We start from the raw sequence: 41,735 nt of genomic DNA on the forward strand, positions 1-41,735 counted from the left end.
ATCGGTGGAGCTGCATGACAAAGTCATCGGGCATTATCTGAACATAAAACACTATCAATAAGTTGGAGTCATTACCATATTCCCGATAGTAAAAGGCTATCGGGAATTATTTTTACACCAGACTCTTCAACCGATAAATCCACTCCAGCGCCTGACGCGGAGTCAGAGAATCTGGATCGAGATTTTCCAGTGCTTCGACCGCTGGCGAGGTTTCTTCCGGCACAGAAAGTAGTGACATTTGCGTACCATCTACCTGTGTAGCGGCAGCATTCGGCGAAATGCTTTCCAGCTCACGCAGTTTCTGTCGCGCACGTTTGATCACCTCTTTCGGTACACCTGCCAGCGCAGCAACCGCCAGACCGTAGCTCTTACTCGCCGCGCCGTCCTGTACGCTGTGCATAAAGGCGATAGTGTCTCCGTGCTCCAGCGCATCGAGATGCACGTTGGCGACGCCTTCCATTTTCTCCGGCAGTTGAGTCAGCTCGAAGTAATGGGTAGCAAACAGCGTCAACGCTTTAATTTTATTCGCCAGATTTTCGGCACATGCCCACGCCAGCGACAGGCCATCGTAAGTCGACGTTCCGCGCCCAATCTCATCCATCAATACCAGACTATACTCGGTGGCGTTATGCAGAATATTAGCGGTTTCGGTCATCTCCACCATAAAGGTTGAACGTCCGGAAGCCAGATCATCCGCTGCGCCAACACGGGTGAAGATGCGATCGATCGGCCCAATCTCGACTTTTTGTGCCGGTACGTAACTGCCAATATACGCCATCAGCGCAATCAACGCGGTCTGGCGCATATAGGTACTTTTACCGCCCATGTTCGGACCGGTGATGATCAACATCCGTCGCTGCGGTGACAGGTTCAGCGGGTTAGCGATAAACGGCTCATTCAGCACCTGTTCAACCACCGGATGGCGACCTTCGGTAATACGAATGCCGGGTTTATCGATAAAGGTCGGGCAGGTGTAGTTCAGGGTATATGCGCGTTCTGCCAGATTTACCAGCACGTCCAGTTCTGCCAGCGCGCTCGCACTCTGTTGTAACGCTTCCAGATGCGGCAGTAGCAGGTCGAACAACTCTTCATAAAGCTGTTTTTCCAGCGTCAGTGCTTTACCTTTTGAAGTCAGCACCTTGTCTTCGTACTCTTTCAGCTCCGGAATAATGTAACGTTCGGCGTTTTTCAGTGTCTGGCGGCGCATATAGTTAATTGGCGCCAGATGACTTTGCCCACGGCTGATTTGAATGTAGTAGCCGTGCACCGCATTAAAGCCGACTTTCAGCGTGTCCAGACCGGTACGTTCACGTTCGCGGATTTCCAGACGCTCCAGATAATCGGTCGCACCGTCAGCCAGCGCACGCCACTCATCCAGCTCTTCGTTATAGCCTGGAGCGATGACGCCACCGTCGCGCACCAGCACCGGTGGCGTGTCGATGATTGCTCGCTCCAGCAGGTCGCGCAGTTCGGCAAATTCGCCCATTTTTTCACGCAGCGCCTGTACTGGTGCACTATCGACATTTTCTAACTGTGCACGCAGTTCCGGCAGTTGCTGGAAGGCATGACGCATACGAGCAAGGTCGCGCGGGCGAGCGGTACGCAACGCCAGGCGTGCCAGAATACGCTCCAGATCGCCGACCTGCCGGAGTACCGGCTGTAACTCGGCGGTGAAATCCTGCAATGCGCCAATAGTTTGCTGACGCTCAAGCAACACACGGGTGTCGCGCACCGGCATATGCAGCCAGCGTTTCAGCATACGGCTACCCATCGGCGTGACGGTGCAATCGAGCACGGAAGCCAATGTATTTTCCGCGCCGCCCGCCAGATTCTGGGTAATTTCCAGGTTACGACGCGTCGCAGCATCCATAATGATGCTGTCCTGCTCACGTTCCATAGTGATAGAGCGAATATGCGGCAGGGTCGTGCGTTGGGTATCTTTCGCATACTGTAACAGACAACCGGCAGCACAAAGCCCACGAGGCGCGTTCTCGACGCCAAAACCGACCAGATCGCGGGTGCCAAATTGCAGGTTCAACTGCTGGCGCGCGGTGTCGATTTCAAACTCCCACAGCGGGCGACGACGCAGGCCGCGACGACCTTCAATCAGCGACATCTCGGCGAAATCTTCTGCATACAACAGTTCAGCCGGATTGGTGCGTTGCAGCTCTGCTGCCATCGTTTCGCGGTCAGCAGGTTCGCTCAGACGAAAACGACCGGAGCTGATATCCAGCGTCGCGTAACCGAAACCTTTGCTGTCCTGCCAGATAGCCGCCAGCAGATTGTCCTGACGCTCCTGTAGCAGGGCTTCATCGCTGATCGTGCCCGGCGTGACGATACGGACAACTTTGCGCTCAACCGGCCCTTTGCTGGTAGCCGGATCGCCGATTTGTTCACAAATCGCAACCGACTCACCTTGATTCACCAGTTTGGCGAGATAGTTTTCCACTGCATGGTAGGGAATACCCGCCATCGGGATCGGCTCGCCCGCAGATGCGCCGCGTTTAGTCAGTGAAATATCCAGCAGCTGCGATGCTCGTTTTGCGTCGTCATAAAACAGCTCGTAAAAGTCACCCATCCGGTAGAACAGCAGGATCTCAGGATGCTGGGCTTTCAGCTTGAGGTACTGCTGCATCATCGGCGTATGGGCGTCGAAATTTTCTATTACACTCATGGAGTTAGATCCGGTTCCCTGATGTTAAATGTAGTGTGATGGTTTTTATTTTCGTTGTAATCACATAAGGCGCACATGATACCGGAGTTAATCATTTCAGGGGAAGACACGAAAGGTGAGTTCTTGATGTCGGTTCCGGGAAAAATGCTGCTTTGCAGCGTTTGCTTGTTGGCTGTGGAAAAGGGGCGCAACATTGTCTGGTTGAAGAAACCTTCTCCTTCAGAGCCATAGTCCCCTTTACATTTAAGTTGTAATATAAATGCACCTTAAGAGTGTGGAGGCAGCATGTCCGGTAAGCGTATCTCTCGTGAAAAACTGACGATTAAAAGAATGATCGATCTTTATCAAGCGCAATGCCCGCAGGCGTCAGCGGAGCCGGGGCATTACGATGCGCTGTTTGCTTACGCGCAAAAGCGGCTGGATAAATGTGTGTTCGGCGAAGAGAAACCAGCCTGTAAGCAGTGTCCGGTTCACTGTTATCAGCCAGCAAAGCGTGAGGAGATGAAACAGATTATGCGTTGGGCGGGGCCGCGAATGCTGTGGCGTCATCCGATCTTAACCGTGCGTCATCTGATTGATGATAAGCGTCCGGTGCCGGAATTGCCGGAAAAATATCGCCCGAAGAAACCACGTGAATAGCGTGCCGGATAGATCTTCCTGTCCGGCACTCCAGACGATTAAACCAACGCCGCTTTATCAATTCCCAGCCGCTTCATCCGTGACAGCAGGGTCGTGCGTTTTAACCCCAGACGTTGCGCAGCGCCTTTCGGACCCGCGACTACGCCGTTCGTCTCTTTTAATACGCGAACAATCAGTTGATATTCATCTTCGCCTTCCTGAGCGACGACCGTTGCAGCAGGCGGCGTTTCGGGTTCTGGCAGTGAGATATCGGGTAAAGAGAGTTGTAGAACATTACCGCGAGTCAGCAGTACCGCACGCTCAATAACATTTTCCAGTTCGCGCACGTTACCCGGCCATTCCATGTTGCTCAATATGCGCAGTGTCTCGGCAGGAATGCTGTCGATATTGCGCCCCAGTCGGCGGGCAATTTTGAAGGTAAAGGCTTTCGCCAGCAGCGGAATATCTTCCGGGCGCTCGCGTAACGGCGGCAGGTGGATCGGGAAGACGTTCAGGCGGTAATAGAGATCGCTACGGAACTCGCGGTCGGCGACCATTTTTTTCAGATCGCGATTAGTTGCGGCGATTAAACGCACGTCTGTCTGAATGATTTTGTTGCTGCCGAGGCGTTCAAACTCCTGCTCCTGCAATACGCGCAGCAACTTTGGCTGTAACTCCAGTGGCATATCGCCCACTTCATCGAGGAACAGAGAGCTTTTATCCGCCAGTTCAAAACGACCGATGCGCTGGGCGCTGGCACCGGTAAAGGCACCACGTTCATGACCAAACAGATCGCTTTCCAGTAATCCGGCAGGCATGGCGGCGCAGTTCATTTTCACCATGCGACGATTATTACGCCCACTGAGATTATGGATTGCGCGGGCAATCAGCTCTTTACCCGTGCCAGTTTCACCGAGGATCAGAACGGTACTGTCGCTTTGCGCCACCATTTCAACTTGTTTAAGCACGCTGTACATGGCTTCGCTGCGACCAATAATCTCGCCAAATTCACTATCTACATTGTTGAGTTGTTCAGTCAGGGCTAGGTTTTCATCAACCAACCGCTCTTTCAGACGGTGGATTTCCTGGTAGGCGAGGGCATTATCCACGGCGATTGCCACTCGTTCGGCAATCTGGCGCAGCAAACTCAGGTTGGTGGTGGTAAATGTTTTCTCTTCGCACTGTGCCAGTTTCAGCACGCCCAGCATGGTATTGCCAGACATCAACGGCAGCAGGCACAGCGTCTGGATCTGGTTACCCCAGGTATCGAACAACATGCGTTCGTAGGGGGCTAAATCATCCCGCTCGTGGAGATTAATCAGCAGCATCTCTTTGCTTTTAAATACGCGCTCGGTGAGGGTTCCGGCCTCATCAACTTCACTCTGTTCGTGAGTGGGATGCTGTTTATCGAGATAGTGAGTGGAGTAAACGTTGAGTTTGTTTTTGCGGTGGCTGCGTAAGACGATGCTGATATCGTCGATGTCGAAGTAGTAGTGGATCTCTTTCGCCACTTCGCTGACCAGTTCGTCCATATCCAGGCGGGAGAGTACCGCATTGGTGATGGCAACCAGAATGCGGAAGTTATCCCGTTCCCGACATAACAGTTCGTAGTCGACATTGTTGATGATGCGACTCTGAATTTGCTCGGTGACAACAGAAACAATCTGCGTAAAGGTTTGCAGGCGATTGAACTCTTTTTCGCTCCACGGGCGATCGTCATAACGAATAAATTCACAGCCGCCAAAAATATGTCCTTCCGCTGCCTGTGGCATCAGGCAATAGTGACCAAATTTAGGGTATAGCCCGCTTGTGGCCAGTTGTGGCCAGGTTTCACAAAATTCTTCGTAGCTGCAATGCAGCGTATCAGGACGTGACAAAATGCTGCGCACCGGCCCATGTGCCAGAACGGTTTCGTCTTCGTATTTTATAGGGGGTTCTTTGTCACGCGACGCGTAATAAGTCGCACGTTGAGTCTGCGCTTGCCACAACACAATCGCCGCGTTGTCGGCGAGCGCAGAACGCTTTACCAGTTGCGAAAGAGCCTCACACAGCGAGGCCAGATCGGGCTGCTGCAATAGTGTCCGAGTGATGTCGAACAACCCTTGTTGCCCGAGATCACTCATCGGTGTATACGACATGTTGTTCTTCCAGGAAAGCACCGCTAAGCGGTGCAAAAGGTAAATGACAAATTATAGGAGCTTTAGGTTTTTATTAGCATATACGAGGCAGCGGTTCGGCGTGAGGTAGATCGAGAGTTCGTTTCACGCCATAAAGCCCTGCGAGACGAACACCTTTACGTTCCACCACTTCGCCAATTAACGCCGCATCCTGTCCTAGTGGATGGGAATGCAGCGCCGCCAACACTTGCTCAGCCGCGTTACGCTCTACGGCAATCACCAGCTTACCTTCGTTGGCAAAGTTGAGGGCGTCCAGCCCCAGCAGCTCACAAACGCCGCGCACGGCAGGTTTAACCGGTAGCGCAGCTTCTGAAAGTTCAATGCCGCAACCGCAGGCTGCCGCAAACTCATGAACCACCGCATTCACCCCACCACGGGTGGCATCGCGCAGCGCCTTCACGCCGGGAATGTCTCGCAGCGTCTGAATCAGCGGCGTCAGCACCGCGCAGTCGCTGACCAGTTCGCCATCCAGCCCCAGTTGTTCGCGCAAGTTAAGGATAGTCGCACCGTGGTCGCCGAGCGTACCGCTAACCAGCAATACATCGCCGGCGGTCAGGGTTTGTGCACCCCAGTGAATATTTGCCGGGATCGCGCCCATGCCTGCGGTGTTGATAAACAGTTTATCTGCCGCCCCACGCTGCACCACTTTGGTATCGCCGGTGACAATAGCAATGCCAGCCGCACGGGCAGTTTCAGCCATGCTGGTGACCACGGCTTTCAGCGTCTCCATCGGCAATCCTTCTTCAAGGATAAATCCACAGGAGAGATAGCGTGGAATTGCGCCGCTGACCGCCACGTCATTCGCCGTGCCGCAAATCGCCAGCTTGCCAATATTGCCACCAGGAAAGAACAGCGGGTCAATGACGTAACTGTCGGTGGAAAAGGCCAGACGGTCGCCTTCCGCCACCAGTTGTGCCAGGTCAAGACGCGCCTGATCTTCCTGCTCTGCCAGCCACGGATTCGCAAAGGCTTCCATAAACAGGCTGTTGATTAATTGCTGCATCGCCTGGCCGCCGCTGCCGTGGGCGAGTTGGATATTATTCACGCTTCACTCTCCTGCTGACGATACTGATACCACGCGGCGCACGCTCCTTCAGAGGAGACCATCAGCGCGCCGAATGCGGTTTGAGGATTACAGGTGTTACCAAACAGCGGGCATTGATGCGGCTTACATTTGCCCGTCAATACTTCGCCACAGCGCGCGCGTGGATCATCGCAAACCTGCTGCGGTGCCGGGCGGAAATGCGCTTCAGCGTCAAATCGCTGATAATCCGGCGTCAGATGCACGCCAGAAGATTCGATCACCCCAAGGCCACGCCATTCGCTATCGCCGTTAACACAGAACACGTCGGCTATCGCCTGTTGCGCCAGCAGGTTACCTGCGTCAGGCACCACCCTACGGTACTGATTCTCTACTTTGCTGTGGGCCGCTATTTTCTGCTCTACCAGCATCACCACGCCTTGTAGTAGATCAAGGGGTTCGAAACCAGCGACCACCAGCGGACGATTAAAATCGCTGGCGATAAAATTATAGGCATCAGTGCCGATAACCATACTAACGTGACCGGGCGCAAGAAACGCGTCGATACCGTTATCTGGCTGTTCCAGCAAACTGCGCAGCGTCGGGATAAGCGTAATGTGCTGGCAGAAGAAGTAAAAATTCTGCACATCGCGGGCTTTCGCCTGTTGCAGAGTGATGGCCGTCGTCGGCATGGTGGTTTCAAAACCTAAGCCGAAGAATACCACTTTACGGGTTGGATTCTCCTGCGCCAGTTTCAACGCATCCATTGGCGAGTAAACGATGCGCACATCGGCACCGCGTGCTTTTGCCTGCAACAGCGAACCCTGTTTCCCTGGTACGCGCATGGCATCGCCAAAGGTACAGAAGATGACTTCCGGATGGCTGGCAATCTCCACGCAGGTGTCGATTCTACCCATTGGCAGTACGCACACCGGGCAACCCGGACCGTGGATAAACTCAACGTTTTCCGGCAGTAACTGGTCGAGGCCGAATTTAAAAATGGCGTGGGTATGACCGCCACACACTTCCATAATGCGCAGAGGGCGTTCGGCAGTGTAAGAGAGATGTGAAGCACGTTCGCGCAGATGCTCAATTAACTGCATCACCTGTTCCGGCGCGCGATATTCATCAACAAAACGCATTATTTTTCCTCGCCATACAACAGCGCGCCAACATCCGGCTCAACGTCAAACATATTTTGTAATGCGTCGAGGGTGTCGCGCGCTTCGGCTTCATTAATTACGCTCATGGCAAAGCCAACGTGAACCAGTACCCACTGGCCCACGCGCGGCTGACCGTTTTCATCGCAGCTGCCGACTAACGTTAAATCGACATCGCGCTGAATGCCGCAGACGTCGACTTTCGCCTGGTTGCCGTCAATGGTGCGAATCTGGCCGGGAACGCCTATGCACATCGCTGTGTCTCCAGCCAGTTCAGCCACTGGTCCATCCCTTCGCCGCTGGTGGCGGAAATGAGGATGATTTCAATTTCTGGATTGACTTCGCGGGCGCAGGCGATGCATTTCTCAACGTCGAAATTGAGATACGGCAGCAGGTCAACTTTGTTGAGCAGCATCAGCGAGGCGGCGGCAAACATATGCGGATATTTCAGCGGTTTGTCTTCGCCTTCGGTAACGGAAAGCACCGCAACTTTATGTTTTTCACCCAGATCGAAGCTGGCCGGGCACACCAGGTTGCCAACGTTTTCGATAAACAGAATACCGTTATCGTCCAGTGGCAGACGCGGCGCGGCGTCGGCGATCATCTGTGCGTCAAGATGGCAACCTTTACCGGTGTTCACCTGAATCGCTGGCGTGCCGGTAGCGCGAATACGTGCGGCATCGTTCACGGTTTGCTGGTCGCCTTCAATCACCGCGCACGGAACGCTGTCTTTCAGGCGCATTAAGGTTTCCGTCAGCAGCGTGGTTTTACCGGAACCGGGGCTGGATACCAGGTTGAGCACCAGTTGATTACGGGCAGCAAAACGCGCGCGGTTACGTTCAGCCAGGCGATTATTTTTGTCCAGCACGTCAATTTCGACTTCCAGCATCCGGCGCTGGCTCATGCCCGGCGCGTGTGTGCCTGCTTCGCCATGACCGTAATGCAGGTCGCCCTCTTCGGTCTGGCTGGGGGTAAATTCAGGCGCTTTAATGCCGGTTATTTTCATCTTCGGGCGTGCAGCCGGGGCAAAAGGCGCGCTACGAAACGCGGAATGAGGGTTATGTTCATCACCCTCGATATACAGGTTGCCTTCACCGCAACCGCATGTTGTACACATCGCTCACTCCTGGTCTATTTCTATCCGCCGAATCTGTAAACCGTCGTCTGCCACAATGCGCAGCGTGTCGCCATGACACTGTGGGCAGCGGCGGACGCGCTGGGTCAGTAGCGTCACATACTGTTGGCATGTTTCACACCAGCATTCGGCCTCTTGTTCTTCGAGGTGCAGTTTACAACCTTCCGCCACGCTGCCACGGCAAACCAGATCAAAACAAAAGGCAAGAGAGCTGGTTTCGACACAAGAAAATGCGCCAATTTTGAGCCAGACCCCAGTTACGCGTTTTGCACCGTGCTTTGCGGCCTGTTGTTCAATCAATTCCAGTGCCCGTTGGCAGAGGGTTATTTCGTGCATATCGCCTCCCATTAACTATTGCCAGCTATAAGCAATAATTGTGCCAGTGTTGACTATCCCTGCGGTGAATAATGTCGATGATGTCGAAATGACACGTCGACACGGCGTCGAAATTCAGCGGAATCATAAAAATCACCTAAATAACAATGAATTAAAAATTGGCACAAAAAATGCTTAAGGGCAGGCATCTCTGTTAAACGGGTAACCTGACAATGACTATTTGGGAAATAAGCGAGAAAGCCGATTACATCGCACAGCGGCATCGTCGCCTACAGGACCAGTGGCATATCTATTGCAATTCGCTGGTTCAGGGGATCACGTTATCAAAAGCGCGTTTGCATCACGCGATGAGCTGCGCGCCAGATAAAGAACTCTGTTTCGTTCTTTTTGAACATTTTCGCATTTACGTCACCCTGGCGGATGGCTTTAACAGCCATACCATCGAGTATTACGTCGAAACGAAAGATGGCGAAGACAAACAGCGGATTGCACTGGCTCAGTTGAGCAGTGACGGCATGATTGATGGCAAGGTCAACATCCGTAATCGCGAACAAGTGCTGGAACACTATCTCGAAAAAATCGCCGGCGTTTACGACAGCTTATACACCGCCATTGAAAACAATACCCCGGTGAATTTAAGCCAACTGGTAGAGGGACAAAGCTCGGCAGCATGAGCTGAGGCTTTGCCCGTTTTGCAGGCGTCATGCCTGTTTGGGGATGGGCGTGTCGATGAGTGTCGAAAATGACATTTCATCGGCATGTTTTCGTCAAAAATGACAATCACCTGAGGAATGCCTGGTGAATCGTTTTGTAATTGCTGACTCCACGCTCTGTATCGGCTGCCACACCTGTGAGGCCGCCTGCTCAGAGACGCATCGCCAGCACGGCCTGCAATCCATGCCGCGCCTGCGAGTGATGCTAAATGAAAAAGAATCTGCACCGCAGCTCTGTCACCACTGTGAAGATGCGCCCTGTGCGGTGGTCTGCCCGGTTAATGCCATCACCCGCGTTGATGGTGCCGTGCAGTTGAATGAAAGTCTGTGCGTAAGCTGCAAACTTTGCGGCATCGCCTGCCCGTTTGGCGCAATTGAATTTTCCGGCAGCCGTCCGCTGGATATTCCGGCAAATGCCAATACCCCGAAAGCGCCACCGGCACCGCCTGCTCCGGCGCGTGTCAGCACATTGCTTGACTGGGTGCCGGGCATTCGCGCGATCGCCGTCAAATGTGATCTTTGTAGCTTTGATGAACAAGGTCCAGCTTGCGTGCGGATGTGCCCAACCAAAGCCCTGCATCTGGTGGATAACACCGATATCGCCCGCGTCAGCAAACGTAAGCGTGAGCTGACTTTTAATACGGACTTTGGCGATCTCACCTTGTTTCAGCAGGCTCAAAGTGGAGAGGCTAAATGAGCGCAATTTCCCTGATCAACAGCGGCGTGGCGTGGTTTGTTGCCGCCGCTGTTCTGGCATTTCTCTTTTCTTTTCATAAGGCGCTGAGTGGCTGGATAGCCGGGATTGGCGGCGCGGTTGGTAGCGTGTACACAGCAGCAGCAGGTTTCACCGTGCTGACGGGGGCGGTCGGCGTGAGCGGTACGCTGTCACTGGTAAGCTACGATGTGCAAATCTCTCCGCTTAACGCGATTTGGTTGATAACCCTCGGCCTGTGCGGCCTGTTTGTCAGCCTCTACAACATTGACTGGCATCGCCACGCGCAGGTGAAATGCAACGGTTTGCAGATCAATATGCTGATGGTTGCCGCCGTGTGCGCCGTCATTGCCAGCAACCTGGGCATGTTCGTGGTAATGGCCGAAATCATGGCTCTGTGCGCGGTGTTTCTCACCAGCAACAGCAAAGAGGGCAAACTGTGGTTTGCGCTGGGGCGTCTTGGCACTCTGCTGCTGGCGATTGCCTGCTGGCTGGTCTGGCAACGTTACGGCACGCTGGATCTGCGCCTGCTGGATATGCGCGTGCAACAGCTGCCGCTCGGTTCCGATATCTGGCTGCTCGGCGTGATTGGCTTTGGCCTGCTGGCCGGGATTATCCCGCTGCACGGCTGGGTGCCGCAGGCTCATGCTAACGCTTCTGCGCCTGCTGCCGCGCTGTTTTCCACGGTGGTAATGAAAATCGGCCTGCTGGGCATTTTAACCCTGTCTCTGCTGGGCGGTAACGCGCCGCTGTGGTGGGGAATTGCGCTGCTGGTGCTCGGCATGATCACCGCGTTCGTCGGTGGTTTGTATGCGCTGATGGAGCACAACATCCAGCGTCTGCTGGCTTACCACACACTGGAAAATATCGGCATCATCCTGCTGGGGCTGGGGGCTGGCGTAACGGGTATCGCGCTCGAACAACCGGCGCTGATTGCTCTTGGCCTGGTCGGTGGCCTGTACCATCTGCTTAATCATAGCCTGTTCAAAAGCGTACTGTTCCTTGGGGCGGGTAGCGTCTGGTTCCGTACTGGTCATCGCGATATCGAAAAACTCGGCGGCATTGGCAAGAAAATGCCGGTTATCTCCATCGCCATGTTAGTCGGGCTGATGGCAATGGCTGCGCTGCCGCCGTTGAACGGGTTTGCCGGTGAATGGGTTATCTATCAATCCTTCTTCAAACTGAGCAATAGCGGAATGTTCGTTGCCCGTCTGCTGGGGCCGCTGCTCGCCGTGGGGCTGGCAATTACCGGTGCGCTGGCGGTGATGTGTATGGCGAAAGTCTATGGCGTCACGTTCCTCGGTGCGCCACGTACAAAAGAAGCCGAAAACGCCACCTGTGCGCCGCTCCTGATGAGCGTCAGCGTAGTGGCACTGGCGATTTGCTGCGTAATTGGCGGTGTTGCTGCGCCGTGGCTACTGCCGATGCTCTCTGCTGCTGTACCTCTGCCGCTGGAGCCTGCTAACACCACCGTTTCTCAACCAATGATCACGTTGCTGCTGATTGCCTGCCCGCTGCTGCCATTCATCATTATGGCGATTTGCAAAGGCGACCGCCTGCCGTCGCGTTCCCGTGGCGCGGCATGGGTGTGCGGCTACGACCATGAAAAATCAATGGTGATTACTGCTCATGGTTTTGCCATGCCGGTGAAACAGGCGTTTGCGCCGGTGCTGAAACTGCGCAAAGTGCTGAATCCAGTGTCGCTGGTGCCGGGCTGGCAGAGCGAGGGGAGTGCGTTGCTGTTCCGCCGGATGGCGCTGGTTGAACTGGCGGTGCTGGTGGTGATTATTGTTTCACGAGGAGCCTGAGAATGAGTGTTTTATATCCGTTAATTCAGGCGCTGGTGTTATTTACCGTTGCGCCGCTGCTCTCCGGTATAACCCGCGTGGCGCGCGCACGCTTGCATAACCGTCGCGGGCCGGGCGTGTTGCAGGAGTATCGCGACATTATCAAACTGCTGGGGCGTCAGAGTGTTGGCCCGGATGCCTCCGGCTGGGTGTTCCGCCTGACGCCATACGTGATGGTGGGCGTCATGCTGACTATCGCTACCGCGCTGCCGGTGGTGACCGTCGGTTCTCCGCTGCCGCAACTGGGCGATTTGATCACCTTACTGTATCTCTTTGCCATCGCGCGTTTCTTCTTTGCCATTTCCGGTCTGGATACCGGTAGCCCGTTTACCGCTATCGGCGCGAGCCGTGAAGCGATGCTTGGCGTGCTGGTCGAACCGATGCTGCTGCTTGGTCTGTGGGTTGCCGCACAGGTTGCCGGTTCCACCAACATCAGCAACATCACCGACACCGTTTACCACTGGCCTCTGAGCCAGAGCATCCCGCTGGTGCTGGCACTCTGTGCCTGCGCATTCGCCACCTTTATCGAAATGGGCAAACTGCCGTTCGACCTTGCGGAAGCCGAGCAGGAGTTGCAGGAAGGGCCGCTCTCTGAATACAGCGGCAGCGGCTTTGGCGTCATGAAATGGGGTATCAGCCTGAAACAGCTGGTGGTGTTGCAGATGTTCGTCGGGGTGTTTATTCCGTGGGGACAAATGGAAACCTTCACCGCTGGCGGGCTGCTGCTGGCGCTGGTGATTGCCATCGTCAAACTGGTGGTCGGTGTCCTGGTTATCGCGCTGTTCGAAAACAGCATGGCCCGTCTGCGTCTTGATATTACTCCGCGCATTACCTGGGCTGGGTTTGGCTTTGCATTTTTAGCGTTCGTCTCCTTGCTGGCGGCGTGATTAAAGAGAGTATGAGAATGTCTGAAGAAAAATTAGGTCAACATTATCTCGCCGCGCTGAATGAGGCATTTCCGGGCGTCGTGCTGGATCACGCCTGGCAGACCAAAGATCAGCTGACCGTGACCGTAAAGGTGAACTATCTGCCGGAAGTGGTGGAGTTCCTCTACTACAAACAGGGGGGCTGGCTGTCGGTACTGTTTGGTAACGATGAACGCAAACTGAATGGTCATTATGCCGTTTACTATGTGCTGTCGATGGAGAAGGGCACGAAGTGCTGGATAACCGTGCGCGTCGAAGTTGACGCCAACAAACCGGAATATCCGTCCGTGACGCCGCGCGTTCCGGCGGCGGTCTGGGGCGAGCGTGAAGTGCGCGATATGTACGGTTTGATTCCGGTTGGTCTGCCGGATGAACGCCGTCTGGTGCTGCCGGATGACTGGCCGGATGAACTCTACCCGCTGCGTAAAGACAGCATGGATTATCGTCAACGTCCGGCACCAACCACCGATGCAGAAACCTACGAGTTCATCAACGAACTGGGTGATAAGAAAAACAACGTGGTGCCGATTGGCCCACTGCACGTTACCTCCGATGAACCGGGTCACTTCCGCCTGTTCGTTGACGGCGAAAACATTATCGACGCCGACTACCGCCTGTTCTACGTCCATCGCGGCATGGAAAAACTGGCGGAAACCCGTATGGGTTACAACGAAGTGACCTTCCTGTCGGATCGTGTTTGCGGGATCTGCGGCTTTGCCCACAGCACCGCCTACACCACGTCGGTGGAAAACGCGATGGGTATTCAGGTGCCAGAACGCGCGCAGATGATCCGCGCCATTCTGCTGGAGGTGGAACGCCTGCACTCGCATCTGCTCAACCTCGGCCTCGCCTGTCACTTTACCGGCTTTGACTCCGGCTTTATGCAGTTCTTCCGCGTGCGTGAATCTTCCATGAAAATGGCGGAGATCCTCACCGGGGCGCGTAAAACTTACGGTCTGAACCTGATCGGCGGGATTCGTCGCGATCTGCTGAAAGATGACATGATCCAGACCCGTCAACTGGCGCAGCAAATGCGTCGTGAAGTACAGGAGCTGGTGGATGTGCTGCTGAGTACGCCAAATATGGAACAGCGCACCGTCGGCGTTGGTCGTCTGGATCCGGAAATCGCCCGCGATTTCAGTAACGTTGGCCCGATGGTGCGCGCCAGCGGCCACGCTCGTGATACCCGTGCTGATCACCCGTTTGTCGGTTATGGCCTGCTGCCGATGGAAGTTCACAGCGAGCAGGGCTGCGACGTTATTTCGCGTCTGAAAGTGCGTATCAACGAAGTTTTTACCTCGCTCAATATGATCGACTACGGCCTGGACAATCTGCCAGGCGGCCCGCTGGCGGTGGAAGGATTCACCTACATTCCACACCGTTTTGCGCTGGGCTTTGCCGAAGCGCCGCGCGGCGATGATATCCACTGGAGCATGACCGGCGATAACCAGAAGCTGTACCGCTGGCGCTGTCGTGCCGCGACCTACGCGAACTGGCCGACCCTGCGCTACATGTTGCGCGGCAACACCGTTTCTGATGCGCCGCTGATTATCGGTAGCCTCGACCCTTGCTACTCCTGTACCGACCGCATGACCGTGGTCGATGTGCGTAAGAAGAAGAGCAAAGTGGTGCCGTACAAAGAACTCGAGCGTTACAGCATTGAGCGTAAAAACTCGCCGCTGAAATAAGGAATCGCCATGTTTACCTTTATCAAAAAAGTCATCAAAACCGGCACGGCGACCTCGTCTTATCCGCTGGAGCCGATTGCGGTTGATAAAAACTTCCGTGGTAAGCCAGAGCAGAACCCGCAGCAGTGCATCGGCTGCGCGGCCTGCGTCAATGCCTGCCCGTCAAATGCCTTAACGGTTGAAACCGACCTCACCACCGGTGAGCTGGCGTGGCAGTTCAATCTTGGGCGCTGCATCTTCTGTGGACGCTGCGAAGAAGTCTGCCCGACGGCGGCGATCAAACTGTCGCAAGAGTACGAACTGGCGGTGTGGAAGAAAGAAGACTTCCTGCAACAGTCCCGCTTCGCGCTGTGCAACTGCCGCGTCTGCAATCGTCCTTTCGCCGTACAGAAAGAGATCGACTACGCCATTGCGCTGCTTAAGCACAATGGTGACAGCCGCGCGGAAAACCACCGCGAAAGCTTTGAGACTTGCCCGGAATGTAAGCGCCAGAAATGCCTGGTGCCGTCCGACCGTATTGAACTGACTCGCCATATGAAAGAGGCCATCTGATGAGCAATTTATTAGGCCCCCGTGACGCCAACGGCATTCCGGTTCCGATGACGGTGGATGAATCCATCGCCAGCATGAAGGCGTCGTTACTGAAAAAAATCAAACGTTCTGCCTACGTTTACCGCGTGGACTGCGGTGGCTGCAACGGCTGCGAAATTGAAATTTTCGCCACGCTTTCGCCGCTGTTCGATGCAGAACGCTTCGGTATTAAAGTTGTTCCGTCCCCGCGTCATGCGGATATTTTACTGTTTACCGGCGCGGTCACCCGTGCAATGCGATCCCCTGCGCTACGTGCGTGGCAGTCCGCGCCGGACCCTAAAATCTGTATCTCTTACGGTGCCTGCGGTAACAGCGGTGGCATTTTCCACGATCTCTACTGCGTGTGGGGCGGTACGGATAAAATCGTCCCGGTGGATGTTTACATCCCTGGTTGCCCGCCAACGCCTGCCGCCACGCTGTACGGCTTTGCAATGGCGCTCGGCCTGCTGGAGCAGAAAATCCACGCCCGTGAGCCAGGCGAACTGGATGAGCAACCGGCAGAGATTCTGCATCCGGATATGGTGCAGCCGCTGCGCGTGAAAGTGGATCGCGAAGCGCGTCGCCTGGCGGGTTACCGTTATGGTCGCCAGATTGCCGATGACTTCCTTACACAATTAGGGCAGGGTGAAGAGCAGGTTGCACGCTGGCTGGAAGCGGAAAACGATCCGCGTCTGAACGAGATTGTCAGCCATCTGAATCATGTTGTTGAAGAGGCGCGTATCCGATGAGTGAAAAGGTGGTGTTCAGTCAACTGAGCCGTAAATTTATTGATGAGAACGATGCCACGCCCGCCGAGGCGCAGCAGGTGGTCTATTACAGCCTGGCGATTGGTCACCACCTTGGGGTTATCGATTGTCTGGAAGCGGCGCTCACCTGCCCGTGGGATGAATATCTGGCATGGATTGCCACTCTGGAGGCGGGCAGCGAAGCCCGCCGCAAAATGGAAGGCGTGCCGAAATATGGTGAAATCGTCATCGACATTAACCATGTGCCGATGCTGGCCAACGCATTCGATAAAGCCCGGGCAACGCAAACTTCGCAGCAGAAGGAATGGAGTACAATGCTGTTAAGTATGCTGCATGATATTCATCAGGAAAACGCCATCTATTTGATGGTGAGGAGACTGCGTGACTGACGTTTTACTCTGTGTTGGTAATAGCATGATGGGCGATGATGGCGCAGGCCCGCTGCTGGCGGAAAAGTGCGCCGCCGCGCCGAAAGGTAACTGGGTGGTGATTGACGGCGGTAGCGCACCGGAAAACGACATTGTCGCTATTCGCGAACTGCGCCCGACACGACTGCTGATTGTCGACGCCACGGATATGGGGCTAAACCCCGGCGAGATCCGCATCATCGATCCGGATGATATCGCCGAGATGTTTATGATGACTACCCATAACATGCCGTTGAACTACCTTATCGACCAGTTGAAAGAAGATATTGGCAAAGTGATTTTCCTCGGCATCCAGCCGGATATCGTCGGCTTTTACTACCCGATGACCCAGCCGATTAAAGATGCGGTAGAAACCGTTTATCAACGACTGGAAGGCTGGGAAGGGAATGGCGGATTCGCGCAGTTAGCGGTGGAAGAAGAGTAGTTTTTCAGTAAGGAATCAGGACAGGGATGTTCTTGATGAGGGAATCAGAACTGATAGCAAACGCCAGATTGCCCGATGCGCTGCGCTTATCGGGCCTACCTGGTTCGTGCGACATGTAGGCCGGATAAGGCGTTTACGCCGCATCCGGCACGGTTACCTACTCTAAATCCTCACCATTACTGGCAATCACTTTTTTATACCACCAGAATGATTTCTTACGCGTGCGCGCCAGCGTACCGTTGCCTGCGTCGTCACGGTCTACGTAGACAAAACCGTAGCGTTTGCTCATTTCACCCGTTGAGGCGGAAACCAAATCAATACAGCCCCAGGTGGTGTAGCCCATCAGCGGAATGCCGTCTGCAATCGCTTCGCCCATTGCGCGGATATGTTCGCGTAAATAGCTGATGCGATAGTCGTCGTTAATCTCACCATTGGCAGCAAATTCATCTTTTGCGCCCAGGCCGTTTTCCACCAGAAACAGCGGCTTCTGATAACGGTCGTACATCATATTCATGGTGATACGCAGACCGAGTGGATCAATTCCCCAGCCCCAGTCGCTCACTTGCAGATACGGGTTACGCAGCGATTTCACCACGTTCGCCGCACTGCTGTTGTTGGCGTTCATCTCCGCCGAGGCGCAGCGCGAGGCGTAATAGCTGAAAGAGACAAAATCGACGGTGTTTTTCAGGATTTCATCATCGCCCGGTGCTTTGTTGATGGTTACCCCTTTTTCGCGGAATACGCGGGCAGAGTAAGCCGGATACGCGCCCCGCGCCTGCACATCGATAAAAAACAGGTTTTCCCGGTCTTTCTCCAGCGCCGCCCAGACATCTTCCGGCTTGCAGCTGTAAGGGTAGAAGTTACCGCCAGCCAGCATACAGCCCACCTGATTTTGCGGGTTAACCTCATGGGCGATTTTGGTGGCTAACGCACTGGCAACCAGCTGGTGATGCGCAGCCTGATATTTCACCTGATCCTGATTTTCCCCTTCTTCAAACACCAGACCCGCGCCGGAGAACGGGCTATGCAACATAATGTTGATTTCATTGAAGGTTAGCCAGTATTTCACCAGACCATCAAATGCTTCAAAGCAGGTTCTGGCGTAGCGGCTGAAAAACTCCACCAGCTTGCGGTTACGCCAGGAGCCATATTCGGTGACCAGATGCATCGGCACATCGAAGTGGCACAACGTGACCAGCGGTTCGATACCGTACTTTTTACACTCTTCAAATACCGCGCGGTAAAAGGCAATGCCCTGCTGGTTGGGCGTCAGTCCATCGCCCTGCGGGAAGAGGCGGCTCCAGGCAATTGAGGTACGGAACACTTTGAATCCCATCTCTGCCATCAGGGCGATATCTTCTTTATAACGATGATAAAAATCCGTCGCCTCATGGCTGGGATAAAACTCGTCATCGCGCAACTGAAAACGTTTTTCCAGTCCCAGTTTCACCGCCATTCGATGCTCGCCGTGTGGGATCATATCGACCGTGGTCAGCCCTTTGCCGCCTTCACGGTACGCACCTTCAGACTGGTTGGCGGCAAGCGCGCCGCCCCATAAAAAACTTTCTGGAAATACTGACATTTTCATCCTCAATTAAGACTTACTTCTTTGGCGACGGTCGGTTGTGCGCTCTGATGCTTTCGCGCCTCGGCAGCCGCTTCCTCAACAGGAATATCCTCAAAGCCGAGCAACAGTGTGAGGATAAACGACAGCACGATTGCCAGTGCCATGACCGCGAACACCCAGACGATGCTCATTGGATTCGCCGGATCGAAGAATTGCACGCTGGTAAATAGCCCCGGCGCTGCCATTGAGTGGCTGGCAAGTCCCGCCATACCGGCAACCGCGCCGCAAATAAAACCACTGATAAGACTGGCGATAAGCGGACGTTTCAGGCGGATCGCTACGCCGTATAACGCCGGTTCGGAAATCCCCGCCATAATGGCTGATGCCGCCGCAGCCAGCGCCGTTTGGCGCAGTTCCGGGTTTTTCGTTTTCCACGCCACCGCCAGTGATGAACCGCCCAGCGACAGGTTAGCGCCGATCTCTGACGGCATGACCATCCCTTCTTTTCCGGTTTCGGCAATGGTCTGAATGATGGTTGGTGTAAAGACGCGGTGCATCCCGGTCATTACCAGCAGAGGCCACAGCGCGCCCATAATGGCGACTGAAAGCCAGCCCAGATAACCATGAATGGTGTAAACCAGCGCCGAAATGGCGCTACCGATCCAGATACCAATCGGGCCAATCAGCAGAATTGCCAGCGGTGCGGCAATCAACACAATCAGCATTGGCTTGAGGAAGTTTTTCGTCACCGCCGGGGTAATGCTGTCCACCCAGCGTTCGATATATGACAGGCACCAGGTCATCACCAGCGCCGGGATCACCGTGTAGGTGTATTTCACCGCGGTGACCGGAATCAGGGCAAATTCGACATGTTCACCCTGGGCCGCTTTCGCCATCAGCTCAATAAAACTCGGATGTACCAGCACACCCGCGATGGCAATCGCCAGCGACATATTGGTTTTAAATTTGATGGCGGCAGATGCCGCGACCATTAGCGGCAGGAAGAAGAAAGCACCGTCACCAATCACATTCAGAATGGTTAAGGTCGGCGATCCTTTTGTCAGCACGCCGCTCATTTCGAGGATCATCGCCAGCAGTTTGACCATCGATCCGCCGATAATCGCCGGGATCAGCGGTGACATAGTGCCGATCAGCGCATCAAGGATCCCTGCACCAATGCGACGTAGCGTGAGTTTGGGTTTACCCACGGGCAGGGCGGGTTGCATATCTCCCGGCAGCAGGCTGACGACTTCCTGAAAGGCTTGTGAAACGGTATTGCCGATAATCACCTGACACTGGTTGTCACTACGTACCACGCCGAGCACGCCGGAGATGGTTTTCAACGTCGGACTGTCGATAAGCTGGTCATCTTTGATAACAAAGCGCAAACGCGTCATACAGTGCGTGACTGCCGAGATGTTATCAACGCCGCCCAGTGCCGCTATCACCGAGCGTGCCAGCGCCGCATAATTTTTGGCCATCGGATTTTATCCTGTTATCAGTAGGGTAGATGTAGTTGTTATCAGTCGACGTGACGGAAAAATGCCGATGCTGAAACGGAATCAGGAAACCGGTTTCACAAAATCATGAATAGTTGTCACTGAATAAGCAAGAGAGTTAATTGTTCATTTTTTATATTTGTGAAACCGGTCACCTGAATATTTTTCCCGCCGATTGCGCAAGGACAATCGGCAAACGGTGCAGTACACTGCGTTGATTGCGTGTAAAGGGATGAAAATGATGACGACGATGCTGGAAGTGGCGAAGCGCGCCGGGGTTTCAAAGGCGACCGTTTCCCGCGTGCTTTCAGGTAATGGCTACGTCAGCCAGGAGACGAAAGATCGCGTGTTTCAGGCGGTAGAAGAGAGCGGTTACCGTCCAAACTTGCTGGCGCGCAATCTGTCGGCGAAGAGTACTCAGACGCTGGGGCTGGTCGTGACCAACACGCTTTACCACGGCATTTATTTTAGTGAATTACTGTTTCATGCCGCGCGAATGGCGGAAGAGAAAGGGCGACAGTTGCTATTGGCAGATGGTAAACATAGCGCCGAAGAAGAGCGCCAGGCGATTCAGTATCTGCTGGATTTGCGCTGCGACGCCATTATGATTTACCCGCGTTTTTTAAGCGTGGATGAGATTGATGACATCATTGACGCACACAGTCAGCCGATAATGGTGCTTAATCGCCGCCTGCGCAAAAATAGCAGCCATAGCGTCTGGTGCGATCATAAACAGACCAGCTTTAACGCCGTGGCAGAGTTGATAAACGCCGGACATCAGGAGATTGCTTTCCTTACCGGCTCGATGGATTCTCCCACCAGCATTGAACGTCTTGCCGGGTATAAAGACGCGCTGGCACAGCATAGTATTGCGCTCAATGAAAAACTTATCGCTAACGGTAAATGGACGCCCGCCAGCGGGGCCGAAGGGGTAGAAACGTTGCTCGAACGTGGGGCTAAATTTAGCGCGTTAGTTGCCAGTAACGACGATATGGCGATAGGTGCGATGAAAGCGTTACACGAGCGCGGCGTAGCGGTGCCAGAGCAGGTGTCAGTTATCGGATTCGATGATATCGCCATTGCCCCCTATATCGTTCCGGCGCTCTCCAGCGTAAAAATTCCGGTGACTGAGATGATTCAGGAAATTATTGGACGGCTGATTTTTATGCTCGATGGCGGGGATTTCTCACCGCCGAAAACCTTCAGCGGAAAACTGATCCGCCGCGACTCACTCATTGCTCTTTCGCAATAAATACTGTCATCACATGTCATCGTCACTAGTGTCGATGACATCGTTTTTCCTGCATTACAGAATTTTATTTCCTTAAATAACAGTAAATTAAAAACTGGCATGATTTGTGAATGTATCGGCGCATTAACTGTTATTGCTGGAGAATTTGATGAACCGTTTCATCATTGCTGACGCGAGTAAATGTATTGGTTGCCGTACCTGTGAAGTGGCGTGCGTGGTTTCTCATCAGGAAAATCAGGACTGTGCATCGCTGACCCCGGAAACATTTTTACCGCGTATCCATGTCATTAAAGGTGTGAACATTTCCACGGCGACAGTTTGCCGTCAGTGTGAAGATGCACCGTGCGCTAACGTCTGCCCGAATGGTGCTATCAGCCGTGATAAAGGGTTTGTTCATGTCATGCAGGAACGTTGTATTGGTTGCAAAACCTGCGTTGTGGCTTGCCCGTATGGCGCGATGGAAGTGGTGGTACGTCCGGTAATTCGCAACAGCGGCGCAGGACTTAACGTACGAGCTGACAAAGCCGAAGCCAATAAATGCGACCTGTGCAACCATCGTGAAGACGGCCCGGCGTGTATGGCGGCTTGCCCGACTCATGCGCTGATTTGTGTCGATCGTAATAAACTTGAACAACTGAGCGCAGAAAAACGTCGCCGTACGGCGCTGATGTTCTAAAAATCTTACAGAACTGTTCTGGCATCAAAGGAATTCCCGGAAATATTCGTAGAATACGAAGCGGGCGGTATCGCCGACCTGTGACTGCCGGATGCGACGCTGTCGTGTCCGGCTGGGCGGGTTACGCAATTCATGATGGCGGGAATAACTTAATGGCAAAAAACACATCTTGCGGTGTCCAACTGCGTATTCGTGGCAAAGTGCAGGGCGTCGGTTTTCGTCCGTTTGTCTGGCAACTGGCACAGCAATTAAATCTTCACGGCGATGTCTGTAATGACGGCGATGGCGTAGAAGTCCGGCTGCTGGAAGATCCGGAAGCGTTTCTTGTTCAATTGCATCAGCACTGCCCGCCACTGGCGCGTATTGATAGCGTCGAGCGTGAGCCGTTTATCTGGTCACAACTGCCCACTGAGTTCACCATCCGCCAGAGCGCGGGTGGCGTCATGAATACGCAAATTGTTCCCGATGCCGCGACTTGCCCTGCTTGCCTTGCCGAAATGAATACCCCAGGCGAACGACGCTGGCGTTATCCGTTTATCAACTGTACCCACTGTGGCCCGCGTTTCACCATTATTCGCGCCATGCCTTACGATCGCCCGTTTACCGTGATGGCGGCGTTTCCGCTGTGTCCGGCTTGTGACAAAGAGTACTGTGACCCGCTCGATCGTCGCTTCCACGCCCAGCCGGTGGCCTGCCCGGAGTGTGGCCCCCATCTTGAATGGGTAAGTCATGATGAACATGCGGAACAAGAGGCGGCATTACAGGCAGCTATCGCACAGTTAAAAATGGGCAACATTGTCGCCATCAAAGGGATTGGCGGATTTCATCTTGCCTGCGATGCACGTAACAGTAACGCGGTGGCGACACTTCGGGCGCGCAAACATCGCCCGGCGAAACCGCTGGCGGTTATGTTGCCAACAGCAGAAGTCTTACCAGACGCTGCGCGCCAGTTGCTCACCACGCCCGCCGCGCCGATTGTGCTGGTGGATAAAAAATATGTTCCTGAGCTTTGTGATGATATCGCCCCTGGCCTTAACGAAGTCGGGGTGATGTTGCCTGCGAATCCGCTTCAGCATTTGCTGTTACAGGAACTGCAATGCCCGCTGGTGATGACCTCCGGCAACCTGAGCGGTAAACCACCTGCTATCAGCAACGAACAGGCGCTGGCGGATTTGCAGGGCATTGCCGACGGATTCTTGATACACAACCGTGACATCGTGCAGCGGATGGATGATTCGGTGGTGCGCGAAAGCGGCGAAATGCTGCGCCGTTCGCGGGGGTATGTGCCGGACGCGCTGGCTTTGCCTCCGGGTTTTAAAAATATACCGCCTGTGTTGTGTCTTGGTGCGGATCTGAAAAATACCTTCTGCCTGGTGCGCGGTGAACAAGCGGTGTTGAGTCAGCATCTGGGCGATTTAAGTGACGATGGCATCCAGATGCAGTGGCGCGAAGCGTTACGCCTGATGCAAAACATCTACGATTTCACCCCGCAATACGTTGTGCATGACGCGCATCCGGGCTATGTCTCCAGCCAGTGGGCGAGCGAAATGAATCTGCCGACGCAAACGGTGCTTCATCATCATGCCCACGCAGCGGCGTGTCTGGCAGAACATCACTGGCCGCTGGATGGTGGTGATGTCATTGCGTTGACGCTCGACGGTATCGGTATGGGGGAGAACGGCGCTTTGTGGGGCGGCGAGTGCCTGCGGGTGAACTATCGCGAATGTGAGCACCTGGGCGGCTTGCCTGCGGTGGCGCTTCCGGGGGGCGATTTGGCTGCAAAGCAGCCGTGGCGTAACCTGCTGGCGCAGTGCCTGCGCTTTGTGCCGCAGTGGCAGAATTACCCTGAAACGGCAAGTGTGCAACAGCAAAACTGGAGCGTGCTGGCGCGGGCCATTGAGCGTGGAATTAACGCGCCGCTGGCGTCATCGTGTGGGCGTTTGTTCGATGCTGTGGCGGCGGCACTGGGTTGTGCGCCAGCCACGTTAAGTTATGAAGGTGAAGCGGCTTGTGCTCTGGAGGCGCTCGCAGCTTCGTGCGACGGAGTGACGCATCCGGTGACGATGCCGCTGGTGGACAATCAACTGGATCTCGCCACTTTCTGGCAGCAGTGGCTGAACTGGCAGGCACCGGTTAATCAACGCGCGTGGGCGTTTCATGATGCGCTGGCGCAGGGTTTTGCCGCGTTGATGCGTGAGCAGGCCACGATGCGTGGTATCACTACGCTGGTATTTAGCGGCGGGGTTATTCATAACCGTTTGCTGCGTGCACGTCTGGCGCATTATCTCGCTGATTTCACATTGCTCTTTCCACAGAGTTTACCGGCGGGTGATGGCGGGTTGTCTCTGGGGCAGGGGGTTATTGCTGCGGCGCGCATCCTGCATACTGCATAGTGGCGGATGTGGCGTAACTAAGCGTAAATAGAGCGCGGACAGTCCCCTCGCCCTTTGGGCGAGGGAGAAAAACATGCCTACACCGGCAACGTTTTCAACAATCCGAACGCCTCTTTCATCCGATCCTCACTGACCACAAAGGCGCGAAGCTGGTCAGCATCGTCAACGCCGCGCGCCACCATTCCCTGGCGTTCGGTATTAATCTGCCAGCGTAAATCCTGACGCTGGGTTTCGCCTGCCAGATGCAGCGGTAATTCCGGCGTTTTGATTTTCACCAGCATCGCCGGTAGTTTCAGCGGCGTGTTATTGCCGAGAAGATTTTTTGCCAGCACCATCGCACTAAGTTGAATCGGCTGGAGGAACGGCAGTACCTGACCGTTAATTTCTGCGCAATCGCCCAGCGCATAAATATCGGCATTACTGGTTTGCAGATAACTATCGACGCAAACGCCGCGATTAATCGTCAGTCCGGCACGTCGTGCCAGGGCGGTTTCCGGGCGCAGTCCGGTGGCGGCAATTACTGCATCTACTTCGATGCTGCGTTGGCGATCCAGCGTTGCCCGAATGCCAGAATCCGTTTTTTCCAGCCCCTGCAACTGAGATTTCAACAGCAGATGGACGCCCATCTCCGTCAACCGATGCTGCAAGCGGCTGCTTACTTCCGGTGGCATTAATGACGCCAGAATACTGGCAGCGTTGTCGATTAGCGTGACCGCTTTGCCTGCACGACAAAAATCCATCGCCAGTTCGCTACCAATCAAACCACCGCCGACAATCAACACGCGTCGGGCATCCCGCAGTTGCGTTTCACAGGCGCGATACTCTTGCTGACTATTTAACGTCAGCATTAACTCACGCCCGGGCACTGGCGGGACAAAGGCGCTGGCACCGGTTGCCAGCACTAACTTGTCGTATTGCCACTGATTATTCTGACTTTTCACCACATGGGCTTCGGCATCGATATCCGTCACCCAGGTGTGCGGAAACAGGCGCAGATTAAACTGCTCGGCAAATTCACCTGCCGTCTGGCGGGTAAGGTCGTCGGCACGTTGCCCCTGACTGATCACATGGCTGAGGTCAGGTTTGTTGTACTCATCCATGCTGTCGGCGGCAATCAGGGTTAATGGAATACTGGCGTCCTGTTTGCGAATATTTTTCACCAGTTGGCGGGCGGCGAAGCCCGAACCAATGATCACAATGCCGTTGCTCATTTTGCCTCCGATGCCAGTTCGTCAAAGACGTCTTTGCCGAGTGAACATTCCGGGCACAGGAAGTTATCCGGGACTTCACTCCACGGCGTTCCTGGCGCAACGTCCTGCATTGGCTCGCCTTTTGCCGGATCGTAAATCCACTGGCAGACGCTGCATTGCATCCGTGGGCCGAGGTCAGCCGTCGTGGTGGCACAGGTTTCTTCTTTAACCACCGTATTCACCGTGTTCTGCGGCAGCGGCGAAAGCGCCCATTGACGGGCAATTTCACGACCGTGTTCACGGCATAACTCCAGAGCGTCCTGATCCGGTCGCCATTTGGCTTTCAGGCTAAGCGACATTTCGAAACCTGCATCCTGCAGGCGCGTGGAAAGACGATCCACCGCACCGCCGCTCCAGCCGTGAGAGCCGAAAGCACTGGCGCGTTTATTACGAAAGCGCAATCCGGTCATCTCCTCCACCAGCCCGGCGATTTTCGGCATCATCACGTTATTCATCGTCGAAGTGCCGACCAGCACGCCTTTTGAGCGGAAGACATTGGTCAGGATTTCGTTTTTATCGCTTCGGGCGACGTTGAAAATTTTCACCGCTACGCGCGGGTCGGTTTCCGCGATCCCCTGGGCAATAGCGTCAGCCATCATGCGGGTATTATTCGACATTGTGTCGTAGAAAATGGTGATTCTGTCTTCCTGATAATCCGCCGCCCATTTCAGGTACAGCTCGACAATTTGCGTCGGGTTATCGCGCCATACCACGCCGTGAGAGGTCGCTATCATATCGACTGGTAAGTTAAAGCCCAGGATCTCGGTAATTTTCGGCGTTACCAGGCGGCTGAACGGCGTCAGGATATTGGCGTAGTAACGCTGGCACTGCTCGAAAAGCTCGGTCTGATCCACTTCATCGTTGAACAGATGCTCGTCGCAGTAGTGCTGACCGAAAGCATCGTTACTGAACAGCACCGCGTCGCCTGTCAGGTAAGTCATCATGCTGTCCGGCCAGTGCAGCATTGGCGTTTCGACAAAAATGAGCTGTTTGCCGTTGCCGATATCCAGCGTGTCGCCAGTTTTCACCACATTAAAATTCCACTCCGGATGATGGTGATGACCATTTATCGAGTCGATAGCGTTGGCTGTACAGTAGATCGGCGTATCGGGAATTTGCGCCATCAGTTCAGTCAGCGCCCCGGCGTGGTCCTCTTCTGCATGGTTAATCACGATGTAATCGATATCCGCCAGATCGATTTCATTACGCAGGTTCTGCACAAATTCGCGGCTGAATTTATGGTCGACGGTGTCGATCAGAACGTTTTTTTCTTCGCGGATGAGGTAGCTGTTGTAGCTGCTGCCGCGCAGCGTTTTATATTCCGTGCCGTGAAAATCACGTACTTCCCAGTCACGTTGACCCACCCAATGAATGTTATTTTTCACCACAATAGACATAGCAACCTCAATTTATTCAGCGTGTTCTAAAAAGATGTCTTGTTAATTGCAGATTGCGTGCCAGTTTTTTATCTGATTGTTTTTAATGTATAAATTAATTTATGCTCATTAGTGAGTAGTCAAAATGACTATCAATAAAATGGTCAATATGACAATATCAATAGTCAAATTGACAGTGAGGCAAAGATGAGTTTTTCCGTTGATGTGCTGGCGAATATCGCCATCGAATTGCAGCGTGGGATTGGTCATCAGGATCGTTTTCAGCGCCTGATCACCACGCTGCGTCAGGTGCTGGAGTGCGATGCGTCTGCGTTGCTACGTTACGACTCGCGGCAGTTTATTCCGCTTGCCATCGACGGGCTGGCGAAGGATGTACTCGGTAGACGCTTTGCGCTGGAAGGGCATCCTCGGCTGGAAGCGATTGCCCGCGCTGGGGACGTGGTGCGCTTTCCCGCAGACAGCGAATTGCCCGATCCCTATGACGGTTTGATTCCAGGGCAGGAGAGTCTGAAGGTTCACGCCTGCGTTGGTCTGCCGTTGTTTGCCGGGCAAAACCTGATCGGCGCACTGACGCTCGACGGGATGCAGCCCGATCAGTTCGATGTTTTCAGCGACGAAGAGTTACGCCTGATTGCCGCGCTGGCGGCGGGAGCGTTAAGCAATGCGTTGCTGATTGAGCAACTGGAAAGCCAGAATATGCTGCCGGGCGATGCCGCGCCGTTTGAAGCGGTGAAACAGACGCAGATGATCGGTCTGTCGCCAGGTATGACGCAATTAAAAAAAGAGATTGAGATTGTGGCGGCGTCCGATCTCAACGTCTTAATCAGCGGTGAGACGGGAACCGGTAAGGAGCTGGTGGCGAAAGCGATTCATGAAGCCTCGCCACGGGCGGTGAATCCGCTGGTCTATCTCAACTGTGCCGCACTGCCGGAAAGTGTGGCGGAAAGTGAACTGTTCGGGCATGTGAAAGGAGCGTTTACTGGCGCTATCAGTAACCGCAGCGGGAAGTTTGAAATGGCGGATAACGGCACGCTGTTTCTCGATGAGATCGGCGAGTTGTCGTTGGCATTGCAGGCCAAGCTGCTGCGGGTGTTGCAGTATGGCGATATTCAGCGCGTTGGCGATGACCGCAGTTTGCGGGTCGATGTGCGCGTGCTGGCGGCGACTAACCGCGACTTGCGTGAAGAGGTGCTGGCAGGGCGATTCCGCGCCGACTTGTTTCATCGCCTGAGCGTGTTTCCACTTTCGGTGCCGCCGCTGCGTGAGCGGGGCGATGACGTCATTCTGCTGGCGGGGTATTTCTGCGAGCAGTGCCGCCTGCGGCTGGGGCTTTCCCGCGTGGTATTAAGCGCCAGTGCGCGAAATTTACTGCAACACTACAGTTTTCCGGGGAACGTGCGCGAACTGGAACATGCTATTCATCGGGCGGTAGTGCTGGCGAGAGCGACCCGCAGCGGCGATGAAGTGATTCTCGAGGCGCAACATTTTGCTTTTCCAGAAGTGACGGTGCCGCCGCCAGAAGTGGCGGCGGTGCCCGTCGTTAAGCAAAACCTGCGTGAAGCGACAGAAGCGTTCCAGCGTGAAACCATTCGCCAGGCGCTGGTGCAAAATCATAACAACTGGGCTGCCTGCGCGCGAATGCTGGAAACTGACGTCGCCAACCTGCATCGGCTGGCGAAACGTCTGGGGTTGAAGGATTAAATAATCCCGGCCTGATAGAAATCCTGCAGGTTAATTGCGCCGGTGAGTTTGCCGTTTTCATCCACCACCGGTGCGGCAGTGATTTTGCGCTTCATCAGGATCTCTTTAGCGTCGATGGCGCGACTTTGCGCCTGTAATGTGGTGCCGCCTGTCGTCATCGCTTCATTAACTGGCGTGGTGAGTGCGCCGCCGCCAACCAGCCAGCGACGTAAATCGCCGTCAGTAAAGACGCCTTTCACCAGTCGTTGATCATCGCACACTGCCACCAGACCTAAACCGGTGCGGCTGAGTTCCAGCATCGCGTCCATCACGCTAGCGGTTAATGCTACCTGTGGGATAGCGTCATCACGGCGCATCAGATGATGCACTTTATTCAGCAAGCGAGCGCCCAGTGCGCCGGCAGGGTGGGAGCGGGCAAAATCTTCTTCATTAAAACCGCGCGCCTGCATGGCTGCCATCGCCAGTGCGTCACCCATCATCAGGGTATTCACAGTGCTGGAGGTCGGCGCAAGGTGCATCGGGCAGGCTTCGCGTTCGACGGAAATATCCAGCACTGCTTTCGCCGCCAGACCCAGCGGTGATGTCGGTTTGCCGGTCATCGCCAGCAGCGCGATGGATTTATCTTCCAGACGCGGAATGATCAGATCCAGTTCCTTCGCGCCACCGGAGTAAGAGATAAACAGCATCACATCGCGGCTTTCAATCATTCCCAGATCGCCGTGCAGTGCTTCTGCGGGATGGACAAAAAAAGCCGGTGTGCCGGTACTGGCAAGCGTTGCGGCGATCTTTTTGCCAATGTGGCCCGATTTGCCAATTCCCGAAACCACCACTTTGCCTTCGCAGTGCAGAATGATATTGGCGGCGCGAACAAAATCATCGCCCAGACGTTCCGGTAAACGGCTTGCTTCCTGCAACTCCAGGGTTAACGTCTGACGCCCTGCGTTTAGTAGTGCTTCACTCATTGCTTTCTCCGGTAATGATCACGTCGATCCCTTTCTCTTCCAGCGCCTGACGAAACGCCGGATCGATACCTGCGTCGGTAATTAGCTTATCGACGCTTTCAAGACTGCAAACTATGTTGGGGCTTTTACGGCCAAACTTCGATGAGTCAGCCATCAAAATCACTTCGCGCGCGGCATTGCACATTGCCTTACTGACGGTATAGACCTCGTTGAACGTGGTTACGCCCGCATTGAGATCGATGCCGTCGGTGCCCATAAATAATTTATCGAAGGTGAAATGCTCGAAGGCATTCTCTGCCAGTTGCCCGTGAAATGAGGCCGATTTTTTGCGAAATGTTCCGCCTGGCATCAGGATGGTTTGTTCGTTATCCAGTTCGGATAGCGCGTTGACGATATGCAGGCTGTTGGTCATCACCGTGATGTTATTAAAGCGCGAGAGCATGGGGACCATCTGCAACACGGTACTGCCAGCATCAAGAATGATCGAATCGCCATCATGAATAAAACTGACGGCGGCTTCCGCAATCAGCTCTTTCTTGCGGGTGTTGATGAGCGTTTTATGATCGATAGGCGGATCGGATTCCTCTTTATTTAACACCACGCCGCCATAGGTACGGATGACGGTTCCTGCATGTTCCAGAATAACCAGATCTTTGCGAATGGTGGTGCCTGTGGTGTCAAAGTATTGCGCCAATTCTTCAACCGAGCATTTCCCCTGCTTTTGCAGGTACTCCAGAATGGCGGCCTGACGCTGACGAGGTTTCATGGGCGTGATTACCTGATTTAGGTTTCAAAATGATAACTTCGCAAGCAAGTAACATTCACAACGAAATTATCCACGTTTCAGTTTAAGCGCCAATGATAGAGCATTCTGTGATAGTGGATCACGGGGAAAGATCACATCGGGCCTCAAATCACCAGAATACATACCCTTAATTGCGGGAATTTTTTGTGGTCGGGCGAAAACGGTCAGTCCTTTCATAAACAAGGTGTCGGTGACGCGCTGCTGATCGTCCAGGGCGATGGCGACCACGACCCGTGGCTTAAAGCGCCCACTGGAACGGCCTACACCGACGCGCCCTTGCTGGCAGAGCGCGTCGAAGGCTCGATTAAAACGAGAAATTTGCCAACCGCCTAAGGCCAGTTGCGCGCACCAGGCGATAACGGCGACGGTGATGAGTGCGGATACCATAACTTCTCCTTAATGTAGTGGCGGAAGTCCTGTAGGCCTGAGAAGCGTAGCGCATCAGGCATTCTATTAGTCTCGCGGAGATCCTTAAGGGATCTCCGCTGTTGATCAGAACATCACCTGACCACCGGTGACATTGATCGACTGTCCGGTGCAGTACGACGCCTTTGGACTGGCGTAGAACAGCAGCATATTCAGCACATCCTGATAATCGCAGCCGCGTTTGAGCGGTACTTTATCGATGTAATACTGCTCGACTTGGTCCGGTTTGATACCCAGCTTGGTCGCGTATTGTGGCAACAGTGACTGGAACATCGGCGATTTCAGCAGGTTACCGAGCATCAGTGAATGCACCGTAATGCCGTACTCCGCCAGATCCAGCGCCAGTGATTGAGTCAGCCCGACGCCACCAAATTTCGCTGCGCTATAGCCAGAGTTGTGTTTGCTGCCCACTTTGCCGGATTTCGAGTTGATCTGAATAATGCGTCCCTGAATCCCGTCGCGGATCATCAAACGCGAAAATTCACGCGCGCACAGGAAATAACCCACCAGATTCACCTGTAGCGAGCGGTCAAAATCGCCAAGCTGAAAATCGCTGATAAACGCTGCTTTTGCAATTCCGGCGCTGTAGACCAGCAAATCGACGCGACCAAAGATTTCATTTACCCCACGAGAGAGCGCCAGAACGCTCTGCTCGCTGGTAGCGTCAGCACCAAAACCATACGCCGTTCCTTCACCATATTCGGCGTTAATTTCTTGCGCCACATTTGCGGCTTTGTCGCTCTGAATATCGACAACCGCGACGCGATACCCCTCGCCAGCCAGACCGTGGCACAGGAACGCGCCCAGGGTTTGCCCACCACCGATGACAACGGCAACCTGATTCATTTTTTTACTCCTTAACAGATTCAAACTTCAAAACCGATCCCGGTACGATATCGTCGGGTACAGGGCCTGCCACATGGACAGTGCCCGGAAATTCCGCTTCGCTTAAACCATCGAAGCGCAGGGTGACATGACCCAGTTCGCGAAGATTGTCTTCCGCCACGCTGCCAACGGCGGTCACCGGATAACGATGCTGGCCGAGAGAAAATTGCAAACCGGGATGGAGTTCACCTTTCAATTCGCCGTGGCAATGGATGAAGCAATATTCTTCGAGATCCGCAGGTGCGCCTTCACGAAAGGTGATGAGCATCTGGTCGCTGAAAGCGTCAGTGGCGCTCGCGCCGATACGGGTGATGGTGGTCTGATAAATAACGGTCATGTTTCAGCCTCTATTGATAGATAAAACCGGAGACAAACCAGGCGATCAGTACAGTCGGTGCGCCGGTCAAAAAGCGGCTCACCAGTACAGAAGGGACCCCGACGCGAACCGTGTCCTGACGGGCTTCCGCCAGCGATAAACCGACCGGGATAAAGTCGCAGGCCGCCTGCGCGTTGATGGCAAACAGCGCCGGTAAAGCCAGATGCGGCGGAATATTGCCGAGACCAATCTGCACACCAATCAATACGCCGATAACCTGCGCGATAACGGCGCCAGGCCCAAGGAAAGGCGAAAGCAGCGGGAAGGAGCAGATGAGCGCCAGCATAACCAGCCCCAGTGGATGGCTCGCCAGCGGAGCAAGACCGTGAGCAATCCAGTCACCAAGGCCGGAAGCCATAATGATGCCGATGAGCGCCGAGACGAACGCCATAAACGGCAGAATGGTTTTTAATACGGTATCGATAGTGTCGCGCCCGGACTGGAACAACACGGCAACGGCAGACCCCATGCCCATTCCCACCTTCGCCAGTAAACCATCGCTTTGTTCGGTGATTTTCTTGCTGGCATCATAGTCACGGCCCACGGAAGAGGGTTGTGGTGTTGCATCACCCACTACAGTGATGTTTTCTTCTTTCACGCCAGAGACATAAATATCTTCCACTATGTACTGCGCCAGCGGACCGGACTTGCCCGTCGAGTGGATATTAATGGTGGGAATATGCCGTTTTGGATAGATGCCGCAGCGCAGTGTGCCGCCGCAGTCGATTACCGCAACGCCGATTTCCGCTTCCGCAGGTTCACCTTCTTTAAAGCCGTCGATAGCCTGCCAGCCAGTAAGCTGTGCCAGTTTGTCGACAATTGCAGGCCGGGTTCCGGCGGTGATATAGACGATTTTTTTACCTGGCGTGGCTTCCAGTTCAAGCGGGCCACCCCAGCCACCATTGCCTTTTTCGATCCGAATACGCGTCATGATGCCGCTCCTGCCAGGTGAACTTTCTGTTCAAGTTGAATGCCCATCTTTTTCTCAAAAATGGCGGTGGTCAGGTCGGTCACCCAGCCACGGAAGAAGTTGGTGACCAGACCAACCAGCAGGTAGCTCACAGCCAGTGGGCCAAGTGGCAGATTCAGCGTCGTCAGACCGCTGGCAATGCCAAGATAAACAAACAGTTCGCCGGGGTTGATATGAGGGAAGAGACCGTTCATTGAGTGGCAGCTATAAGAGGCCGCCGCGTAATAGCTGGGTTTGAACTTTTCCGGCATAAAACGACCCAGACTTAAGGTCATCGGGTTACAAAAGACAAACGTGCCAATGCACGGTAATAGCAGGTAACGAGAAACAGGATTGCCGGCGCAACGTTGAGCAAATCGTTCAATGCGGTGCTGCCCGATAAAATTAATCAGCGCGTTCATGATTACCAGCAGGCTTATCAACAGCGGAAGAATGCCGGTCACCATCCCGGTAAACACCTCTCCACCTTTCTGGAACAGCCCGATGAACCACTCTGCGCCATGAGTAATGGTTTCTATCATTGTTCTCTCCTTTGAAATTTATTGTTTTATTACCAAACGGCAACACAATCTAATCAGATTGAAAGATTTAAAAGTGTTATTTTGATCGCAAAATGAAAGATAAATATTTTAATTTGAAAGTTTAGTTAAGAGAATGGCGATGAAGGTGATTTGTGTTATGTAAAGTCCGTATTGGGCAGTGACTACCGCTTCCTTGTGCGGGGCGGGATGCTTTACCATACTTGCCCCTGGTTGAATCTGTTAAATGGACTCCTCATGGTCAAGCGTCGTTATGTAACATTACTTCCCCTTTTTGTGTTGCTTGCCGCCTGTAGCAGCAAGCCAAAACCTACTGAGACTGAAACGACCACCGGAACACCGTCCGGCGGCTTCCTGCTTGAGCCGCAGCACAATGTGATGCAGATGGGCGGTGACTTCGCTAACAACCCGAATGCGCAGCAGTTCATCGACAAAATGGTGAACAAACACGGCTTCAATCGTCAGCAGTTGCAGGAAATCCTCTCTCAGGCGAAACGTCTGGATTCGGTACTGCGGCTGATGGATAACCAGGCACCAACCACATCAGTGAAGCCGCCATCAGGCCCGAATGGCGCATGGTTGCGTTATCGCAAAAAATTTATTACGCCGGATAACGTGCAGAACGGCGTGGTTTTCTGGAACCAGTATGAAGATGCGCTGAATCGCGCGTGGCAGGTGTATGGCGTACCGCCGGAAATTATTGTCGGGATTATCGGCGTCGAAACCCGCTGGGGACGCGTGATGGGTAAAACCCGCATCCTCGATGCGTTGGCGACGCTGTCATTTAACTACCCACGCCGCGCGGAGTATTTCTCTGGCGAGCTGGAAACTTTCCTGCTGATGGCGCGCGATGAGCAGGACGATCCGCTCAATCTGAAAGGTTCCTTTGCCGGGGCAATGGGCTACGGTCAGTTTATGCCGTCGTCTTACAAACAATACGCCGTGGATTTCAGCGGCGACGGACATATCAACCTGTGGGATCCGGTTGATGCCATTGGCAGCGTGGCGAACTATTTCAAAGCGCATGGCTGGGTGAAAGGCGATCAGGTCGCTGTAATGGCAAATGGTCAGGCTCCGGGCTTGCCAAATGGCTTCAAAACCAAGTACAGCATTTCACAACTTGCAGCGGCAGGGCTGACGCCACAGCAGCCACTGGGCAATCATCAGCAGGCCAGCTTGCTGCGTCTGGATGTCGGGACGGGGTATCAGTACTGGTACGGTTTGCCGAACTTCTACACCATCACCCGTTACAACCACAGCACCCATTACGCAATGGCGGTCTGGCAGTTAGGACAGGCCGTGGCGCTGGCGCGCGTACAGTAACTCTTTGCAAGAGGGGGGTTAAACCTCCCTCTGCTATCTTACTGTTTATTTGAAAGAGATTGCTGACGTAATTGTTTGATTTTCTTAGACAGCAACACTGTATATCCCAGGCAGACAACGCCTAACGCAGCCTGACCAAAATCGAAAGGTTCAAGATAGCCAGAAGATAAAATCTTACATACCACTGCAACCAGGGCGCTGACGCCGCCAATGGTGACCCACATACGCATTTGCGTGGTCTGTTTGAGTACGTTTTGTGGGGTGTTATCCGTTTTCTTTGTTGCCATTACTTTCTCTCCCTGTGAATACATATCAATGTGAACGCGGCATGGTAGCCTTTTTCTTTACTGGTTGGTCGTAACAGTCTTATTTCGGAATGCGACTCGTAAAATGAATCGCTCGTCCCCATCTTTTACGGGAAAGTGCTATCTTGTCCGGCATAAATATTTGACTGACAGAGGTTGTGATGACTGACAGTGAACTGATGCAATTAAGCGAGCAGGTAGGGCAGGCGCTGAAAGCCCGTGGCGCAATCGTAACAACCGCTGAGTCTTGTACCGGCGGCTGGGTAGCGAAAGTGATTACCGATATTGCCGGTAGTTCCGCCTGGTTTGAACGCGGATTTGTCACCTACAGTAACGAAGCCAAAGCGCAGATGATCGGCGTGCGAGAAGAGACGCTGGCGCTGCATGGCGCGGTGAGTGAACCCGTCGTGGTGGAAATGGCAATTGGCGCCCTGAAAGCGGCTCGTGCTGATTATGCCGTTTCTATTAGTGGTATCGCTGGGCCAGACGGCGGCAGCGAAGAGAAACCTGTTGGCACCGTCTGGTTTGCTTTTGCCTCAGCCAGCGGCGAAGGTATTACCCGCCGGGAATGCTTCAGTGGCGACCGCGAAGCCGTGCGTCGTCAGGCGACGGCGTATGCCTTGCAGACGCTGTGGCAACAATTTCTACAAAATACTTGATACTGTATGAGCATACAGTATAATTGCTTCAACAGAATATATTGACTATCCGGTAATACCCGGCATGACAGGAGTAAAAATGGCTATCGACGAAAACAAACAGAAAGCGTTGGCGGCAGCACTGGGCCAGATTGAGAAACAATTTGGTAAAGGCTCCATCATGCGCCTGGGTGAAGACCGTTCTATGGATGTGGAAACCATCTCTACCGGTTCGCTTTCACTGGATATCGCGCTTGGGGCAGGTGGTCTGCCGATGGGGCGTATCGTCGAAATCTACGGACCGGAATCTTCCGGTAAAACCACGCTGACGTTGCAGGTTATTGCCGCTGCGCAGCGCGAAGGTAAAACCTGTGCGTTTATCGATGCTGAACACGCGCTGGATCCGGTCTACGCACGTAAACTGGGTGTCGATATCGATAATCTGCTGTGCTCTCAGCCGGACACCGGCGAGCAGGCACTGGAAATCTGTGACGCGCTGGCACGTTCTGGCGCCGTAGACGTTATCGTTGTTGACTCCGTTGCGGCACTGACGCCGAAAGCGGAAATCGAAGGCGAAATCGGCGACTCTCATATGGGTCTTGCGGCACGTATGATGAGCCAGGCGATGCGTAAGCTGGCGGGTAACCTGAAACAGTCCAACACGCTGCTGATCTTCATTAACCAGATCCGTATGAAAATTGGTGTGATGTTCGGTAACCCGGAAACCACAACCGGTGGTAATGCGCTGAAATTCTACGCTTCTGTTCGTCTCGATATCCGTCGTATCGGCGCGGTGAAAGAGGGCGAAAACGTGGTGGGTAGTGAAACCCGCGTGAAAGTGGTGAAGAACAAAATCGCTGCACCATTTAAACAGGCTGAATTCCAGATCCTCTACGGCGAAGGTATTAACTTCTACGGCGAGCTGGTTGACCTGGGCGTGAAAGAGAAGCTGATCGAGAAAGCGGGTGCATGGTACAGCTACAAAGGTGAGAAGATCGGTCAGGGTAAAGCGAATGCAACTGCCTGGCTGAAAGACAACCCGGAAACCGCGAAAGAGATCGAGAAGAAAGTACGTGAGTTGCTGCTGAGCAACCCGAACTCAACGCCGGATTTCTCTGTAGATGACAGCGAAGGCGTAGCAGAAACTAACGAAGATTTTTAATCGTTCGTTATTGATGATAATAGATAATGTGTGCACGGACGGTCCCCTCGCCCCTTTGGGGAGAGGGTTAGGGTGAGGGGAACAGGCCAGCACTGGCGTGAAAAATTACTCTCACCTCGATCCTCTAACGAATTGGGCCTGCGGGAACATTCTGCACACTCATTGACTATTAAATCTGTTTATCAGCAAAACCTGGGTCGCATCTGCGGCCCTTTTGCTTTTTAAGTTTTAAGGATATGCCATGACAGAATCAACATCCCGTCGCCCGGCATATGCTCGCCTGTTGGATCGTGCGGTACGCATTCTGGCGGTGCGCGATCACAGTGAGCAAGAATTGCGACGTAAACTCGCAGCACCGATTATGGGCAAAAATGGCCCGGAAGAGATTGATGCCACGGCGGAAGATTACGAGCGTGTAATTGCCTGGTGCCATGAACATGGCTATCTCGATGACAGCCGATTTATTGCGCGCTTTATCGCCAGCCGCAGCCGCAAAGGATATGGCCCGGCGCGTATTCGTCAGGAGCTGAACCAGAAAGGTATCTCCCGAGAGGCCACAGAAAAAGCGATGCGTGAATGTGATATCGACTGGTGCTCGCTGGCGCGCGATCAGGCGACGCGAAAATATGGCGAACCGCTGCCAACAGTCTTTTCAGAAAAAGTTAAGATCCAGCGTTTTCTGCTCTATCGTGGCTATCTGATGGAAGATATCCAGGAGATTTGGCGAAATTTTGCCGACTGAACGCATACGGTATTTTACTTCCCAGTCAAGAAAACTTATCTTATTCCCACTTTTCAGTTACCAGCCCAGCGGTTATTAACTTGCTGCTGCTGGTGGCGATATTTCGTTAGCTTGATTTCAGGATAATTATGAGCAAGAGCACCGCTGAGATCCGTCAGGCGTTTCTCGACTTTTTCCATAGTAAGGGACATCAGGTAGTTGCCAGCAGTTCCCTGGTCCCCCATAACGACCCAACTTTGTTGTTTACCAACGCCGGGATGAACCAGTTCAAGGATGTGTTCCTTGGGCTCGACAAGCGTAATTATTCCCGCGCTACCACCTCCCAACGCTGCGTGCGTGCGGGTGGTAAACACAACGACCTGGAAAACGTCGGTTACACCGCGCGTCACCATACCTTCTTCGAGATGCTGGGCAACTTCAGCTTCGGCGACTATTTCAAACACGATGCTATTCAGTTTGCATGGGAACTGCTGACCAGCGAAAAATGGTTTGCCCTGCCGAAAGAGCGTCTGTGGGTTACCGTCTATGAAAGCGACGACGAAGCCTACGAAATCTGGGAAAAAGAAGTAGGGATCCCACGCGAACGTATTATTCGCATCGGCGATAACAAAGGTGCGCCATACGCATCTGACAACTTCTGGCAGATGGGTGACACTGGTCCGTGCGGCCCGTGCACCGAAATCTTCTACGATCACGGCGACCACATTTGGGGTGGCCCTCCGGGAAGCCCGGAAGAAGACGGCGACCGCTACATTGAGATCTGGAACATCGTCTTCATGCAGTTCAACCGCCAGGCAGATGGCACGATGGAACCGCTGCCGAAGCCGTCTGTAGATACCGGTATGGGGCTGGAGCGTATTGCTGCGGTGTTGCAACACGTTAACTCTAACTATGACATCGATCTGTTCCGCACGCTGATCCAGGCAGTAGCGAAAGTCACTGGCGCGACCGATCTAAGCAACAAATCGCTGCGCGTAATCGCTGACCACATTCGTTCTTGTGCGTTCCTGATCGCGGATGGCGTAATGCCGTCCAACGAAAACCGTGGTTATGTACTGCGTCGTATCATTCGTCGCGCGGTGCGTCACGGCAATATGCTGGGCGCGAAAGAAACCTTCTTCTACAAGCTGGTGGGGCCACTGATCGACGTTATGGGCTCTGCGGGTGAAGACCTGAAACGCCAGCAGGCGCAGGTTGAGCAGGTGCTGAAGACTGAAGAAGAGCAGTTTGCTCGTACTCTGGAACGCGGTCTGGCGCTGCTGGACGAAGAGCTGGCAAAACTTTCCGGTGATACGCTGGATGGCGAAACAGCTTTCCGCCTGTACGACACCTACGGCTTCCCGGTTGACCTGACGGCTGACGTTTGTCGTGAGCGCAACATCAAAGTTGACGAAGCTGGTTTTGAAGCAGCAATGGAAGAGCAGCGTCGTCGTGCGCGCGAAGCCAGCGGCTTTGGTGCCGATTACAACGCAATGATCCGTGTTGACAGTGCATCTGAATTTAAAGGCTATGACCATCTGGAACTGAACGGCAAAGTGACCGCGCTGTTTGTTGATGGTAAAGCGGTTGATGCCATCAATGCAGGCCAGGAAGCGGTAGTTGTGCTGGATCAAACGCCATTCTATGCAGAATCCGGCGGTCAGGTTGGCGATAAAGGCGAACTGAAAGGCGCAAACTTCTCCTTTGCGGTAGAAGATACTCAGAAATACGGCCAGGCGATTGGCCACATCGGTAAACTAGCTGCGGGTTCTCTGACAGTGGGCGACGCGGTGCAGGCTGATGTTGATGAGGCTCGTCGCGCTCGTATTCGTCTGAATCACTCCGCAACGCACTTGATGCACGCCGCGCTGCGCCAGATTCTGGGGACTCATGTATCGCAGAAAGGTTCTCTGGTTAACGACAAAGTGCTGCGTTTCGACTTCTCACATAATGAAGCGATGAAGCCAGAGGAAATTCGTGCCGTAGAGGATCTGGTTAACGCACAGATTCGTCGTAACTTGCCGATCGAAACCAACATCATGGATCTCGAGGCTGCGAAAGCGAAAGGCGCGATGGCGCTATTTGGCGAGAAGTATGATGAACGTGTACGTGTACTGAGCATGGGCGATTTCTCCACAGAGCTGTGTGGCGGTACTCACGCCAGCCGCACCGGTGATATCGGTCTGTTCCGTATTATCTCTGAATCGGGTACTGCTGCGGGCGTTCGTCGTATCGAAGCTGTAACCGGAGAAGGTGCTATTGCCACCGTTCATGCAGACAGCGATCGCTTAAGCGAAGTTGCGCATCTGCTGAAAGGCGATAGCAATAATCTGGCTGATAAAGTTCGTTCAGTACTGGAACGTACGCGTCAGTTGGAAAAAGAGCTACAACAGCTTAAAGAACAGGCTGCCGCGCAGGAGAGTGCAAATCTTTCCAGTAAGGCAATTGATGTTAATGGTGTTAAGCTGTTGGTTAGCGAGCTTAACGGTGTTGAGCCGAAGATGTTGCGTACCATGGTTGACGATTTAAAAAATCAGCTGGGGTCGACAATTATCGTGCTGGCAACGGTAGCCGAAGGTAAGGTTTCTCTGATTGCAGGCGTATCTAAGGACGTCACAGATCGTGTGAAAGCAGGGGAACTGATTGGTATGGTCGCTCAGCAGGTGGGCGGTAAGGGTGGTGGACGTCCTGACATGGCGCAAGCCGGTGGTACGGATGCTGCGGCCTTACCTGCAGCGTTAGCCAGTGTGAAAGGCTGGGTCAGCGCGAAATTGCAATAATATTAGCGTCAGGCAATGCCGTGGACTTGCTCCACGGCATTCGCATCAACGCTATCGACAACGATAAAGTCAGGTTGAAGTTGTGTATATCGGCTAAACTTAGGTTTAACAGAATGTAATGCCATGACTGCTTACATGTAATGTGTTTGTCATTGCTTACTTTTTGGCGTTATATGATGGATAATGCCGGGATACAGAGAGACCCGACTCTTTTAATCTTTCAAGGAGCAAAGAATGCTGATTCTGACTCGTCGAGTTGGTGAGACCCTCATGATTGGGGATGAGGTCACCGTGACAGTTTTAGGGGTAAAGGGCAACCAGGTACGTATTGGCGTAAATGCCCCGAAGGAAGTTTCTGTTCACCGTGAAGAGATCTACCAGCGTATCCAGGCTGAAAAATCCCAGCAGTCCAGTTACTAATCTTTCCGCGTCTCATCTTTAACGGTGAGACGCACCCTCAAAATCTCTCCTTCACTTCAATTTCTTTTCGCGTTACTCCCGTTCATTCAACGTTAACATCCATTTTTCAACATCATTCCTGCCTGTCATAGGCCATTTTTTCTGTTGATAAAACACTCTTTTTGACGTTTTTACAGTCTAATTGAGCGTGAAGTGTGCAAACGATAAAAGTGTGGGAAAAATTGTTTGACTTATAAGTCTCAGAAAGTAATATGTGCGCCACGCAGCGACGATGAGCGATAAACAAGTTCTTCGAAGCACTCGTAAGAGGCGTGTGGTGAGGTGGCCGAGAGGCTGAAGGCGCTCCCCTGCTAAGGGAGTATGCGGTCAAAAGCTGCATCCGGGGTTCGAATCCCCGCCTCACCGCCATTTGCATCCGTAGCTCAGCTGGATAGAGTACTCGGCTACGAACCGAGCGGTCGGAGGTTCGAATCCTCCCGGATGCACCATTCT

General features: G+C 53.7%; 40 protein-coding genes and 2 tRNA genes. 23 read left to right on the forward strand and 19 right to left on the reverse strand.

What is annotated here, in order from left to right; all coding sequences use genetic code 11:
- A partial coding sequence (locus FC814_RS23560; RefSeq protein ID WP_071528444.1) for an IS1 family transposase occupies positions 1-61 on the forward strand: 61 nt, incomplete at its 5' end.
- A gap of 51 nt (positions 62-112) precedes the next feature.
- On the opposite strand, the gene mutS is transcribed toward FC814_RS23560, so the two are convergent.
- On the reverse strand, positions 113-2,674 hold the full coding sequence (gene mutS, locus FC814_RS15380) for a DNA mismatch repair protein MutS (protein WP_085461080.1): 2,562 nt from the start codon (positions 2,672-2,674) through the stop codon (positions 113-115).
- 285 nt (positions 2,675-2,959) lie between these two features.
- Between mutS and FC814_RS15385 the strand changes: the two genes are divergently transcribed.
- Positions 2,960-3,313: a nitrous oxide-stimulated promoter family protein gene (locus FC814_RS15385; RefSeq protein ID WP_000015504.1), complete on the forward strand. Its 354-nt coding sequence runs from the start codon at positions 2,960-2,962 to the stop codon at positions 3,311-3,313.
- 38 nt (positions 3,314-3,351) lie between these two features.
- Here the strand turns inward: FC814_RS15385 and flhA are convergent, their stop codons facing one another.
- The 6 genes from flhA to hypA all read right to left on the reverse strand — a co-directional run bounded on the left by flhA (position 3,352) and on the right by hypA (position 9,121).
- A complete protein-coding gene (gene flhA, locus FC814_RS15390) occupies positions 3,352-5,430 on the reverse strand; it encodes a formate hydrogenlyase transcriptional activator FlhA (RefSeq protein WP_137326151.1) in 2,079 nt (692 codons plus the stop codon).
- A 73-nt stretch (positions 5,431-5,503) separates the two neighbouring features.
- A complete protein-coding gene (gene hypE / locus FC814_RS15395) occupies positions 5,504-6,514 on the reverse strand; it encodes a hydrogenase maturation carbamoyl dehydratase HypE (protein ID WP_001059917.1) in 1,011 nt (336 codons plus the stop codon).
- Positions 6,511-7,632, reverse strand: a complete 1,122-nt coding sequence (gene hypD / locus FC814_RS15400; RefSeq protein WP_001212986.1) for a hydrogenase formation protein HypD — start codon at positions 7,630-7,632, stop codon at positions 6,511-6,513. The genes hypE and hypD overlap by 4 nt, the downstream gene beginning before the upstream one ends.
- Positions 7,632-7,904, reverse strand: a complete 273-nt coding sequence (gene hypC / locus FC814_RS15405) for a hydrogenase 3 maturation protein HypC (RefSeq protein ID WP_000334881.1) — start codon at positions 7,902-7,904, stop codon at positions 7,632-7,634. Before hypC ends, hypD begins: the two co-directional genes overlap by 1 nt.
- Complete coding sequence (gene hypB, locus FC814_RS15410; RefSeq protein ID WP_000337678.1) at positions 7,895-8,767, reverse strand: hydrogenase nickel incorporation protein HypB; 873 nt, start codon at positions 8,765-8,767, stop codon at positions 7,895-7,897. The genes hypC and hypB overlap by 10 nt, the downstream gene beginning before the upstream one ends.
- Positions 8,768-8,770: 3 nt before the next feature.
- Positions 8,771-9,121, reverse strand: a complete 351-nt coding sequence (gene hypA, locus FC814_RS15415; RefSeq protein ID WP_137326152.1) for a hydrogenase maturation nickel metallochaperone HypA — start codon at positions 9,119-9,121, stop codon at positions 8,771-8,773.
- A gap of 212 nt (positions 9,122-9,333) precedes the next feature.
- Between hypA and hycA the strand changes: the two genes are divergently transcribed.
- The 9 genes from hycA (at position 9,334) to hycI (ending at position 17,196) form a co-directional block, all read left to right on the forward strand.
- Positions 9,334-9,795 (forward strand): formate hydrogenlyase regulator HycA, encoded by a 462-nt coding sequence (gene hycA, locus FC814_RS15420; protein ID WP_000158052.1) that lies wholly within the window; start codon positions 9,334-9,336, stop codon positions 9,793-9,795.
- A 124-nt stretch (positions 9,796-9,919) separates the two neighbouring features.
- The gene (gene hycB, locus FC814_RS15425) at positions 9,920-10,531 is read left to right on the forward strand and encodes a formate hydrogenlyase subunit HycB (protein WP_001079186.1); all 612 of its coding nucleotides are present in this window, start codon (positions 9,920-9,922) and stop codon (positions 10,529-10,531) included.
- Positions 10,528-12,354 (forward strand): formate hydrogenlyase subunit 3, encoded by a 1,827-nt coding sequence (hycC, locus tag FC814_RS15430; RefSeq protein WP_137326153.1) that lies wholly within the window; start codon positions 10,528-10,530, stop codon positions 12,352-12,354. The genes hycB and hycC overlap by 4 nt, the downstream gene beginning before the upstream one ends.
- A 2-nt stretch (positions 12,355-12,356) precedes the next feature.
- Complete coding sequence (gene hycD, locus FC814_RS15435; protein WP_137326154.1) at positions 12,357-13,280, forward strand: formate hydrogenlyase subunit HycD; 924 nt, start codon at positions 12,357-12,359, stop codon at positions 13,278-13,280.
- Positions 13,281-13,297: 17 nt separating this feature from the next.
- On the forward strand, positions 13,298-15,007 hold the full coding sequence (hycE, locus tag FC814_RS15440; protein ID WP_137326155.1) for a formate hydrogenlyase subunit HycE: 1,710 nt from the start codon (positions 13,298-13,300) through the stop codon (positions 15,005-15,007).
- A 9-nt stretch (positions 15,008-15,016) separates the two neighbouring features.
- On the forward strand, positions 15,017-15,559 hold the full coding sequence (hycF, locus tag FC814_RS15445) for a formate hydrogenlyase subunit HycF (protein ID WP_000493804.1): 543 nt from the start codon (positions 15,017-15,019) through the stop codon (positions 15,557-15,559).
- Positions 15,559-16,326, forward strand: coding sequence for a formate hydrogenlyase subunit HycG (gene hycG / locus FC814_RS15450; RefSeq protein ID WP_000067387.1), 768 nt, complete (start codon positions 15,559-15,561; stop codon positions 16,324-16,326). Before hycF ends, hycG begins: the two co-directional genes overlap by 1 nt.
- Positions 16,323-16,733, forward strand: a complete 411-nt coding sequence (gene hycH / locus FC814_RS15455) for a formate hydrogenlyase assembly protein HycH (protein WP_001291922.1) — start codon at positions 16,323-16,325, stop codon at positions 16,731-16,733. Before hycG ends, hycH begins: the two co-directional genes overlap by 4 nt.
- Positions 16,726-17,196 (forward strand): hydrogenase maturation peptidase HycI, encoded by a 471-nt coding sequence (hycI, locus tag FC814_RS15460; RefSeq protein WP_137326156.1) that lies wholly within the window; start codon positions 16,726-16,728, stop codon positions 17,194-17,196. Before hycH ends, hycI begins: the two co-directional genes overlap by 8 nt.
- 157 nt (positions 17,197-17,353) lie before the next feature.
- Here the strand turns inward: hycI and ascB are convergent, their stop codons facing one another.
- Both ascB and ascF read right to left on the reverse strand, forming a co-directional pair.
- Positions 17,354-18,778 (reverse strand): 6-phospho-beta-glucosidase AscB, encoded by a 1,425-nt coding sequence (ascB, locus tag FC814_RS15465; protein WP_137326157.1) that lies wholly within the window; start codon positions 18,776-18,778, stop codon positions 17,354-17,356.
- 8 nt (positions 18,779-18,786) lie between these two features.
- On the reverse strand, positions 18,787-20,244 hold the full coding sequence (gene ascF / locus FC814_RS15470) for a PTS cellobiose/arbutin/salicin transporter subunit IIBC (protein ID WP_137326158.1): 1,458 nt from the start codon (positions 20,242-20,244) through the stop codon (positions 18,787-18,789).
- Positions 20,245-20,503: 259 nt separating this feature from the next.
- Between ascF and ascG the strand changes: the two genes are divergently transcribed.
- From ascG to hypF, 3 genes are all read left to right on the forward strand, one after another.
- Positions 20,504-21,514 carry a DNA-binding transcriptional regulator AscG gene (ascG, locus tag FC814_RS15475; protein ID WP_170967950.1) on the forward strand — a complete coding sequence of 337 codons (1,011 nt, stop codon included), beginning with the start codon at positions 20,504-20,506 and terminating at the stop codon, positions 21,512-21,514.
- Between the two features lie 148 nt (positions 21,515-21,662).
- Complete coding sequence (hydN, locus tag FC814_RS15480; RefSeq protein ID WP_001078777.1) at positions 21,663-22,190, forward strand: electron transport protein HydN; 528 nt, start codon at positions 21,663-21,665, stop codon at positions 22,188-22,190.
- A gap of 152 nt (positions 22,191-22,342) precedes the next feature.
- Complete coding sequence (gene hypF / locus FC814_RS15485; RefSeq protein ID WP_137326160.1) at positions 22,343-24,583, forward strand: carbamoyltransferase HypF; 2,241 nt, start codon at positions 22,343-22,345, stop codon at positions 24,581-24,583.
- Between the two features lie 77 nt (positions 24,584-24,660).
- Here the strand turns inward: hypF and norW are convergent, their stop codons facing one another.
- Positions 24,661-25,794: an NADH:flavorubredoxin reductase NorW gene (gene norW / locus FC814_RS15490; RefSeq protein WP_021551274.1), complete on the reverse strand. Its 1,134-nt coding sequence runs from the start codon at positions 25,792-25,794 to the stop codon at positions 24,661-24,663.
- The gene (norV, locus tag FC814_RS15495; RefSeq protein WP_000029630.1) at positions 25,791-27,230 is read right to left on the reverse strand and encodes an anaerobic nitric oxide reductase flavorubredoxin; all 1,440 of its coding nucleotides are present in this window, start codon (positions 27,228-27,230) and stop codon (positions 25,791-25,793) included. Before norV ends, norW begins: the two co-directional genes overlap by 4 nt.
- A 186-nt stretch (positions 27,231-27,416) precedes the next feature.
- Here norV and norR point away from each other — a divergent pair, with 186 nt between their 5' ends.
- Positions 27,417-28,931, forward strand: a complete 1,515-nt coding sequence (norR, locus tag FC814_RS15500) for a nitric oxide reductase transcriptional regulator NorR (protein WP_000010734.1) — start codon at positions 27,417-27,419, stop codon at positions 28,929-28,931.
- Here the strand turns inward: norR and gutQ are convergent.
- From gutQ to srlA, 7 genes are all read right to left on the reverse strand, one after another.
- Positions 28,928-29,893, reverse strand: a complete 966-nt coding sequence (gene gutQ, locus FC814_RS15505; RefSeq protein ID WP_137326161.1) for an arabinose-5-phosphate isomerase GutQ — start codon at positions 29,891-29,893, stop codon at positions 28,928-28,930. The two genes, norR and gutQ, sit on opposite strands and share 4 nt — an antisense overlap.
- A complete protein-coding gene (gene srlR / locus FC814_RS15510) occupies positions 29,886-30,659 on the reverse strand; it encodes a glucitol operon DNA-binding transcriptional repressor SrlR (RefSeq protein ID WP_085461071.1) in 774 nt (257 codons plus the stop codon). The genes gutQ and srlR overlap by 8 nt, the downstream gene beginning before the upstream one ends.
- Positions 30,660-30,725: 66 nt before the next feature.
- On the reverse strand, positions 30,726-31,085 hold the full coding sequence (gutM, locus tag FC814_RS15515; protein WP_000252899.1) for a transcriptional regulator GutM: 360 nt from the start codon (positions 31,083-31,085) through the stop codon (positions 30,726-30,728).
- A 105-nt stretch (positions 31,086-31,190) separates the two neighbouring features.
- Positions 31,191-31,970 carry a sorbitol-6-phosphate dehydrogenase gene (gene srlD / locus FC814_RS15520; RefSeq protein ID WP_001077363.1) on the reverse strand — a complete coding sequence of 260 codons (780 nt, stop codon included), beginning with the start codon at positions 31,968-31,970 and terminating at the stop codon, positions 31,191-31,193.
- A gap of 4 nt (positions 31,971-31,974) precedes the next feature.
- A complete protein-coding gene (srlB, locus tag FC814_RS15525) occupies positions 31,975-32,346 on the reverse strand; it encodes a PTS glucitol/sorbitol transporter subunit IIA (protein ID WP_000216196.1) in 372 nt (123 codons plus the stop codon).
- Positions 32,347-32,356: 10 nt separating this feature from the next.
- Positions 32,357-33,316, reverse strand: coding sequence for a PTS glucitol/sorbitol transporter subunit IIB (srlE, locus tag FC814_RS15530; protein WP_000196924.1), 960 nt, complete (start codon positions 33,314-33,316; stop codon positions 32,357-32,359).
- Complete coding sequence (gene srlA, locus FC814_RS15535; RefSeq protein ID WP_000573313.1) at positions 33,313-33,876, reverse strand: PTS glucitol/sorbitol transporter subunit IIC; 564 nt, start codon at positions 33,874-33,876, stop codon at positions 33,313-33,315. The genes srlE and srlA overlap by 4 nt, the downstream gene beginning before the upstream one ends.
- Before the next feature lie 255 nt (positions 33,877-34,131).
- Between srlA and mltB the strand changes: the two genes are divergently transcribed.
- Positions 34,132-35,217: a lytic murein transglycosylase B gene (mltB, locus tag FC814_RS15540; protein ID WP_000240845.1), complete on the forward strand. Its 1,086-nt coding sequence runs from the start codon at positions 34,132-34,134 to the stop codon at positions 35,215-35,217.
- A 38-nt stretch (positions 35,218-35,255) separates the two neighbouring features.
- Here mltB and FC814_RS15545 read toward each other — a convergent pair whose 3' ends face one another.
- On the reverse strand, positions 35,256-35,504 hold the full coding sequence (locus FC814_RS15545; RefSeq protein WP_137326162.1) for a hypothetical protein: 249 nt from the start codon (positions 35,502-35,504) through the stop codon (positions 35,256-35,258).
- A gap of 179 nt (positions 35,505-35,683) precedes the next feature.
- Here FC814_RS15545 and pncC point away from each other — a divergent pair, with 179 nt between their 5' ends.
- From pncC to FC814_RS15580, 7 genes are all read left to right on the forward strand, one after another.
- Positions 35,684-36,181: a nicotinamide-nucleotide amidase gene (gene pncC, locus FC814_RS15550; protein ID WP_032226044.1), complete on the forward strand. Its 498-nt coding sequence runs from the start codon at positions 35,684-35,686 to the stop codon at positions 36,179-36,181.
- A 79-nt stretch (positions 36,182-36,260) separates the two neighbouring features.
- The gene (gene recA, locus FC814_RS15555) at positions 36,261-37,322 is read left to right on the forward strand and encodes a recombinase RecA (RefSeq protein ID WP_000963153.1); all 1,062 of its coding nucleotides are present in this window, start codon (positions 36,261-36,263) and stop codon (positions 37,320-37,322) included.
- Positions 37,323-37,563: 241 nt separating this feature from the next.
- Positions 37,564-38,064 carry a recombination regulator RecX gene (gene recX, locus FC814_RS15560; protein WP_137326163.1) on the forward strand — a complete coding sequence of 167 codons (501 nt, stop codon included), beginning with the start codon at positions 37,564-37,566 and terminating at the stop codon, positions 38,062-38,064.
- Between the two features lie 128 nt (positions 38,065-38,192).
- Complete coding sequence (gene alaS / locus FC814_RS15565; protein WP_000047190.1) at positions 38,193-40,823, forward strand: alanine--tRNA ligase; 2,631 nt, start codon at positions 38,193-38,195, stop codon at positions 40,821-40,823.
- 234 nt (positions 40,824-41,057) lie between these two features.
- The gene (gene csrA / locus FC814_RS15570) at positions 41,058-41,243 is read left to right on the forward strand and encodes a carbon storage regulator CsrA (RefSeq protein ID WP_000906486.1); all 186 of its coding nucleotides are present in this window, start codon (positions 41,058-41,060) and stop codon (positions 41,241-41,243) included.
- Between the two features lie 315 nt (positions 41,244-41,558).
- A tRNA-Ser gene (locus FC814_RS15575) sits at positions 41,559-41,651 on the forward strand.
- A 3-nt stretch (positions 41,652-41,654) separates the two neighbouring features.
- Positions 41,655-41,731: transfer RNA gene (locus tag FC814_RS15580), tRNA-Arg, on the forward strand.
- The last annotated feature ends 4 nt before the right edge of the window (positions 41,732-41,735 follow it).

Source organism: Escherichia sp. MR, from assembly GCF_005280595.1.
GTDB classification, from domain to species: Bacteria; Pseudomonadota; Gammaproteobacteria; order Enterobacterales; family Enterobacteriaceae; genus Escherichia; species Escherichia ruysiae.

Bases quoted from the DNA above. Each gene is read 5' to 3' on its own strand.
- mutS (WP_085461080.1), bottom strand. From the start codon at position 2,674: ATGAGTGTAATAGAAAATTTCGACGCCCATACGCCGATGATGCAGCAG.
- FC814_RS15385 (WP_000015504.1), top strand. From the start codon at position 2,960: ATGTCCGGTAAGCGTATCTCTCGTGAAAAACTGACGATTAAAAGAATG.
- flhA (WP_137326151.1), bottom strand. From the start codon at position 5,430: ATGTCGTATACACCGATGAGTGATCTCGGGCAACAAGGGTTGTTCGAC.
- hypD (WP_001212986.1), bottom strand. From the start codon at position 7,632: ATGCGTTTTGTTGATGAATATCGCGCGCCGGAACAGGTGATGCAGTTA.
- hypC (WP_000334881.1), bottom strand. From the start codon at position 7,904: ATGTGCATAGGCGTTCCCGGCCAGATTCGCACCATTGACGGCAACCAG.
- hypB (WP_000337678.1), bottom strand. From the start codon at position 8,767: ATGTGTACAACATGCGGTTGCGGTGAAGGCAACCTGTATATCGAGGGT.
- hypA (WP_137326152.1), bottom strand. From the start codon at position 9,121: ATGCACGAAATAACCCTCTGCCAACGGGCACTGGAATTGATTGAACAA.
- hycA (WP_000158052.1), top strand. From the start codon at position 9,334: ATGACTATTTGGGAAATAAGCGAGAAAGCCGATTACATCGCACAGCGG.
- hycC (WP_137326153.1), top strand. From the start codon at position 10,528: ATGAGCGCAATTTCCCTGATCAACAGCGGCGTGGCGTGGTTTGTTGCC.
- hycD (WP_137326154.1), top strand. From the start codon at position 12,357: ATGAGTGTTTTATATCCGTTAATTCAGGCGCTGGTGTTATTTACCGTT.
- hycE (WP_137326155.1), top strand. From the start codon at position 13,298: ATGTCTGAAGAAAAATTAGGTCAACATTATCTCGCCGCGCTGAATGAG.
- hycF (WP_000493804.1), top strand. From the start codon at position 15,017: ATGTTTACCTTTATCAAAAAAGTCATCAAAACCGGCACGGCGACCTCG.
- hycG (WP_000067387.1), top strand. From the start codon at position 15,559: ATGAGCAATTTATTAGGCCCCCGTGACGCCAACGGCATTCCGGTTCCG.
- hycH (WP_001291922.1), top strand. From the start codon at position 16,323: ATGAGTGAAAAGGTGGTGTTCAGTCAACTGAGCCGTAAATTTATTGAT.
- ascB (WP_137326157.1), bottom strand. From the start codon at position 18,778: ATGTCAGTATTTCCAGAAAGTTTTTTATGGGGCGGCGCGCTTGCCGCC.
- ascF (WP_137326158.1), bottom strand. From the start codon at position 20,244: ATGGCCAAAAATTATGCGGCGCTGGCACGCTCGGTGATAGCGGCACTG.
- ascG (WP_170967950.1), top strand. From the start codon at position 20,504: ATGACGACGATGCTGGAAGTGGCGAAGCGCGCCGGGGTTTCAAAGGCG.
- hydN (WP_001078777.1), top strand. From the start codon at position 21,663: ATGAACCGTTTCATCATTGCTGACGCGAGTAAATGTATTGGTTGCCGT.
- hypF (WP_137326160.1), top strand. From the start codon at position 22,343: ATGGCAAAAAACACATCTTGCGGTGTCCAACTGCGTATTCGTGGCAAA.
- norW (WP_021551274.1), bottom strand. From the start codon at position 25,794: ATGAGCAACGGCATTGTGATCATTGGTTCGGGCTTCGCCGCCCGCCAA.
- norV (WP_000029630.1), bottom strand. From the start codon at position 27,230: ATGTCTATTGTGGTGAAAAATAACATTCATTGGGTGGGTCAACGTGAC.
- norR (WP_000010734.1), top strand. From the start codon at position 27,417: ATGAGTTTTTCCGTTGATGTGCTGGCGAATATCGCCATCGAATTGCAG.
- gutQ (WP_137326161.1), bottom strand. From the start codon at position 29,893: ATGAGTGAAGCACTACTAAACGCAGGGCGTCAGACGTTAACCCTGGAG.
- srlR (WP_085461071.1), bottom strand. From the start codon at position 30,659: ATGAAACCTCGTCAGCGTCAGGCCGCCATTCTGGAGTACCTGCAAAAG.
- gutM (WP_000252899.1), bottom strand. From the start codon at position 31,085: ATGGTATCCGCACTCATCACCGTCGCCGTTATCGCCTGGTGCGCGCAA.
- srlD (WP_001077363.1), bottom strand. From the start codon at position 31,970: ATGAATCAGGTTGCCGTTGTCATCGGTGGTGGGCAAACCCTGGGCGCG.
- srlB (WP_000216196.1), bottom strand. From the start codon at position 32,346: ATGACCGTTATTTATCAGACCACCATCACCCGTATCGGCGCGAGCGCC.
- srlE (WP_000196924.1), bottom strand. From the start codon at position 33,316: ATGACGCGTATTCGGATCGAAAAAGGCAATGGTGGCTGGGGTGGCCCG.
- srlA (WP_000573313.1), bottom strand. From the start codon at position 33,876: ATGATAGAAACCATTACTCATGGCGCAGAGTGGTTCATCGGGCTGTTC.
- mltB (WP_000240845.1), top strand. From the start codon at position 34,132: ATGGTCAAGCGTCGTTATGTAACATTACTTCCCCTTTTTGTGTTGCTT.
- FC814_RS15545 (WP_137326162.1), bottom strand. From the start codon at position 35,504: ATGGCAACAAAGAAAACGGATAACACCCCACAAAACGTACTCAAACAG.
- pncC (WP_032226044.1), top strand. From the start codon at position 35,684: ATGACTGACAGTGAACTGATGCAATTAAGCGAGCAGGTAGGGCAGGCG.
- recA (WP_000963153.1), top strand. From the start codon at position 36,261: ATGGCTATCGACGAAAACAAACAGAAAGCGTTGGCGGCAGCACTGGGC.
- recX (WP_137326163.1), top strand. From the start codon at position 37,564: ATGACAGAATCAACATCCCGTCGCCCGGCATATGCTCGCCTGTTGGAT.
- alaS (WP_000047190.1), top strand. From the start codon at position 38,193: ATGAGCAAGAGCACCGCTGAGATCCGTCAGGCGTTTCTCGACTTTTTC.
- csrA (WP_000906486.1), top strand. From the start codon at position 41,058: ATGCTGATTCTGACTCGTCGAGTTGGTGAGACCCTCATGATTGGGGAT.